Source organism: Leptospira langatensis (assembly GCF_004770615.1).
GTDB classification, from domain to species: Bacteria; Spirochaetota; Leptospiria; order Leptospirales; family Leptospiraceae; genus Leptospira_B; species Leptospira_B langatensis.
On sequence record NZ_RQER01000007.1, the window covers coordinates 1 to 57,671 of the forward strand.

A 57,671-nucleotide genomic window follows, 5' to 3' on the forward strand; every position below is an offset into this window, starting at 1 on the left:
CAAAGGCCACTCTCTCCCGAGAAGCTCTCCTTCAGGCGTAAAGACCATATTAATTACGTCGCCCAACCCGTCAAACTCCTTTTGTATTATTTGATCCACTTTTTTTAACAATTTCTGCCCCTAACAGCAATAGAATTCGGACCCTTCTCCTTATAAATCGAAGCTGATCGGCGGTATTTGAATCATCCTGGGTCTTTCTTTTCATCCGTTTGTCTGAATTCTCAAGGCAAAATCCTATATTCAAAGTAAAGTCTAACAGCAAAAGGGCACGAAGAGAAGCATGCGCAAAATACATTATAAAACAATAATATATCTTCATCTCATTTCAATCGGCTTATTCGTAAACTGCTCTCCAGGTTCGGGAAACGGACCTTTACTTTTCCCAAATGGATTCGGATCTTCTTCTTCCTCTCATGATCAGATCAAAATCGTACATCCTCATGTAGTTAGCGGAAGCAATGAAGTAGTTTCTGGATATACAACCCTAGCCACGTATGCAGACGGAACGCAAGCAGATGTTACATCGAATACGAATTGGACAACGAGTCTTCCGTATACGATTGCCTCAGACGGCTCTCTTCATCTCGCTGATAGTAACACACCATTGAATAGCACAATCACAGGAACCGTAGACGGCGTGACGGATACGTTTCATCTTTCCGGATATTATGGTGCTCTTCTAAATTTTCAATCGAATGCTGATCCGGCAGATCAATCTACTTCCTGTCCGGTTGCGATTGGAACAAGTATCTATTTAAAAGATAATCAAGACTCAACATTTACTTGGACGGACTATTCCTATCAATGGAATCCTCATACAGCAACGGGTTATTGCGATCCTACCGATGCTACTTGTAGTTTATTAAAGATCATCATCCCTGGACATAATCTATCCAACGATCAAATTATCTTAGAAGATGCTACGATCTATATGGACTTCACTACAAATAACTTTACCGGTAGCGTAATCATAAATGGAACTCCCGCGTGGGTAGGAGTGAACAATCCTCCTTGCCGAGGGATTTACTCTATTACTGGCTTTATTATGGAACAAGATGATAATCCGATTCCACATTAATTCTGGTGCAAGCGGTTCGTCGCGGCAGAGATACGGAGGGCTTTAGTCCTGGCAAAGCCAGGATGAGCGCGGCTGCGCGAACCCGAAGTAGCTCGTTCTGAGCGAAGCGAAGAGCCGCCCAAGTCTTCCCCTTAAGATTTATAGAACCATAGAATTTCTGAGTGAAATTTAAATTTAGTTTCGCTTTTTAGATTGATAAATCTCGATATATCGATTTTCTATAAGTACGATGGATATTCTCAAAATAACAAAGGCGATCGGCAATGAGACCCGTTTGAATATTCTTGAATGGCTCAAAAGCCCGGAATCAAACTTTGGGCCCCAGGAAATCGGAGATTTTCAAAAGGATGGGGTTTGCGTAACTCTCATCCAAGAGAAGAGCGAATTAGGACAATCTACGGTATCCCATTATCTTTCGATCCTATTGGGAGCAAATCTCCTGAAAGCCAAACGAATCGGTCAATGGACTTTTTATAAGCGAAATGAAGAAACGATTCGAGCCTATCTGGAGTCCTTGAAACAAAAAATCAGATAGGAAGCCAGAGCATATTCGCGAGTAGTTCCGTTTGCAAAGACCGGATAAATCCCGTTCGGAAAACATTTTATTTGCGAACATATCGATTTTTCTAGATATCTAAATATAAGAATAGAGGATATAGGATGCTTACGGTAAAAATAAGTGATAAGGAAGAAAACAAGGGATACTCTTCCATGTTTCAGAAAGGAAAACTGACCTTAGGTGTTTTCTTTCCTATAGAATCTTTTGAAGGCGCAAAGCCTACGATGTCCAAACAGATCGAACTAGCGCAAAGGGCAGAACAAGGAGGCTTCTCCGCTTTATGGTTCCGAGATGTTCCTTTATTGGATCCTACTTTCGGTGATATAGGACAGGTTTTCGATCCTTTCGTGTATTTAGGATATATCGCCGCTCAAACAAATTCCATTGCGCTTGCGACTGGCTCGATCATCTTGCCGATCAGGCATCCGATCCATACAGCAAAGGCAGCCGCTTCAGTTGATCAACTCAGTCAGGGAAGATTGGTTTTAGGGATCGCTTCCGGAGACAGGCCAGTAGAGTATCCTCTTCTCGGTCTAAACTTTGAGAGAAGAGGAGAGATATTCAGGAAGCATTTAGGTGATTTTAGAAAGTATCTGGAAAATGAATTTCCGGAAATCCAAACGGAATACGGCACGATAAGAAGTGTCGATTTAGTACCAAAACCTTTTGCGAAAGGGATTCCCACTTTAGTTACTGGGTTCAGTCAGCAATCTCTCAAGTGGATCGCGGAAAACGCGGATGGCTGGATCTCCTATCCTAGACCACTCGATCAACAAATGAAGATCGTCTCAAGTTGGAGAGAAACCGTCGAAGAAGTTTGGGGAGAAAAATTTCTTCCCTTTGCACAGTCTTTATATATCGACTTGCAAAGCCAACCGGATGCCTCTCCTAAAAATATTCACCTTGGCTTTAGCTCCGGTAGAAAATTCCTTACCGAAGTTTTGATCATTCTGAAAGAGATAGGGGTCAATCATGTGGTATTAAATTTAAAATATGGGAGAAGACCTGCTTCGGAAGTCTTAGAAGAATTGATCCAATTTGTCCTCCCTGCACTCGGTCTATAGAGGATCTCCGCTTTAGCGAAGCAAGAATCACAACGAAATGTTGCAAAAAAGTATCGGTTTTCGGATGAAAAAGGAAATCTAATTTGGGATCTAGAATTTCAAGTTTCTTGCAAATAGAGAAGGCTCGAAAATTTTACCTATAGATGAGTTCGTATTTTTCTCCGGGAAAATCGGAGCAAAACCTTAACTTTCCAAGCCTGCCGAAAGCCAAAAAAGGCGCGAGAGCCTTGGTAGTTGCCGGTGGGGGAATGAAGGGTTCTTTCGCAGGCGGCGCATTGTATGCGATCAACCAGGCCGTCCCTTCTACTTTTTTTGATCTGATCTTAGGAGTATCTTCCGGTTCTTGTGCGGCCGCTTATTATACTACGGGTTATGAGACAAGCCACGAAGAAGGCTTGAGAACCCTGGATATCTGGCGAAAGGAACTGACCGGAAACCAATTGATCTCCTTCTTGAATCCGTTTCGTGGCAAAACCTTTCTAGACCAGGAATACTTGATCGATTATCTGTTTGGTACAAAGTATAGACTTCCTGCGGAGTATTTGGAGAAGAAGGAGACCTCCCCTTTCTATGTTGTGGTCACGAATCTGGCCAAGGCACGTGCCGAATACGTGAAAGCAACTGCGTCTAACGTATTGAATTTATTGAAGGCGGCAACTTCCCTTCCCATAGCTACCAGGGGAAAATGGAAATTGGATGGCCAATACTATGGGGACGGAGGGATTTCCGATCCGATCCCGGTAGAATCCGTCATCCAAGCCGGATACAAGGACATTACAGTTGTATTGAATAGTCCGGAAGACGAGTTATCGGACCCCATTCCGAGATTCCAAGGCTGGCTTTCCTATCCTTCCGATAAAAAGCTATCTCATATGATCACTCGCGTGCATCATACCATGTACAACAGAGCGGTTCATATAATCCAATCCCCTCCCAAAGGAGTGAAGATCCGGGTCATTTCACCGGATGAATCCGAACTCAGCATGGTAAGCACAAGTTCCAGATTGCTAAACCGCTCCGTGACTAAGGGAATGGAAGCCGGCCAAAGACTAGTAGCAAACCTTCTTGCGGAGGTGTCCGAGCTAAAGAACAAATCCAAACTTCTTAGGAAACTCTTTGTTCCTGTCATTCGTCCGGAAGGAAAGAAATAGAAAGATTAGGCAGCCGCTCTCCAACCCATACTTCTCCAGCGTTCCTTCTTCTTAAAATCCGTAACTGTGGAATAATATAAGGTGCGAACGGAATGTTGGCTCATTCCCAAATAATATGCAATTTTTCTAAAGCTCTTTTCTTCGGGAACCCCGGAATGTCGATCGGACCAATGTTTTCTGGCTCCATTCCATCTGGTCCTATTCTGCGATTCAGTATGATATAGGGATTGGAACAATCGTTTCAGTTGATCCTCAGCATTCCTCTTTCGGATCCTGCTCCTGATCTCTTCCTCCCGGTCCGAATCGAAGTACTGTCGGATCCCCAGTCCCAGCCAACTCAATCTCTGTTTAAATATCCTGCATTCCTTTAGATTCAGTCGTATCCTATGCTTCATCTTGATTACTAGAGAAGCCAGCGGATCCAATTGATCGAGTGTCTCTCTTACCAGAAGAGAGATCTCCTTAGCTTGCTCCAATATGTCTTGGGTAAAATCATACGTGCTCGCCTTTGGAAATCGATCCGTATAGAAATCGTCGGTGACGATCTCCATCTTAGCGCGGATCACATTCTTCTTTTTCTGGTTCAAGACCAAATGTTTAACGTATGTAGTTAAGAATGCCGGGAAATTCGTATAATTCCCTTCTTGGTATACTTTCATTATATGTTCCACATCATGAACCAATTTCAAAACAATATCAGCGCAAGAATCGTCGTCTAAACGGAATTTTCTCCTGGAGAGCGCCCAGGCCCAACCCCAAGCCTCCTTTAAGAAAAGATCAGGATCCCCATTTCTATAATAGAACTCCAGAGAGGAGATCAGCTTCTGGTCCCATTCCAAATTTGAATACATGCGTCGGATTTAAGAAGAAGGTTCTTCCTACACGAGTATTATAAAGTCGGAATGAGGCGCATTATATCCTGAATTCGGAATTAAAGCGTAATTATGATCTCTTTTCCTATATTCGAACGAAGTTGAAACCTAAAACCATATATGTAGGGTCTTAAGAATGAAATACGATCCGAGAGAGCCTTCTTTCCGGATCGATAAGAGGGGAATATTATGAATCTATTCATTAGATATTCGGCAATCGCATTGTTGTTTGCCGGATCCGTATGGGCGCAGCCTGCAGGAGGTCCTCCTCCGAGAGAAGACAAATGCCGCACGGAAAGGGAAACCTATTGTAAGGATATGAAACATGGTCCGGAACTCCATCGCTGCTTGGAAGATAATTCCTCCAAACTCTCTGCGACTTGCAAGGCTCACCTTGCGGAGATGAAAGACAGGCATGAAAAGTTCAAGGCAGCTTGTGCCGACGATGAGAGCAAGTATTGCAAGAACGTAGACAGGGGCCCGGCCCATATGAAATGCTTAAGAGAAAACGAAAGTAAACTCTCCGCCGCTTGCAAAGCCGCCCTCCCACCTCCTCCACCGGATCGCAGATAATCCGAACGTGTTAGAAAGGCCCTGCACGTTAGGGCCTTTTCTTCGCATATTTTCCATTGACGTCCAGTCTCTCCGGATTAAACAGACCTGGGAGCTATATTAGAAAAAATGCGCAGACTGCTATTCATTGGGATTATTTTATTTTCTTTCACTCATTGCCCGGCACCGAGTGTTCACGGAAAATTCATCATTACAGATCCATTAAATAAGAAACAGGCGATCTTGCCTGAAGATGTGATCATCTTTAGAGAATCCCTCCCGCCTGGTATAAAGGAATCGAAAGAATACTTCGAAGTTGAGAAGTCTTATAGCCAAAAGATAGAATTGATAGGAAAGATCGAGGTCTTTCTGGAAACGGGTTTAACCATGATGCCTGGGATCACCGTCAGACCTTATTTTATCAGTGAAGAAGATGAAGGTATCTTAGGGAAGTACTGCAGAAATAACGTCTTAATCGTTCTGCCTGTTCCTTTGATCAATGTGATCAATCCTCTCGGGTGGCCTTGCTTAGCTATGAGTAATTATGCAGGAAGATCCGGCGAGGCAGTGGCTTATCAGGACGCTGTCCGAGAAAAAGTGATCCGAGAGAAAGCCGCAGCTAACGGGGCCAATATCGTATTCATGCTCAAAGTTACGAAAGGACTGAAAGGCATAGTTTCGCAGGCATTGAATCAGGCAGGCTCACTTGCAGGGACCGCATCCATCATAAACAATATTGAGAACTGGGAGATCTATGGGATCCACGTCTTAGACAAGAGCTACTACCAAAGAAAATAGATCCTGGCGTTAAAGGCGCTTATCGTTAGCGCCTCTTTTCTTCAGAGAGTTGCTTACGCCGGCAAGATCCCAGTATCGTAATCGTCCACGGAAGAAGGGATCGGAGTGCAACCCGGCAGCTTGGTCCAATCAGGTTCATCCCCTATATGTCTATAGGTATGACTCCAAAGGATCCGATCTTTCAGGACCAAAAAGGCACCTGGCATTCTCAAGATATTTCGTCCTTGGACTCCGTAAAAATTCCCTTTGGTAAGAGCTCTGACCGCGCTTACCCAAACCTCCGGTCCCGCTAATTCGATCAAATTTCCTTCCGAAATTTTCAAATATTCGTAAAGACCTGCGTCCGGATCGGAGATGGCGCTTGCCTCCGGCCAGAATCTTGAAAAAAATTCTTCTCCTTCTCTTACAGAATCAGGATGAACGAACAATATAGGCGGGAAGGCAGAGACCCGAGAGCTGATCTGTCTAAGATCCTCCACAGTCTCTCTACAAAAAATACATCCTAAATGTCGGAGATAGATGAGTAAACTAGGCTTCTGAGGAATATTATCCCCCAAAACCGTTCCGATCAGCCTTCTGCCTTTGACCGGATATTCCAAGACTTCTTTCGGTAGAAATTTCATCTGAGTTGGAATCTATTCTTTAGACAGATCCAAAAATCCGTCTCCTTCCAATTTCGGGCCGTTTTCTTTTCCGATCCATCCAGACATTTTCCTTGTTCAAAAAAAAGCAGGCTTAAAGGGAAGATCCGATCCATCTAACACTCTGGAATTGATCCTGGCTTTTCGGTTCCAAACGGCCCAGCTTGCCCTGTAAATAGGAGAGACCCAAGCCGAAGGAAATAAATTCCCTTTCGCGGCCAATTCGCTAACCTGGTTCCTCCATTTGGAATAAAGCCTGGCTGCGTCCGTCAGAGCTTCCTCCGAGATCGTATCCAAGGAGCGATGCCTAGGTTGAGAAAGAGTCCATTCTACTTTTTGAATGTATTTTTCTTGGACTTCCTTTAACTCCGCGCTAAATATCGGAACTGCCTTTCGATAATTCCTAAGACAGAGTCTATACAATATTTCATGGTTCCACCAGAGAGAAGCGTCCGGAGTGGCTCCCGGTTGCACTACTTTTCCTTCTAAGGCAGCTTTGCCCGGAAGGGAAAATGGAATAAAAATCGAGATAGAAGGGATTGAAGTGCCCGTTGCCCAAAACTGGGAATAAGTAGGATCCGGATCCAATTCCGCCAGAAAAGAAGAAGTCGTCTGATTAGGAGAAAGAGGACCTCCTGCATGCAAACATACCGAACCCATTCCTGCGTCGCTCGGATTGAATCTTGGATCCTTGGAAGGAAATCCTCCTAAGGTTAGTTTCATAGGAGAACTGCCCTGACCGCTTCCTTCCAATCTAAGGATCTGCATTGCTTCCGGAATTCCCAAAGCGGAACCGAAGAATTCTCCCGCCTTAGAAGTGATCCCTCTGCGTATTTTACATTTACTGAATGTAGTGTAAAGGGAATCGGAGAAGATACCTTTGAACGAGAAATTCTCTCCTTTCCTTAACCATCCCTTGGCCCTAGCAAAATCGATCGCGCCCGAATGCAATCCGTCGTAATTCGATTCGAGTGTGAGTCCATTCGAAATGGAATAGAAACCATGGACCTTCTTCCAAGCCCAGAATTTGTCTGCGGTCTCTAACACGAAGGCATCCTTGGCATCCGCGATAATAAAACTATTATGATAGAAGAAATTTCGATTCGCGTATCCTCCGCACGCGTCCTGACCAAATCTTTCCAGATGTTCTATGATGCAATCTTTCGCTTCCGAAGCGGAATCGGATCTTTCCAAGGCGATCCTAAGTAAGTCCATTCCGGTCAATCCGTTGTTTTTCTTTTCGATCGGAATACGAGTAAAGACTGCTTCGTTCCCGATCGTCACTCCTTTAGAATTTGCTCCCATCTCCGCTCCCCAAAGATGAAAAGGACGAGAGATCAAAATTTCTTTGGACTTCTTTGCTTGGGGAATGTCCAGAAAACTGACACGAACAGAACTTTCTTTATGATTCTTTTCCGAAAGACGGACTAGGCATTGGGCCTCATTCGGTTCTCGATCCGAATTTTTACCGAAGATCATTCTCCCAGAAGAAGTAAGATCAGGAGTAGCAACGAATGTATCGCACATAGGCGGGAATGCTACCTTCTTTCCCCAGAAGAGCAAGAGGTTTTTATACTACAAAACTTCCAGAAGGAGCATGGTCATATCATCCTTAAGATGAGAACGATGCAGATTCAGAACGGACTTGCCCACGGATTCCAGGAACTCGTGTCCCGATTTGGAAGTATGATCCTGGAGTAATTTCACAAAAGAATCGTAGCCGAAAAACTCCTGATCCTCTCCATAAAACTCGAATAATCCGTCGGAAAAAAGAAGTACCTTATCTCCCGGAGACAATTCCACAGTATAATCACGATTGAATAATTTAGGCAGAGCGAGAAGCACTGTGCCCCTTCCTTCCAAAGTCTTCACAGAACCGTCGGAACGAATGATCACAGCAGGATGATGGCCGGCGTACGAATAGGTCAAGAGCCTCTTCTCACGATCCAATCTCATGTAAACAGCGGTGATAAAGAAACCGCCGATCATACCCATCAAGGATTCATGGATCAAAGTTAGACCCTTGGCAGGACTTTCCGCAATGGGAGCGTTCATCTTGAAGGCCATGACCGCCATAGAAGAGACCATGGCAGCGGAGATCCCATGACCCGCAGCATCCGCAAAGAAGAAGTCCAACTCGCCTTGCTTGGCCATATCCGTCTTAATAAGATCCCCACCTACACTTTCCAAAGGTTTAAAGTAAGAGGAGATCCTGAAATTACCGGATTCAGGGAACTCCAGATCCACCAAGCTCTTCTGAGTGGATTGGGCAAGCTCCAGCTCCTCCTCAATATTGGCCTGGAATTTTTCCAATTGCACATCCGCACGCAATAAGGTTTCGAAAGTCCTCATACGAAACCCGATTACCAAGACGGAAAGAACGGAAGAAGAGATGAGACCGAAATAGTACATACCCACTTCTATCCTAGGATTTTTCACATTTATTCCGACGAAGAAGGCGATCGCAATGAAGATGAGAAGTACAGGGATCAGGACCCTTCTGTTATTGATCGAAACTCCAGTACTGAAAACTACCAGGATCAAACCGAACAGATAACCCAGATACAAACCGTTCGCGTACAAAAGATAGAAGGAATGCACGCTCATGATCGCAAAATGGAACAGTAGGACAGGGTCCGTATACTGTTTAAAACTCTTTAATTTAAAACTTAAGACAAGGGAAATTAGGATGAGAATAACATGAGTAACGCGGATCCATCTGGGATCGTAAAGACCTACATTGGCAGGATCTCCGAATAGCAAACCAAATCCTGCGAAGAAAATAAAAAGGAACATCGCAAATCGAAACCGAGAAAGGGATTCCTCGGATAAGAATTGCTTTAAGCTCGCGACAGTTGGCTCACTCTGATTCGTAGGATAGTTGGAAAAATTGTTCCCTGTAGACATCTGGAATCGCCGCAGGTTTCCCCGTAGAAAAATTAAACCATAACAGCTCCGCTTTTCCAGTCAAGACGCATTCCCCGGCCTGATTCCACATAGAACAAACGACCGAAAAGGATCGATTCTTCACGGATTCCAATTTTATGGAAATATCAATCGTTTCCGGAAAACGCACCTGCTTTCTATAATCCATTTCCAAATGAGTGAGAACCGGACCGCCTTCCATAGGTTTCTGGGGAGATTCCCAAAGCCCCATATCGTCAAAGTACGAAGCCCTTGCCGTTTCAAAATATCTTGCATACACCACATTATTCACATGGCCGAACGCATCCATATCTCCCCAGGCTACTTTTTGCTGAACACTGTACGGGTATCTTTCCGGTTTAGACATACTGCTAGAAAAATCAAAGGGACGAATTCTGGAAAGGAAAGAATGGTCGCCCTATATTGATTTATTTTTATATAAAAGTAAAAAAGATCTCTCTGATTTGCCTCTGGAAAGATCCAAACCAAACTTAGGAATTTTTTAAAAACTTTTCGTATTTCCGAAATGCTTCTTCACTAAGGTCCGTTGAAACGTATTTTTTCAAATGCTCCAAAAATATTGCGAACCCTGCTAAATAAGAAGTGATTTCAATATGTTTCTTCAGTTCATATACACGAAATGATCCCTGTTGAAATTGAACTTTCGAAATACTTTTCCATTGGATCTCTTTTCTTTTTCGTGTAAGTCCATAGGAAACGATGGAATCTTTACCAAGAATGATTTCGTGATTTTTACAATAGAAAATTAAGAACAATGCCACGAACATTAAAGGAATGATTATATAAAACATCATCTGATTAGGTAAAATGAATTTGCCGTTCTGCTTAAATAAAGAGTAAGAATCTGCGAGCAAAATGATCGGAAGCGCAAAGAGTAGAATAATTGCAAGATACCAATACAACGTTGGCAATCTTAATACAATCTTTTCCCCAATCCGATTTGGTTTGGTTTGTTTCGCTAGAAAATATATGATATAAGTAACGATCCCGCCGATTATAAACGCGATCACTTCCTCCTGAATCTGTTCCCAAATTTTATCCCAATCCAAAAGAATCACTTCAACTGTTCCATCTTGCCGATATGTTTAATCCACGAACTTGTTGTGCATATCAGGGTTTCTTTAAGAACTGTTCGTAATCCTGAAACGCTTCTTCATATAGATCCGAGGCGATCGATTCTTCCAGAGTAGAAAGAAAGGCTTCAAATCCGGACAAAATAGTCACCACCTCAATCTCTTCTCGACCATCCGAAAGAAAAAACGCGGATCTTTCGAATCGAACAGATCTCACCTCGTCCCAAAAGATCCTCTTTTGCTTGCGGAAAACTCCTCTAGACAAGATGGCATCTTGCTCCAATACGATCTTATAATTCTTACAATAGAGAATGAGCAAGGTCCCTGCTAAAAATAAGATCAAAGAAACCAGATACACACTCAGATCAGGATAAGAAACGATCCCGTTCTTATGGAAACTAATATAAGCATCCCCTAAAAACACCATAGGAATGGTGGATAATAAAAAGAAGCCCGCAAATCTATAGAATACGGGAAGCCTCAAATAACGTTTCGTATTCTTTTGCTGCTGGTCTGTATGTTTAATAAAATATTCGAATGTATATGTAAGGCAAAATGCAAACGCAGACCCAAGTACCAAGACCAGGGCCGCTTCTCTTGTAAACCATTCCATATTCATAAAGTTCATATAATGCCAAGTGGAAGGCCTGACTATAGTCGCTCCGCTCCTGAAGGTGGATAAATCCTATCTGAAATAAAAAATATTGCCATGGAAGATCCACCTATAGTCGCTAGCGCTCCTGAAGGCGGGCAAATCAAACATATTTGAAACATCATAACTATGGAAAGCCCGCCTATAAGCCGGATTTTGTACTCTTGCGAGTGATGATCATTTATCTTGGTCTTTTAGTTGCCGAAAAGACTCTTTGCTCTCTACCCACGGCCCTGCAGAACCAACGATGGCCGCCTATTCGAGATTGCACCCGGGAGGGTTTACATTGCCCGCCTTTTTGCAAAAGCGGCGGTGGGCTCTTACCCCGCCATTTCACCCTTACTAGAGAACTAGCGGTATATTTTCTGCTGCACTTTCCATATCCAGTCTCTTACGATCCCGAACTCCGGGAATTACCCGGCCCCGCGGTTCTATGGTGTCCGGACTTTCCTCACAAACTCTCCGAATGAGGGGTAACCCGCTCGATCAGAAAAGAAAGCGCGACCATCCGGCAGACCTTCCAAAACGAGTTTAGGAGAAATCCATGCAAACGCTATTCATTTTCTTTCACTGGGCGACCCCTCGCGAACGACCCAAGCGAGTCCGAGATAGGCAGAAGCGTTTATGGAAGGCAACTCAAGTTCGCTCGGACCGGGCTCTACGCTCAATCAGCGAAGCGCCATAGCATGTCGCATCGCCGGATTTCCGCTGCGATCCCTGTCGCGAAAACGTAAAACAGAAACCGGCACTAGAGCGATCAATTTTGCAACTTACGCAAGAGATTGGTCTCTTATTCCATAATGTCATCCAAGAAAATACAAAAGCCTCATCCTGGAAGTTCGGAAAGAGCCAGAAAAGCGTTACGCTGGTTCGGAAGAATCTACGGATCCTTATTCTATAAGACGGAAGTCTATGGACTAGAGAATGTACCTAAAAACGGCAAAGTCCTCGTATTGTCCAAACACCAGAGAAACGACGATATTCCTTTAGGACTCTCCAAAGCACTATATCATAGAAGAATGGATATCTGGGCCATTATGAAAGATTCCTTGGCTTCTCCTATGTTTTTCGATTTTTTCCTTCGTTGTGGAGGGATCCCTCTCAACCGGAAAGAGCCCAGAAAGAGCAAAAACGATCTACTCTTCGCAAAGAAAGTACTCGGCGAAGGGAATATGCTCGTGATCTTTCCAGAACAAACCACAGTTCCTTATAAAATGGGAAAAGGCCGTCCCGGAGGATTTCGATTTATCGTCGGAAGACCGGAAGAACCTCTTCCTGTTCTATGCCTGGGACTGGAATATAAACCGAACGGATTTTTGCGAAGGACCAGCCTCATCGTTCGAGCAGGAAAGCTCAGATATTTAACGGCAGATATGGATCCCGAAGACTTCCTACATGATTGCATGCATGAAATTGCCGGCCTCACCAGCCTAAAATACCCCTTCGAACAGAGCAAAAAATCGACAGATCTCGAATTGGAAGAAGTTACCCTCTAAAAACCGAGGAAACTACTTTCCCTTAATACCCTCCTAACGGGGTGGAAGGAACTCCTTACACCCCTCCCTATATACAATCTCCCTTCTCTCGGCTAATATCTATGCCAAGAGGAGGCTCCTCAGAATTTTTTTCTGATTTCTGGATAAAAAATCGAAGAAGAATCCAAGAACTTGGCACGAGGCTTGCACTATTATATACAAAGCCCCGGCTGGGAGATAAAAAGATGAACAAATTAATTAAAATTGCCTTAGTTTTAAGCATCTCCACTGCAATTTATGCAGAATCCGATACTGCGTCGATCGAATCTTCGCTCACAAACTATACACCTGAATCGGAAATCCAGCTAGCAAATAAGCTAACCGCCTTGGGAAGCTTAAAACAAAAGACCCGGGACTATGAAGGTGCAATTGGTTTTTATGATCAGTCCTTAGCGGTCAGATCGAAAATGGGAGATAAAGAAAGCAAAGGATACGCTTTGGTACTTTACCTAAAATCGATCTCCGAGTTCCGCCTTGGTAAATCCTGCCAAGCAGTTGAGAACATTAAAGAAGTTATCCAAGTATACCAAAAGATTGGTGACCTAGACTCCGCTATGCACGCGGAAGAAGAAGGTCTGAAAAAATACCAGGAAGCATGCAGCCTGGCTTTCGCTAAACAGCCAAGCTTGACTCTGAACAAGGACTGAGAAACAGAACAGGAAATCATCCCATCTCTAGTTCTAACTTCCCTGGTCCGCCCCTCTCGGGGCGGGCGCTTTTTTTGATTTGACTCTAGTTTTTTCCATCCTAACCTTACAGGAAGTTCCTGGGTTGGGATGTATTTCCCTCCTTTTCCCGTCCAAAAGATCTGTTTCTATGTTATAATCAGGACCCCTTGTCGGTAGCCAGGATAAGCATAGGAAACCAAAGAAAGATAACGGAGGATTTGCATGAAAATCGTGTTTAATTGGAAGAATTTAGATCATTCCGGTACAGCAGAAGACTATGCCGGTAAGAAATTGGAAAGGGTTTCTAAATACATACAGAAACTGGTCTCCATGGAAATTTCCTTCGAGCAGGTTCACGGATTGATCAGCGCAAATCTAAACCTTGCGGCCGACGGAAGCAAATTCAACGCACAACACGAAGACAAAGACATTTATTCCTGCATAGACGGCTTAGAAGATAAGATCGTGAAGCAGGTCAGCAAGCATCACGATAAAAAAGCCGCTCATTGATGGACGAAGACCGAAAGTACGAAGACGCCATCAGATATTTATCAGAAGGAGAATTCGAACTTGCCAAGAAGGAGTTCGACTCCTTACTCGAAGCGGATCCCGAAAACCCCGAGTATGCCTCGGGGTTTTATATATCTTCTTTCTGGGACCACAGGATCGACAGGATCCATTTAACGAAAGAAGGAAGAGAAAGAACAGGCCTACTACTCGAGTTCCTAAAAGATTTCGAATCCGTATACAGACAAAAATCCTATCCGAAAGAACTCTCTTATCATTCTGCGATCAATTCCATCTTGCAGGAAACCACGGACCAAGTGCGGATCGCTCTTCGCAAAGAAGGAATACAATCCCTTTCTCCTGCCTTGATCGCTGAGCTTGCCTATCGTCTTCTTCTGGCGGAAGAAACGGATCTCGCCTCTGAGGTTTTACGGGATTCTTCGGGACTCGAAAAATTCTCTCCTGACCTACTCTTCTTCCGTGCAGAATGTGCGTATATCGGAGGCAATGTGTCTCAGGGACTTCTTCTGTATAGAGAGGCTTTCTTAAGGGAACCGGGAGCCATCCGCCTCGACTGTGTGCGCTCCGAACCCATTCTCTCCGGCATACAAACACTACGTTCCGAATTCAAGGATGAAGCGGAATTGAAAGAGGCATTGCCTGTACTTCTTTTAGAAAGAGGAGTATTCAAAGAGATCCGAAAAATGAGCGAAAAGGAATTGGAGCAGATCCGCTCGGAACTATTCCGTTTACGCGACTCTCTCGGCCTCAGAAAAGGAGGCACAGAGTTCAGGGTGAAATGCAGAATGATCCAACTCTGTTGCGCCCTTTTGGATTCCAGGACATCCATTCTGTATGGAGAAGTGGCGCAAGAAGCCAAACGTATCCTGGATTCCTTGGATCCGAGCCTGTATCATAAGCGTTTAAAGGTATAGACTCTTGCATAAAGCAAGACCTGAGTTTCTGATTCGCTCTTTTCTAAGTGATCCGCAATCGGTTATCGATATAAAATAAAAAAGCCCCGTTGAACGCGGGGCCTTTTCTTTCGAGCCTAGGATCTAAAATCTTCAGAAAGATCTTATTTGCTGGAAGAATCCAAAACCTGGCGGATCTCCTGAGCGGTCCTGTAATCTCCCTTTTCGATAAAATACTGTTCCAGGGAGGAAAGAGTTTTCTTTGCTTGGGGGTTTTTGGAGATTTCGGAGAGGTAAGGAGAATTGAGGTCGGCGTCTACTCTTGCGGAGGAAGGAAGGTCGATGAACTCCTTATCCGTTCCGAGGGACAGAGTTCCGGACCTTTCCGCGACGCTCGTCTCATTTGAGGAAGAGAAGCGTCCCACGGTGACCGCGAGAACGAGAACGGCGAGAGCCGCACTCAATGAATATTGGAAATTGCGATTCCATACAAAATTGCGGGAGAGTTTGGACCAAGCGGTCTCTTCTTCCACGCTAACGTCTTTGAGAAGGTTCTGAAGACGAATATCGAAATCGGAAGAAAGGCGGACGCTTTGCATTTCCTTGGATCTGAATTCGGAGACTGCGCGAACTAGAGAGTTTTCGAGTTTAACGTGATCCGCATCTTCCTTTTGGAAGAGTGCGCCGATCCCGAACTTTGCGCCTACACTTGGTTGTTTACTGACTTGTTTTTCCATACCTTACTTACCTAAAAAAGCCTTCGCCCTTCCCATCCTTCATGATGAGATGCTTCAGAAATTCCTTTGCCTTGAAGAGCCGGCTTTTAACTGTTCCGATATTGGTTCCGAGGATTTCCGCAATTTGCGAATAAGACATTTCCTCGAAATACCGGAGCTCGATGACCTCTTTATATATATCCTCGAGTTCGTTGATTTTGTTGATTAGATAGTTACTCTCGTCGGAAAGTTCTACTTTTTTTTCAAAGCTGATCCTATCATCCGTCACCTGGAACTCGGAATCGTCCATGGAGTTCTCCCTGGCTCTCTTTCTCTTGGCCAGAAGGTCCTTGGACTTGTTTACTACGATCCGGTACAGCCAGGTGTATACTCCGGATTCTGCCCGGAAATTCCGAATGGATCTATAACCTGAAATAAGGGCATCCTGGACTATGTCCTCGGCGTCGTCCCCGTCCTTGACCATGGAGACTGCCTTTCGATATAATCTTTCTCTATACGGCCCGGTTAGCTCTATATATGCCTTATCATCCCCTTCCTTGATCTGTTTTAGGAGTTGGATCTCTTTGTCTCGGACAGTTTGCTTGCGATGTGGGTTGTCAGTTTCTATCATTAGAACCCTTTAACGACATAGGATGGGGTTTTAGCGGTCTTTGCAATAAAAATAAGCTTTTGGAGCGTCCTTGCGGGAAGAGCCAAGAAAGGAGAATCGTATAAGCGAAGTGGCTTCCGCGAGCTCGCAAATGGAAAAAGAACAGTCGCTTAACCTTCGAGAGAAAGGTTGATCAAGATGAGGGATTCCGTGAGCTCGAGCGGATTCCGAAATCGGATCCCATAGAGAAACCTTTGCTTGGACTCGATCTTTTTCGGGATCTTCCAGACTACATCGCCGAGAAATTCCAATCGTTTTCCGGTCTTTCTTTCGATCACGGAACCCTCGACCACGATAGAATTGGCAAGATCTTCCCCGCTCATGAGAACGCAGATCCCGGACTCAGAGATATTCCCTAGCTTTCCTTCTAGAGTGATGAGTCCCGAATCCACTTGCACAATATATTCGTTGAAGTCCCTAGGATAGAATCTAGGACTCCTAGGCTTGTGGTCGAAATCGCTCATGAATTTTGGGGTTCAAGGTAGAATCGAAATCTATGAGTGTCCAGCCTTTTCCCTTTTTTAGAAATCAAAGTAGATGAAAGGGATCTCTCCGTCCGGACTGAGAATTGCGAAGACAAGCACGAGTATCGGGTAGAGGGAAAATTCCAACCAGACCGGTATACGGAACTGCTTTCCCTTCTCGAAGATCAGCCAACCCAGATAATGTCCGAGGATCACTGCGAGAATCGCAGGAACTCCCTGCTTCAACATATATGGTCTTAGGTCGCCTGCTTGGTAGGAATACATTCCGTGTATGAACTGGAAGGCCAGATCCAGGTTCGCCGCTCTAAAGATAACGCCAAACGTGATACAGACGATGCTCGCATAGAGGATCCGAGTGGGAGTCAGCACCTTCTCCCAGAAAGGGGAAACATGTAGATCCGGAAAGAATTGAGCCTTCCATTCTTTTAGCATAGACTCTATCATTAAGAATCCGCCTTGTATGGATCCCCAAACAAAGAAGGTCCAGTTGGCCCCATGCCAGATCCCCGCTACGAACATGGTAAACCATACATTGAATCTATGTCGGAATTTTCCGGCTCGATTCCCGCCTAAGGAGATATAGACGTAATCTCTCAGCCAAGAAGAAAGAGTGATATGCCACCTTCTCCAGTGCTCCGTAACGGATTGAGAGATATATGGCATCCTAAAGTTTTCGGGGAGCTCATAGCCGAGAAGAAGTGCCGTTGCATAGGCCATGTCCGTGTATCCGCTAAAATCGCAGTATACCTGCACCCAGAAAAGGAGTGCAGCCAGCCAGAGTGCCCCCGTTGAATACGCAGTCGGGTCCTGAAAGATCAGATCTGAAATGGGGGATATATTGTCGGAGAGTATAACCTTCTTAAAATATCCCAAGAGAAAATAACGTATCGCCTTTCGGAACGGGATATCTTCCAGCCTCTTCTCCGTTTGCAATTGGGGAAGAAAGCTTTTAGCGGTGACGATGGGTCCCGCCACTAATTGAGGGAAGAAGGAAACGAAGAGTGCAAATCGAATGAAATTCTTTTCGGAAGGGATGACTCCCCTGTACACATCGATCGTATAACTCAAACTCTGAAAAGTATAGAAGGAAACTCCCACAGGTAGCACTATCTTCAGGATAGGAAAGAGCCCCGGCATTCCCAAATACTGTAAAAGGGAATTCAGATTATGACTTAGAAAATCGTAATATTTAAAGAATCCTAAAATGAAGACTAGGTTCAATACGAGACTCGTCACAATCATCCATTTTTTAGCTCTTGGGCTCTTGGATTCATGGATCAGATCTGCGAGGACAAAATCGATAACAGTAGAGAGAAGAATGAGTCCGCCGAACTTCCAGTTCCAGCTCATGTAGAAGATATAGCTCATGAGCAGTAGGAAAATATGGACTGCTTTCTTGCGGGTCTCGTGGTTCGGAAAAAGGAAAGGTAATAGATACCAGTGAACTAAAAAGACAAAGGAGAAGAAGAGGAAGAATTCCAGTGTGGGAAAGATCAATTGTATGTTCCCTTGGGTACCGGTTTAAGATCAACCCGATCTTAAACCAATCTTTCCATCCAAAAATCCCGGGACTGTAACTAGGTCAAGGGATTCTCGTGCATCGATTTTCGCTCTTCTGTCAAGATTTTGGAAGCCTTGAGCGACTCAAAAAGGAATTCTCTTGCAAGTTTTTTTCCTTCTTATATTCGTAGTTTCGCATTCGATTCTTCGATAAGGAGTTCTTTTCTAAATGGCTAAAAATGTCCTAAAAAAAATCGTCCTCTCAGTGATGCTAGTCGGGATCACTTTCGGTTCCTTGGCAAATTGCTTCGGTAAATTCGCTCTAGTCAGAGTATTCTACAATGCGAATGATGGGATCAACGTAGGCGGCGGACTTCTCGCTAAGATCGTGAAAACTATCCTGTTCTATATTCCTTTCGGATTCCTAATGGCGATCGGTGGTTTTATCGATTTCCTTCTATTCAACCTGATCGAGTTCTGGTCCGGAAGCAACCCTGTAGGATTGAACGAATACGACCAAGAAGGCAAATTCGCTAAATCCTTCGAGAAAGAGGGAGAAAAACTGACTCTAATTTATTCAAACTTCGGAGCAAGATTGGACCTGACCGCAGTTTCTAAAGAAGGAAAGTCAGAGACCTTAACTGCATTCCGTGCTCAGCCGGGCAAATTCTTTGTAGAAAAAGAAGGGAAACTTTCCGAAGTCGCTGTGACTTCTCAAACTGTAGGATCCCAAGTAATCTTGAAATTGACCGAACAAGGTAAATTAAAATCTTCTAAAGTAGTAGAAGCTAAGACTCTTGAAGATCTAGAATTGAAAGCTGCAGGAACCCTTTAATTCCTGACGATTCGCCTCGGCATACGGGGCGAATCTTTCTTCATCCCGTCCCACTACTTTCCTACAAACCGACTTTCCACTTTTAAGACTGAGAATTTGCCAAGGTTATGCTTAGCAAACCAGCCCTTATTCGCCTCGACAGCGTACATCACTCTTTCGCTAGAATGATATAATGTCTTGGTCTGGTTCGGAAGCATCTCGAATGTGTCCGTCATTCTCTTGTCCTTGTTGAAATAACCGATGCTAAGAGGAATAAGAGTGTTCTTCATCCAAAAGGTAAGATGGTCTTCGCTCGGAAAGATGAATAGCATTCCTTCATTCTCTCCCAACTTCTTGCGGAACATGAGCCCTCTTTGTCTGCTCTCCTCCGTATTGGCAACTTCTACGAGCAAAGGATGTTCTCCCACATAGATCGTAGTCTTCTCCAAGTAGAGAGGAGAATTGTATTCTCCCCAACCTGCCCAAGGAAGAAGGAAACATCCAAATAAAAGAGAAAGCTTGAGGGACTTCATCTGAGTTTAGAATTTAGGAGGTCTTTTTTCCAAGAAGGCACCCATTCCTTCCTTGGATTCTGTTCCGGAGAATAAGTTTGAGAATTCTTTCTTCTCCAGCTCTTGGCCTTTGGAGAATTGGGTATCCAGTCCTTCTAAGATGACTCGTTTTGCGATTTGGACCGCTTTTGGTCCTTTTTTCAATATGGATCCCGCAATGGTCTTGGCTACTTCGAGAAGATCCTCTCCTTCTTTCACCAGTTTATTCAGTAGTCCGATACGATAGGCTTCTTCTGCGGAGATCATATCCCCCGTAAAGATAAGCTCTGCAGCTCTTCCGTATCCGACGAGCCTGGAAAGTCTTTGGGTGCCTCCGAATCCAGGGATAAGTCCTAGAGATACTTCAGGTAATCCTAATTTAGCTTTTTCTGATCCTACTCTGATATCGCAGGCGAGAGTGAGTTCCAATCCTCCTCCCAATGCAAATCCGTTCACTGCAGCAATGGAGATCAAACGGCTATTCTGGATCGTGTCAAAGGCTCCTTGGCCGAGAGATGCGAATTTCTCCGCTCCGTTTGCGTCCAGATCCTTCATCTTAGCGATGTCAGCGCCTGCCACGAATGCCTTTCCCTGTCCTGTGATAATGACGACTCTGATCTCGGCTTCCTTTTCCAAGTCTTGAAAAGAAGATCGAAGTTCAGTCAGGACCTCTTCGTTCAATGCGTTCAACGCGGAAGGCCTGTTGATCTCCAGTATTGCGATCGCACCTTCTTTTTTGATTTGTACCAATGATTCGCTCATTTTCTGTTACTCCATCTCTATGATCAGGAAGAGGGTGTCATCCTCGAACTCCGCATCTCCAAAGAAAGCGAATAGTTCCATTTGAATGGCATCCTTAAACTGTTTTAAGTCCGATATACGGCTGTTTCTGTTCAGGATTTCCAAAAGGCCTTCGCTTCCAAGCTGTTTTCCTTGGGGATTTCGATTCTCTATGAGTCCGTCCGTATAGAGGAAAAGCCTTTCTCCCGAAAGGATCGGAAGAGAAACAAGCTCTGCGATCGGTCTCTTGATCCCGAAACCCAAGATACTTCCGGTTGTTTCGATTTCCCTAAACTCATTTCCATTTTGGGAATGCATTAGATAGGGATGACCGCCGTTCGCAAAATGGATCTCCTTGGAAATAAAATCGAAGAAGATATACACAGCGGAAGCATGATGGGATTTGAATTGTCGGAGAAGGGTCTCGTCTAGATATTCCAAGAGCCGCACGGGATGTAATTTTAATCGATACGGCATGGTCGCGACCATGATCTTAATGAAAGAAGCGACTAACGCAGAGGCGATCCCATGTCCCGCGATATCCGTCAGGAACACTCCGGTATTTCCTTCCCTCAATTGAATGAAATCGTAGAAATCTCCTCCGATCTCATTGGGTGTGGAGCGATAGATCTCGTATTTAAATCCTTTGATACTGATATCTTCCGGAAATAAGGTCTCCTGTACTTTTCTTGCGATCTGCAATTCATGCTGCAAGAACCTGTAATCTGAATCCAACTCGGAAGAAATATGGACTAACCTTCTCACAATGACTACGATCGTGATCCCGATCAGGCTCATGATCAAATAGACCGCATCCGGGACCAGAAGTACCAAAGGAAATCCCGGAATAGGCCCATCCTTCAATTTGAAATAAGTGAATCCAAGATGTAGGACTATCGAGTAGAATGCAGTCAGTAAACAACCCTTTACTTTTAGTCGGAACATTTGGAACAATACCAGAAATCCGACCAATAAGAAATAGTTATTATATAATTGTAAACTATGCAGATCGTCGAAAGAATAGAACGATTCGTTCAGCACCATCATAATCAAGAAGGTGATCGTGACATTCGTTCCATGAATGACTGCGGGAAGATACTTCCTTTGAAAAGATAGGACTAAACTGAGTATGTTCAGGCTTAAAATAAAACCGAAGTAGATGCCTCCTCGAGGAGAGTCCCTGATCTCGGGTATGAGTAACAAGAAATATACCAGAAAGTGCAGAACGAATGCCAGTCGGATAAACGACTGATCGATTCGTACGAAGTCCTTCCAGGCGCTGACTTCCCTATAATTAAACTCTCTTTCCAAGAAGGCCAGAGGATTCAGGATGCCTGTTGCTTTTTTACCGGATTGATTCATCTAAGATAATTTCAATAATTTCGGATCCGTTGATCCGGATTTTCATATTATAACCTGAATTCAAATACCGATCCAACTTCTCCGCTAATTCCAAACCTTCCTTTGCATTCCTAATATCGGAATAATACAAAGCAAAAGATTGAGCCTTATAGTTGTAAGGAAATCTTTCATTAACAAGAAAAGTTAAGCGAAATCCGCTTGGTCGGGTTTCCAAAACGATCTGAGAAACATGCTTACGATTGATGATCCTCTCGTCGCGATTCAAAGTCCAGGGATTCGTCACGTCGGAGAGAATTGCGGGAGAAATGAAAAGCATAAGCCCAGTAGAGAGGCAAATGTTGATCAAGCTCAGGCCTTCTTTCTTTGCCGGGGGGCTCGGAGAATAAATCCCAGTCTTCATAAGAAACAGGCACAAATCTTACAAGAGCCGTGTGAAAAGCAAATCAATAACCCCAACTTCTCTTCTTTCGTTTTTTGCAATGCAAAGAAAAATACTTTCGTTTCACGCTCAAGTTCGGAAGATATGATGCCGCATGTTTTTCGAACGCTTATCAAATACAAAGATCAAATTGTGTCGATTGTTTGGCGTATTTATACTCGCCTTCTCTCTTTTCACCGATTGCAAGCCGAAAGAAGGAGATCCAAATCCTTATGCAGACTTAATGACTCGTTCTCCTCTCTCTAAAATGGAGAACTATGTCGGCTTGGGTTCCGATTGGGGATCTAGGATCTACGATTTGGATGCCCCTTCCAAGAACTATGTCTTGGGTTTAAATAAAATAGACGGCTTCGAAGATTCCCCGATCCCTTCTCGCAACTTCCAAGCATTTAAGATAGAAGTGATCAAGACCTTGGAAGCCGAACCGGAGCCGATCCAATCCCTCTTAAAAAAGAAATTATTCAGGATCTATGTCTGCGAAGATCTGGGCGGTTCTGCTCTTAGCGGGTTCGTAAGAGAAAAGGGAAACACCAAAGGTGGTTTCATTTTGTTAGATGCAAAGATCTTAGATCGAAAAGCAAACGAATGGATCAGCTATAAAGAGAACTCAACGTATATGAAAGGAAGACTCTCTGTCCAGATCCGGATCGAATCGGACCAAACGAATACTAAGAACAACGCTCTTCGCTATATATTGTTGCATGAGATAGGTCACATTCTTTCCGCAACGGAAAACATAGGTCCGAGCTTTTCGGATCCGATCCGTTCTTATGAAAACTTTCCCTTCTATTCTCAGATCTGGAGATCGGAGAAGGTTTCGTATATGGACGATTCCGTCTTTCCGATCCGGAACAGGATCCATTTCTATTCTGGTTCGATCTCCTTGGACAAAGAATGGGAGAAGATCTATCCGGTCTTAGAAAAGACTCCCTTCCCTACTCTATATGCAGCCGCCAATGCGGACGACTTCTTTGCGGAAAGCTTCGTTTCTTATGTACATGTTATTCTCGAAAAACGCCCTTGGATCTTGCAAATCAAAGATGGTAAGAAGGTCTTGTTCCAAATGGAAAATGGGATCGCAAAGCCTGCTCTGGAAAAACAAAGGGAACAGATCAGAGAAATATTAGAAAAATAGAATGATCCAGAACGGAAGCCGATCCTTAGATCGCCTTCATTCTGAGATCTATAGCTTGAACTTATCCACGGATCGTAAGAGACCTTCGGATTGACCGTGCATTTCCCCGGAATAAGAAGTAAGATCATCCGCTCCGGAAGCAACCTCCTGGGTGCCTTCGGAAATGGAAAGAATGGTCTTAGTGATCTCATCCGTAGCACGCTTCTGTTCCTGCACTGCTTCTTCTATCTGCAAACTGAAATTCATGAGGAAAGTCGCGGACTGGTGGATGTCCTGAGTGTTCTTCTCCTGGGTGCTCACCGAATCCAAGACCTTCTTCGCAGATAATCCGAAAGAATCCACACTTGTCCTTAGTTTACGAAGGATCTCACTTGCTTCCTTCACCTTCGTGTTTCCGTTATGGACTGCATTGTTCGTGGAATCCACAAGTTCACCGATCTCCTGCACGGAACTGGAGGTTTGAGAAGCAAGCTTACCGATCTCTTCGGCTACTACCGCAAAGCCTTTGCCGGCTTCCCCTGCTCTCGCCGCCTCGATCGCTGCGTTCAATGCGAGTAGGTTCGTCTTCTCCGAGATCTCTGTGATGATAGACAGGATCTCGTTGATACGACTTGCACTCTCTCCTATCTCATCCATCGCTTGGTTCGTCGCGCCCATCGCATTCTCACCTGTGATCGCTCTCTCTTGCGATTCAGACGCCACCTTAGAAAGGGTCTGCATCTCGTTATTGATCGTACCAATCTGCTCGCGAAGCAAGACCACATTCGAGTCGATCTCCTTCATGTTCTCTATCGCCTTCTCCATAGAATGACGTACATTGTCTGCAGAAGCTGCCAATTCTTCCACCGCTGCCGACGACTCTTCTGCAGCAGAGGCTTGGGTCTGTGCTACATCCGAGAAATTCCGAGAGGACTCCGCCATCTTATCCGACGTCTGATTGAGTTTGGTAGAAGAGGTCTTGATATCCAAAATGATCTTGGAAAGGTTTCCCTTCATCGTATCCATAGACTTCAAAAGTTTACCGATCTCATCTTCTCTTTGGATCTCCGCCGAAGCAGTCAGATCTCCGTCCGCTATCTTCTCCGAGAAGCCAATCGCTTCTAGTAGGCCCGACGTGATCAATCGATTGAAGATCAAATTCAAGATCACTAAGATCAATACCATGATCACAAGAGAGGACAGGATTGTCTGCAGGATCACTCCTCTTAGGTCCGACCAAAAGATCGAATCAGGGATAGATACTTCCACTGCCCACGATTTATCATAATTGCCTAATATAAACGGAAAGAAATGGTGCCCTTCTCCTCCGGATCTCAAAGAGAAAGGAACTCCTTTGGCCATTCCTTCCGATACTTCTTTTAACCATTCTTTGTCGGGAATGGCTTTCCCTACCAGAGAGGGATCTTTTCCGTTCGCGGCGTATGTACCGTTCGGTGAGATAAGAGTTAAGTACCCTTCCCCTCTGAATGGGCGAATTGGACCGAGTAGTTCTTGCAAGTTTTGCATGGCGAGATCCATCCCGACTACTCCGGAAAATTGTCCTCCTCTCATCACCGGTTTAACAAGAGAGACCATGAGTACATGTGTCCCACCTACAGGATAATCGAATGGGTCCGCGATAAAATCCTTCTGGCTCTTTTTCGGAATATTATAAAATCCTCCTGATTCATCCAGGTTATCATAATAGATTACAGGCTCTATAGTAATTGCGCCCTTGGATTTATTCGCATAAGGAACAAACCTTCCTGTAGCATCGTGATAGGTCTTGTTCTTAAATCCCGCATCCCTTCCGTCGAATGCATTCGGTTCGAATACGACCCAGGTCCCAAAATAATATTTGTTCGATTCGGCAAGCTTCTTTAGGGCTTCTACCGTTTCATCTCGACCAGGCCGAGAGGTCTCTAAAAGATACTGCATTCCTCTCAGGGACCCGAGCGCCAGGTTTAAGAAATCCTTAACTTCGTAAGCATATCTTTCCCCTGCCATCTTGGACCCGATTTCCACTTGGGACTTCAGCCCAAAATACGAGGCTGTGGAATTGATCGCCGTTAAGATCAAGGATCCAGATATCAATACGATAGAGAGATAAAGGGAAATTCTGAATCGAATGCTCATATTTGTAACCTACGGGTTTAAAAGCTTTGGCTGAATCCTATGCTAAACCAAAAAAGGTGCGCAGGTATCTTCTGTAATAAGTACGAATCCCGGACCGCCTGCTTCATTTGATCGGAGAGAGAAGAGCCGTTGATATAATCCAATACGAGTTGGTTCACCGGACCGTTCACCTTGGAAGGATCTACGATCTTGTTGTCCCGATTGTTTGCGTTTACGTAGCCACCTGTGGCTCCGTAATAATTATCCGTATCGTACATGTACAGATTCGGTCTCCAGATATTCGCAGCCTTGAAGAAGAATTTCCCGAAGAAGAAAGTTATGGTGGAGGTGACATCCTGGATCCCGTTCCTGTTATCCACGATATTATTACTCATCGCATAACCTACATTGATCTGCGGAAGAATACGGAAGAACTTATCCTGAAAAAATTCGTGTCCTACAGTTAAGGAGAGGTAATTCTTTCCCGCCATTAAACCCGCGTTCTCTTGGGAGAATTGGGTATAAAAGGAGATCGTTGGGCTCGCCCATTGTAAGAAAGGAAGTTTCCAAAAGAAGAAGTATTCCTGCCATGCGAGTCGAGTGATCTGAGTAGAAGGATTATTCGCACCTGCAATTCCTTGCTCCGCCTGCGAATTAAACGCGCCTAACGCGGGAGAAAGATACGCAGTGCTCTTCTGGAATGTATTATAAAACCAGATCCCCGCAGTAAAAGTTCCCCAACTCGTCTTGTCGAAATTATAATAGAATGCATAGAAGAGACCGTCCGATCTTTTCATACCGTTCTGTTCTTTCTTGAAGCCTGGAGTATTCCCACCGCAAGTAGAGCCGAGACTATGGACCCCGGAGATTAGATTGGACTGAGTGTCGTAAGGACAAGCAGCGTTTAACGTATCAGGACTAGGTGCGGAGAAGGGGCTGAGTGAACCGGCAGCTCCTTGCCCAGGATATGCAGGTCCCGGACCTCCTGGATATTGCTGGAATCTTCCGTCATTGTCCCGATCGTTTCTTTCGGTTAACTGAAAATTCCCCCAGAACTGCACTTGAAGGCCTTTTAAAGGAGTATTGAGCGTAACAGTCGGTTGATAAGAAGGAACGAATGTCATCGCCTTATAGCTTTCGTTATCCCTTCTGTTCGCGATCTCACCGGAGAAACTGAGTCCCCGCCAAATAAAGTCCGTCACCACCTCGTGGATCACTTCTATGTTCGTATCTGCAGCCGCTCCGTTACCATTCGTCGCACCACCACTTGGCCCATACATATTGGGAGGAGAAGTCTCCACATGAGATTGAGGAATGTCGGAGACTCTGCCAGGAGGAGTCTTCTTCTCGGCGGCTAATGCCGGTTGTGCCGGAGCTGTAGGAGTCGGTTTTCCCTTTTCGTAACTCACTTGAGCTACGAACTCTTTATCTAAAAAACGAACGAAGTCCTCGTTCTCCGCAATCAAGACTTTCTCATCGTCTTCTAATACGATCTTACCGCGAATGATCTGGCCATTCTTCAGACGAACAAAGTCCAATGCGAAGATATCTTCGCAGCATAGGAGGATCACGAGCCCGGTCAAAAGAGCGGACATGCGCTTCGGCCAATTTCCACGGAACATAATTATTTACTCCAAATTGTAAAGGGCGGGCATCCCTTCTCCAGGTTCGTTTAATTTTCTGGTATAAGTGCTCATTCGGGAAAATGAATCCTATAGAAAGACGAGCAGATTGAAAAATTATTTTCAAGAGGTCACGCAAAAAATTGAGATTTATCATGTCATATGCGATTTATTTTCAATTTGAAATAACGCTCAAAACTGTAATATTGAAGAACGAACGATATAATTAACGTGAATAGCTTTTTGCCTCACTATTCCATACTTAGGCATAAACCTTACACAATGTCGAAACAAAGCCGTAGTGAATTCCTCTCCTACTCGGTATTTTTTGTTTCCAAATCGAGGTTTTCGCTTTCTACTAAATCGTAAAGTGGACCCTAAAAAAATAAAAAAGCCGGCTACTAAGAGAACTAGCGAAACGGAACTAAAGGCTGCGAAGAAAAAGATCGCAGAATTGGAAGAAAAGATTAAGGCTCTTTCTGCTTCCGAATTGAATTCCCATTTACTTCGGTCCTTGGTTGATTATTCCCCTTCCGTAATCACGATCTTAAACGTACGAACCGGCGTATTCGAAGAGATCAATTCTACCGCTGAGAAGTTGTTCGGCTACACGCGAAAAGAACTCTTATCCATGGGCCCAAGCGATATCTCTCCCGAATCTCAACCTAACGGAAGAGATTCAAAAAGTTTTGCGATGGAAAAAGTAGGGCTCGCTCTCAAAGGCGAGATCCCAATCTTTAAGTGGAATCATTCTCATAAGAACGGCACAATCATTCCCTGCGAAATACATCTGGTACTCATCCCAGGCACGACTCACTTAGTCCGCGGAAATATTATAGATCTAAGATCCGAAATTGCAGCAGAAGCATTACTGAAAAGTAAAGAAGAGCGATTGGATCTTGTGATCAAAAGCGCGGATCTAGGTTTTTGGGACTGGAATATTACGGAAGGAAGCATCCTGCCCAACGAAAAATGGGCCTCTCTTCTCGGATACACTCTTCAGGAATTAGATCCGAATTACAAATTTTGGGAATCTTCCGTTCATCCGGAGGATTATGAGAAAACTGTAAATCAGCTGAATCTACATCTTAAAGGAGAATTAGAACTCTTTGATGCAGATTTCCGAATGAAATGCAAGGACGGATCTTGGAAATGGATCCGTTCCAGAGGAAAGGTCTGGGAACGAGATAAGAAGGGAAACCCGATCCGAGCCTTAGGGATCCATTTAGACATCAGTGAATCCAAAGAAACAGAAAGGATCCTAGAGGAAAAAGAAAGGACCCTGGATCTGGCAGTGCAAGGTGCAAATCTAGGTATCTGGGATTTTAACGTTAAGACCAACGAACATCATGTAGACGAAAACTGGCAGAGGATGATCGGTTACGTCCCGGGCGAGATCAATCCTACATTCCAATTTTGGAACGATAATCTTTATCCGGAAGATCGGGAAAGGACGCATGAAGCCTGGCAGGCTTACATTCGAGGAGAAGTTGAAGCCTACTCTACCGCCTTTCGTTTAAAGTGCAAGGACGGATCCTATAAATGGATCTTGACCAGAGGTAAGATAGCGGAAAGAGATCCTCTTGGAAATCCTCTACGGATGATCGGGATCCATATCGATATATCCGAACAAAAACAAACGGAAGACGAATTATTAGAAACAAAGTTATTCTTGGATAGAGCTCAGAAGACTGCGAAGGTAGGAAGTTGGGAATACGATATCTCTACTGGAAAGATCACCGCCTCGGACGAGCTATATCAGATCTTAGAAACTAAGGACTTGGGAGAGCCCGATACCTTTAAAGGTGCTCATCCGGAGGATCGAGACAAGATCGCCGAGCATTTCCGGAGATCCGTAGAAGAAGGGATCGCAGAAGAATTAGAATACAGGTCCATAACTCCTTCCGGAGTGGAAAAGATACTACTCAATAGGACGGATTTTATTCGAGATGCGGAAGGAAGGGTCCAAAAACTGCTCGGAACCGTTCAGGATATCACCTTACAGAGAAAGAAAGAAAAGGAAGAAGAACGAAAACGGGATTTGGAAAGACTGACCTCCTCCATTTCTACCGAGCTGATCAACCAACCTATCCTGGAAATTGAGAACGCAATATATAATACGATCCGAAAAGTAACACATTTCTTTAATATGGAAAGAGGAAATCTCGTCACTTACGATCTAAATACGATGACTCGCACGCATGTATGCGAGTACATCCATCCGAATGCAAAGAACCAAGCACAAACTATGCCCAAGGAAACAACGATCAATCCGGACCATCCTTTGAGCCGGGCCCTTCTTGCCGGTTCTATCGTAGTAACCGATGTAGAAGATTTTGTTTCCTTTGATAAAGAAATTAAGATGCCGGTCCATGCGATGAATATCAAGTCCATAGTGGCGATCCCTCTCACCTTCGAGGGCAAGATAGTGGGCGGCATGGGGATCAATTCCGAAAAGACCCTAAAAGAAAGAGAACATCCGATCACCGATTTCGAACTTTCCGGCCTAAAAGCGATCGGTGAACTTTTAACGAACGCTCTAGAAAGAAAGAGAAAGCATTCCGAGTTAGTCGCAGAGCGTGATCTATTATCCGAGATCATGAGAACTTCCGTTGCAGCGATAACAGTACTTGGCCCGGACGGTTCCATACTATACGCAAACCCTTCAGCGGAAAAGGTCCTCGGACTGACTTTAGACGAGATCCAAAATAGAAAGTACAACGCTCCGGAATGGAAAGCAACTTCTATAGACGGCGGAGAATGGACAGTAGACGACCAACCTTTTGTCAGAGTAAAGAGATCTGGACAACCTGTTTACGACGTTCGTCATGCGATAGAAGACGACCGCGGAAATAAAAAATACCTTTCGATCAACGGGGCCCCCATCAAGGATTCGGATGGGAATATAACGAATCTAGTTTTTCTAATAATAGATATTACTGAATCCTTATTGGCCGAGAAAGCCTTAAAACAGAATGAGGATCGGTATAGACGAGTGGCAGAGCAGACAGGCCAACTAGTCTACGACCAGGATCTTCCTTCCGGAAAAATTACCTGGGCGGGAGCAGTCGAGAAGATCACAGGATACAATTTCCAAGAATTCCAACATGTGGATGAGACTCTTAGGATCGAATTCATACATCCGGAAGATAGATCCACGGTGGTAGACTCCGTAAATTACGCAAAAATGAACGGAGGATATTTCACTGCAGAGTATCGCTTCTTGCGAAAAGACGGCCAGTATATCATCGTAGAAGACAAAGGGGTCTTCGTTAAGAATTCCAATCTGGAAACCAACCGACTCTTAGGAGCTATGGCGGATATCACCGAGAGAAGGAAGGCTCAGAACGACCTCATTGAATCGGAAGAAAGACTTCGTTTAGCATTGAACGCCTCTAAGATGGGAACCTGGAGTTGGAACCTGATCGATGGCTCAGTCTATTGGTCCTCGGATACGGTTGCGATTTTCGGGATCAAGAACGTGGACAAGCATGAATGGAGCTCGGAACAATTCATGAGCCTCGCACATCCTGACGATAAGGATAGGATCGAAAAGTCCGTGAGAGAAAGTATCCGAGGAGGATCCTCCGATATCCATTTGGAATTCAGAATGTTCCATCCGGATGGCACCATACGCTGGTTAGAAGTGAGAGGACAGGTTTACAGGAAGTCCGGCAAGATGCCGAGCAGAATGGCCGGTATCGTCATGGACATTACCGACAGGAAAAAATCGGAAGAGAAATTAAAGGCCAGCGAGGCCCGTTTTCAAACCTTCTATCGTTTCGCAAACGAGGCAATTATCTTTCTGCATCCTAGAACGGAGAAGATCCTGGACATTAACCCTGCTTTTCTTCGGATCTTCGGGTTTGCACAAAAGGATGTACAATCCATCTCACCTGTTTCCTTATTCACTCCCAATTCCTGGGCGACCCTACACGCAAGGATCCGTTCTTTCGAAAGTTCGGAGAACCTGGAATTGGAAGCGGTTCGTTGGAATGGGCAGGTATTCTCCGCAATCGGAAGCGTACATTTTTATACGGAAAAAGATTCCTTCGTCGCAGCGATCAGTCTTTCCGATACGTCTGCATTGCAGGAAGTCCAAGAATTGAAAGTGATCAACGACGAGATCTCCGTTCGAAATCGTCTGATCGAAATGCAGAAAAATGAACTTTTAGAAACATTAGATAATCTTAAAAAAGCCCAAGCCCAGCTGATCCAATCCGAAAAGATGGCGGCTCTCGGACAATTGATTGCGGGTGTCGCCCATGAGATCAATAATCCGATCGGAGCCGTACAAGCATCCAATCAGAACTTGCAAGAATGTCTGATCCGTTTTCAGACCATTCTACCGGATGTGCAAACCGTATTGGCTGCTATGAATAGCGATCAGGTAGAAGCCTTCCGATCCTTCCTGGGACTCGTCCGCCAGTCCAAGGAACAACTCGCCGGATTGGAAGAAAGAAATGCAAAAAAGGGAATCGTATCTCAATTACAAGAATTGAATATCCCGAACCACTATGCAATAGCGGAAGCGCTAGTAGATATGGGATTTAGAGAATTGCCCAAGGTCGCAATCCCATTCCTGGTCTGCGAGAGGGCCAATATCCTCTTGGAATATTCCACCCTCGAAGCATTCTTTTTCTTGAATACGAATACGATCCAGATGGCGGTGGATCGGGTTTCTAAGATCCTATACGCTCTTAAGAATTTCTCTCATTTCGATACTACGTCGGAGAAAATACTGACCTCTATCCCGGAAAACATAGAGACGGTCCTCACGATATACCAAAACCAACTTAAGAAAGGGATCCAAGTCACAAAGGAATACGAGAATATTCCAAAAATATTATGCTTCCCGGACGATCTAATGCATGTTTGGACCAACCTCATCTACAATTCCCTCCAGGCCATGGATTTCAGGGGAGAGATCAAGATCAGGGCCTATCAAAAATCGGACTGCATCGCGGTAGAGATCCGAGACAACGGACCAGGTATTCCGGATGCGATCTTGGATAAGATCTTTCAGCCTTTCTTTACAACGAAACTTCCGGGAGAAGGAAGCGGCCTCGGATTGGACATAGTCAAAAAGATCGTAGAAAAACACGAAGGCAAAATAGAAGTGGAAACCGCTCCAGGAGCGACCACATTCCGAATCCTCCTACCGATCCTAAAGGGAGAAGAATAAAGAACCTTCTTCTGTACTTAAATTATACTTCTAAGAAAGATAACCTGCTGCGATCCAAAATAATCTTCTGAATAGATCGGGAATTACAGTTTAAATTGATCCACGGATCGTAAGAGACCTTCGGATTGACCGTGCATTTCTCCAGAATAAGAAGTAAGATCATCCGCTCCGGAAGCAACCTCCTGGGTGCCTTCCGATATGGAAAGGATGGTCTTAGTGATCTCATCCGTAGCACGCTTCTGTTCCTGCACCGCTTCTTCTATCTGCAAACTAAAATTCATTAAGAAAGTCGCGGACTGGTGGATGTCCTGAGTGTTCTTCTCCTGGGTGCTCACCGAATCCAAGACTTTCTTCGCTGAGAGACCGAAGGAATCCACGCTCGTCCTTAGTTTACGAAGGATCTCACTTGCTTCCTTCACCTTCGTGTTTCCGTTATGGACTGCATTGTTCGTTGAATCCACAAGTTCACCGATCTCCTGCACGGAACTGGAGGTCTGAGAAGCAAGCTTACCGATCTCTTCGGCTACTACCGCAAAGCCTTTGCCGGCTTCCCCTGCTCTCGCCGCCTCGATCGCTGCATTCAATGCAAGTAGGTTCGTCTTCTCCGAGATCTCTGTGATGATAGACAGGATCTCGTTGATACGACTTGCACTCTCTCCTATCTCATCCATCGCTTGGTTCGTTGCGCCCATCGCATTCTCACCTGTGATCGCTCTCTCTTGCGATTCAGACGCCACCTTAGAAAGGGTCTGCATCTCGTTATTGATCGTACCAATCTGCTCTCTCAAGAGAACAACATTCGAGTCGATCTCCTTCATGTTCTCTATCGCCTTCTCCATCGAATGACGTACATTGTCTGCAGAAGCTGCCAATTCTTCCACCGCCGCCGAAGACTCTTCTGCAGCAGAGGCTTGGGTCTGCGCTACATCCGAGAAATTCCGAGAGGACTCTGCCATCTTATCCGACGTCTGATTGAGTTTGGTAGAAGAGGTCTTGATATCCAAAATGATCCTGGAAAGGTTTCCCTTCATCGTATCCATAGACTTCAAAAGTTTACCTATCTCATCTTCTCTTTGGATCTCCGCCGAAGCAGTCAGATCCCCGTCCGCTATCTTCTCCGAGAAGCCGATCGCTTCCAATAGGCCCGAAGTGATCAATCGATTGAAGATCAAATTCAAGATCACTAAGATCAATACCATGATCACAAGAGAGGACAGGATCGTCTGTAGGATCACTCCTCTTAGGTCCGACCAAAAGATCGAATCTGGGATCGAAACTTCCACTGCCCACGATTTATCATAATTGCCTAATATAAACGGAAAGAAATATTGAGTGGAGCCGTCTTGGTGGATCTGAAAATCATCTCCCTTGGCACATAGGGCCTTTACCTTACTTCGAACCGCCTCGTCGGGGATCGGCTTTCCTACGAGAGAAGGATCTCCACCATTCGCAGCATAGATCCCATCGGGAGAAACAAGAGTGATATAACCTTCTCCTCTAAAAGGACGGATAGAACCCAACTGCTCCTGTAGTTTCTGCATAGCAATATCAGTCCCAACGGTGCCAATGAATTCCCCATTCTTTAATATAGGCTTAACCACGGAGACCATGAGCACATCCTTTCCTCCCACGGAATATACATAGGGATCCGAAATAAAATCCTTATGCGTCTTCTTCGGGATCCTGTAGAAGAAACTAATGGTATCGTCCACATCATATGACTCGGCAAAAGTGATCTGCAAGTCCCCGCTTGCTCGGTTCCAATAGGGCACGAACCTTCCGGTAGCATCATGATAAGGAGCGTTCCTATATTTTGCGTCCTGCCCGTCGAACCCATTCGGTTCGTACAAGACCCATGTCCCAAAGAAATTGCTATCCGTATCCGCAAGTTTCTTGAGAGCGTTTACTACTTCTGTTCGATTCGGTTTAGAAGATTCTAATGTAAATTGAAATCCCCTGAGGGAGCCAAGGACCAAATTCAGAAAATTTGAGATCTCATATTCGTATCTTTTTCCAGCCATATTAGAACCGGATTCCACTTGCGCCTTTAAACTGAAATAGGATGCAAAAGAGTTTATTCCGGCTAGCACGAAAGAGCCGGTCAGAAGCACAAGACTCAAGTAGAGAGATATCCTATAACGAATACTCATAGATCATTTTCCTCATTCGAAAGTTTCGGAAAGGCAAAACGAAATATAGTACGCCCAGGTTCGCTTTCCCAATCCCAACTTCCTCCGTATTTTTTCGAAATAGAAGCGGCCACCGCAAGACCAATGCCTGCTCCTTCTCCTTCCATCTTACCGGAAGAAAGAACCTCTCCTACTTTCTCTCTGATATTCTTGGGAATTCCTGGACCGTCATCTTCCACTTCGCAGATAACTTCCGACTCTTCGTCATAGACGCGGATCTTGAGCTTTCCTTCGCCCATCATAGCTTGGTATGCATTGTCTACCACCTGAGTCCAGAGCCTGACCAGATCTTCCGGAACGCATTTCATCATTGCATCGGAAGTATAATTTCTCTCCACCACTACCCGATTCCCTCCGGCTCCTTCATAAACTCCTAATACAGCCTCAATCGTATCGGAGATCTTAACGAGTCTAACGGCCCCCTCTCTTGCGATCCCCGAATATGTTTCGAGAGCGGAGACAATTTTGTACATTCTATCCGTGGATCTATGAATGACTTCCTCGGAAACGCAAAGCCCTCGGACCGCCATAAAGAATTCGGAGATCCTTTCCCATTCCGGAGAAGAGCATAAATGCAATACTAGTTTAGGGCAATCCAGGAAGCCAAGCTCCGCGATCACCGCCGCCTTATCCCCGGCCTCTTCCACTTCTTCTTCCCTTAGGAAGGCTTCGATGGCACGTCTGGTCTCCCTGAATTTCTTACCGATAGTTTCGTTAGAATTTTCTAATATGGCGTGAAAGGTATCCTCGAATGCGATCCTTTCCCCGGAATCCGCATTTGAAAGATATTCGACTAGGATCGGAAGAAGAGTGACAATCCTAAGAGTATAAAAGGAAATATTCTCTCTCGCCGCATTCATAGCACCCAGGGGATTATTGATCTGATGGCTGACCGCTCCGGAAATACGACCGATAGCAGCCAACCTCTCATTCCTGAGCAGACTTTCCTGAGTGGTTCTCAACTCTCCTAAAGTGGTCTCTAATTCCTCTTTTTGAAGCCGAATGATCTCGTTCCTTGCTACGATCTCCGCAGATTCTTGCATAATTTTTTCGGAGCGGATCTGTTGGTCGATAGCCCTCAGAAGCTTCTCCTTCATATTTTCCAAGGCGGTGAACAAATGAAAGATCTCATCCTTGAATTCCCGATCCGGGATCTGGACGGAATAATTCCCTCCCCCCAATGAATCCGCAAACCTGGAAGCAGAGGAAATCCCTTCCGACACATACTTGCAGAAAAAGCGATCTATAAAGAAAAGACAAATGGGCAAGAGAGTAAATGTGATCAGAAGAGATCTGAGAATGATCGGACCAAGATCATTCCAAAGCACAGAGTCAGGAACATAGACCTCTATCGCCCAGTTCTGACTGTAATTTCCGACCCGAAACGGGAATACATAGGATCTACCGTCCTCAGTCTCATGAAAGAATGGTTGGCCGGTAGATAAGGATTTTAGAATGGACTCCCGTACGCTGATCGGACCGGCGCTTTTCCCTTGTAGTAATGCTTTCTTGCTATGAGCCGCATAGATCCCTCTAGGGGAAAGAAGAGCGATATATCCGCTTTCGAAGGGCCAATTCGAAAATAATTCATTTTCGATATCAGTGATCCTGAAGTCCAGACCGACCACTCCAACGAAATTCCCGCTTCTGATCACTGGACGAGAAAGAGTAATTAAGAATGTCTGCTCCCCTTCGATCGGATAGGCATAGGGCTCTCCTAAAAAATCCCTGCGCGTAAGTTTAGGGATCTGATAGAAATCTCCGGCGCCGTCCGTATTATCATAAAACATACATTCCACAGTATTGATAATATCAGGATTCTTTAAACTACGATGAAAGTAAGGAATGAATCTTCCGTTTGGACGGGAGCCTTTGCGCGTCTTGTACAAAGCATCCTGTCCGTCGAACTGATTCGGCTCAAAGACGGCCCAGGCTCCTAAGAATCTCTTGTCTTGGATGAAGGAATCGACTAACTCTTGCTCTGCGAACATCCGGATGGGCTTGGTAAGCGCCCATCTCGTACGGATCTCCCCCAGCTTGAACATTCCGTCGGAGAAAAGTTTTCTGATCCCGAAGGAAGCAGTTTCCGCCTTAGCAAGTGCAGATTCCTGAGAAGATACCTTCGCGTCATAGTAGGCGAAACCCACAACCAAGAGAGTTAGAATAACGGAGAATGTAACGAGAACCGCTGCGCAGTACAGGGAGAAGCGAGTCCGTAGGCTCATGCAAAGCCGACCTTTTTATTTCAAAGCGGAAGTGATAGTGGTTACGAGTTCTTTTTCGTCCCAGGGTTTCTTCAAGTAGCTATAAAGATTGATCTCTTTTTTCAGAGCTTCTACCGAAGCGATATCTGCATGACCAGTGATGATTATTTTTTGGATTTCAGGATATCTTTGGTGAACGATCCGCAAGAACTCGTCTCCTTTGATATTTGGCATCAACCAGTCAGAGATGACGATCAGGATCTTTACTCCTTCGGTAACGAGCTCCTCAATGATTTGCATCGCTTCGGAAGCATCAAGCGCGGTTTCATAGCGGTATGTATCTCCCAAATGACGTTTCACCTGGGATTTCATACTCATTAAAATGAGCGCCTCATCATCGACAAAAAGAATCGCTTTTTCCACCGCTCCCCCGGTTCCTTACTCACAATTTAGACGAACAAAATAAACGAAATGCCCCGACGAAAATTCGAAGCAAAAGAAGGATAGTTACTCGATAAATCAAGTTTGCAACTCATTTTCGGATCTCTCTTTAGAAAGGTTTCAAATCCCAACGATCATGCGAGAAATAGACCGAAGTATCTATTCCCCCGCATATTAGAGGATCCGAAGGAATGATTTCGCAGTGCAATAAAGCTCCAGATCCGAGGCAAATAGGCTAGATTTTACTCAATAATTTTTATCGAAGTAGGAACGATGTCCGGAGAAGGCTGCATGATCAAATACCCCTGAGAATATTCTATCCCGAGAGAACGGACAACCTCCAATTCTTCCGGTGTAGACACAAATTCCGCCACCACCTTTGCCCCTATTCTATGCGCGAGTTCCGTAATTGCGGATGTAAGTATGAATGCAGTCCGATTTCTCTCCAAAGACTGGATGAATTTACCGTCTATCTTAATGAAGTCGGGCTGTATCTCCAGCAAACGGGAGAAATTCGAATGCTCCACTCCAAAATCGTCGATAGCGATCTGAGATCCAAGTTCCTTCAGACCGCCAATGACTTTGAGCCTCTCCGGATTTCCATGAAAGCTCGCAGTCTCTAAGATCTCGAATGTAATACGAGCTGGATCGATCCCATAATGCTCCATTCTGGAGGCGGCCCATTTTGGAAAACTAGGACTCTCTAATTCCGTTTCCGAAAGATTGATGGAGAAGGAATACGGAGAGTCCGCAAATTTGCGCAAAGCCTTTTCCAATAAAATAGGACTGATCCTTCGTAGCAAACCGGTGGATTTTGCAAGATATAGAAAGCTTGCAGGAGCGTAGACTTTACCGTCCTCTACGATACGTGCCAGGCATTCGAATTTCTCCACCTTGCCTGTCTTATTATCCATGATCCCTTGGAAATAAGGGACAACATTCCCAGAGTGAATAGCTTGGTTCAGACGTTTTCCCAGATCCATATTGATCTTGTAGAGATCTTGGTCGTCCATCTTCTCCGTATAAGAATAAATGCCGGACTCTGAATCGAACTCAGGTTCTTGGCTGGCCTTTACGAGTGCAAGCCTCGCCTTATAATATAGATCCTTCTTTCCGCTAGCAGTTGCGATAGTCGCGTTGATCCGAAACGAGATCCCTGCCGCAGTGAAATAATCGGAGCGTAATAAGATCCTAAATGCGATGAGATGAGGAAGGAACTCCTCCTCCGGAACCTTCGCGAGAATGGCGACCTCGTCCTCGTATACATGAAAGACCTCGCCGTAATTTCCCAGGATGGATTTCAGGGAATCCAGGAACTTCTTCATTAAATCCTTATATAGCCCCACTCCAAAATCCCTGGTAGTAAGAGAAGTAGATTCGATCCGAATGAGTGCGAGAAGAGAGTCCTCTTTTTTCTCCTGACCTTGGTCCAATTTTCTCCGTAAGGATTCTAAATTGGGAAGTCCCGAGTCCCGATTGAAAAGAAGTGCCTCTTCTAATTTCTGGTTCAATGCAAGAAGGGAAAGATCGGACTCGTAAGAACGGACCGCCTCCTTGACTGTCATGAGAAGATCGTTGGAATCCCAGGGCTTAGAAAGATAGCGATACAGATTCGCGCGATTTAATGCGTTTCCAACAGACTCAGCCGTGGCCTGTCCTGTGAGCATGATCTTACGAGTGTTCGGATTTGTCTCTTGGACCTTGATCAAAAATTCGTCTCCACGAATTCCTGGCATGACTTGGTCGCTCAATATTGCGGGAATATGAATGCCTGCTTGGTTGCATTCTTCGACGATCTGCAAGGCAAGCTCGGCACTGTCCGCTGCTTCGATCTGATAGTTCTTTCCAAACGCTGTTTTTAATTGTTCTTTCAATCCGCGAAGAATGATAAGCTCATCGTCTACGCATAATATTACGGAGCGCTGGGGGGATTCCAAATCTGATGATCCATTCTCGGTGGTTTTCACAGGGTTCTCTAACAGACTCCGGTATTAGACGCAAAAAAGAATGGCCCAACCCTCGGACAAAATAATTTTATTCTTATTCCGATGGATAGTATGAGATAGTCCAAACAACGTTCAATGATAAATTGAAAACGATCTTCCCCATTCCCAGAGACCCTAAAGACTAGACCGATCACAGTATTTCGCATGATAAGAATTATTTTCGAGAACGACAAAGAAATAGAGATAGAAGGAAGTGAGACCTCCAAATCCCTGCTGCAAATTTCCTTAGATGCCGGTATTCCCCATACCCACGCCTGCGGAGGAAATGCACGTTGTTCTACTTGTAGGGTCTTAGTGCAAGAAGGACAGGAGCATCTTCTCCCCAGGAACGAAAAGGAGATCGCTCTTTCTCATAGAAAAGGATTTCCGGAAAACGTCAGACTCGCCTGCCAAACCAAACTGAACGGAGATATAACCGTACGCAGATTGGTCATAGACGAAGAGGACCAAACTCTCGCCGCCACTTTTTCGGACGAGGTCTCCGGAACGGAAAAGCCCGTTGCCATTCTTTTCAGCGATATCAGGAATTTTACCGGATTCTCCGAGAGTCATTTGCCTTACGACGTGATCCACATTCTAAACCGTTACTTCTATAGAATGGGAGAGAAGGTGCTGAAATTCGGAGGCTCTATCGACAAGTACATAGGAGACGGACTCATGGCCATCTTCGGTCTGGAAGAATCGGATCCACTTCGTATAAACCTGGCCGCGATCCGTGCCGCCTTGGAGATGAACAAGGAATTGGAATCCTTGAACGCCTATTTAAAGAACCACTTGGGCGCCCAATTCGAGATCGGAATAGGGATCAATTACGGCACAGTCATTTTAGGAAAGTTAGGACATCCTTTGAGCATGTCCTTTACAGCGATCGGAGACTCGGTCAACTCCGCGAGTCGGATAGAGTCCACAACCAAGAAGGCAAAGGCGAGATTGCTCATCTCACAGTCGGTCTATGAAACGGTACAAGACCGAGTGATCAAAGGAAGAAGTTTCCAGACCAAGTTAAAAGGAAAAATGGGAGACCATAGGCTTCATGAGATCCTGGACACAAAGAATAACTGCGAAGGAAGTTCCTGGGAAGAGATCCGATACAGACTCTGGGACAAGATCGACGTAAAGGATGCAGGCTCCTGGATCCGACTCGTATTTCACGCGGCGGCTATCTTTTCTTCGGATGGGAGCTGGCTTGGGTTAGAAGGTTCTTTCCGATTCCCATCCATTTTGGGCGAGGACGATAACAGAGGAGTCCGCAAACATGCAGAAACCTTAATGTCCCTTCTGCAAAAAGCAAAAGAAGAAGGAAGGGAAAATCTTCCTTCCTTCTCGGATCTGATCGCCCTAAGCGGTGCGATCGCAGTAGAAAAAGCGGGAGGCCCCAGAATTCGTATCCAACCGGGAAGAGAAGATGCTCCCTATCCACAAGGAAGGATGGAAATGCCTGTGGATTCTCCGGACGTAACTCTTGCGGAGGAATATTTCGGAAGAATGGGATTCTCCACTCAGGAAATGGTAGTCTTACTTGGGACCCATACCCTGGGCTGGCACCAACACGGATCCTTTACGGACACTCCGAACGTATTCAATAACGATTATTTCAAGGACCTTCTCATAGACGGAGGGAATAAGATGCTCGCTTGCGACCGTTCTCTTTTAGGCTCCGAAGAGACCAAACGATTCGTGCTCCAATACGCTCTGGACGAGAAATTATTCTTCAAGGATTACTCCGCCGCTTACTGCAAAGTAGTCGGTTAAAAACGACTGGAAGAATCCCCGCCAGGATTTTTTCTGGAAGTCGGATGCGCTTTCAACCTGCATTAGACAAGATCCCGGTATATGAGGCCGGAAAACCGATTGAACTCGTAGTTCGGGAATATGGGATTTCTCCGGACAAGGTCATTAAATTGGCTTCCAACGAAAATCCCTACGGAGTTTCTCCGAAAGTGGAGAATGCCATCCGAGAGGCCGTATACAAGATGCCTCTCTATCCGGATGATTCGTACCGGAATCTGAAGGATGCCTTGGCTTCTGCCCATAAGGTAGATGCAAAAAACGTAATACAAGGTAACGGAAGCGATCAGATCTTCGATTTTGCGACCCGCTCCGTTTTGGATCCTGGAGACAAAATCCTACAGAATGGCAAGACCTTCTCTATGTATTCCATCTATGCCGGACAATGTGGTGCAGAAACGATCTCTGTCGATTCGGTAATACACGATCTGGACCTGTTTTTGGATTCCTATAAAAAGAATTCTCCTAAGATCATATTCATCTGCACTCCTTGTAATCCGATCGGAGACGCTCTCAATAAAGACGATCTATTCTCCTTTTTAGAGAAAATCTCTCCGGAGACAATGGTCGTCGTGGATGCCGCCTATATGGAATTCGGAAAGACTAGGGATCCGAGAAAAGAGGTGCAGGCCTCGGAACTCATCTCAAAATTCCCAAACGCCTTGTATACGAATACGTTCTCTAAGATCTACGGTCTCGGAGGAATGAGGATCGGCTATGGGATCGGCAATGAAGAACTGATCCAAGCCTTCTACAAACTCAGACCTCCTTTCAATGTGTCGCAACTGTCTCAACTTGCTGCAACTATCGCCTTAGAGGATAGAGCCTTCGTAGAAGAATATCTAAAAGCGAACCTGAAAGAACTATTGAGATACGAGGCCTTTGCAAAAACAAAAGGGCTCCCCTACTTCGAATCTTATACCAATTTTATCACCATAGAATTAGACAAGGCTCGCCTAACGTCTACCTCCCTATTCGAGACTCTCTTGAAAGAAGGGATTATCCTTAGGAATTTGAAAAGCTATGGACTGAATGCGATCCGTATCACGATCGGTAGGCCGGAACAGAACGATATCGTTTTGGATAGATTAGAAAAACTTTTATAATTAGAACAGTAAGAGCTGCCAAAAATCCCTAAGTCACTCGAACCTAGGCAGCCCTATTCTCATTTCTCGTAAAGATCCGGTCTAAGGCGAACGACCTTCTCGTCTCTTTTGGACTCCGCTTTTTTGCTCTTTGCGGAATTGCTCCCTAGTTCGGAACGAAAGAACTCTCTTCGAACTGGGATCGTAGAGGAAGAAAGATGAGCTCCTTTTTCCTGCTTCTCACGCTCGGATTGAAACATTCGAAACCTCCATTTTTCGTCTTGGACGGTAAGACCTCTAAGCTTCCTTATTAGTTTCGTCGGAAAACCCGGTTTTCATTACCGCATTATGTCAAAAAATTTTCGCTGTATATTATCTTAGTCTCTATCTACAACAAGTGGATGACTGAAATATTACAAGTGAGTGTTTCTTAAGGAATGCTTGAGACCTGAGTTTTTCGAAGATTTTTGCAGGTACAAGACTCTTCGAAAAACTTGTATAGATCTCGGATTATTTTGCCACAAGAGAATTCTGAGAGAGAACTGGAACCCCGCTCAGAGTATCTTTCACAGGACAGATCCGATTGATATGCCTGAGAAGAGAGTCAATATTCTCACGAGAAGAATCGGACTGGATCTCCACTCTATATCGGATCTCCGAAAATCCGGGACGCACTGCCGCAAGTTCCTGGAATCCGTCCAGATCTAGATCCCCTTCTACAAATACCTGGAAATCCTTTAATTCCACCTTATGAGCAGGCGCGTAAAGAGAAACAAGAACACCCACACAGCTCGCCAGTCCACCTAACACAAGTTCAACGGGATTCGGTCCCTGATCCGTCCCGCCTAAGAACTCAGGCTCGTCCACCACCCATGTATGATTTCTGGATTGCAGGTTTAACTTCAACCCACCTGCCCAAGATGCCTTGCTTTCAAATACCGTATTTGCCATATCGGTCCTCCCAAAATATGCAAGGAGCCTGGTTCAATGGTTTTGAAAGAAAAGGAATTATATGTTATTACGAACAATTTATCCGCTTTATCGAACAATCTATTAGTCGGGTGCCCAAACATTTAACGGAAGGATCAGTCGTATTCCTTCCCCTTAAACTTCTTCCAGAGATTCGAAAGATGTTCTTTGATCTTTGCTTCCATTCCATTCCGAGTGGGTTTGTAGAATTGAGGGGGGTTTTCTGAGAGGTCGTCCGGGAAATAGGAGAAGGGTACGAATCCGCCGAAGTCATGCGGATACTTATAGCCTTGGCTTGCTCCTTCTTTCTTATGCAATGCGGTGGGTGCGTTCCTAAGTCTATTAGGGATCTTTAAACTAGGTCCCCTCTCCTTTACGAAAGAGACTGCGGAATTGATGCCTTGGTAAGACGCATTGGACTTAGGACAGGAAGCCAGAAAAGAAGTCACTTGTCCTAAAACGATCCTACCTTCCGGCATACCGATCGCCTCTATCGCGTGCAATCCGGCAATGGCAAGAGGCAAACCATGAACGGAAGCATTTCCTATATCCTCGGAGGCAAGAATAATGAGACGTCTCGCGATAAAGAGAGGATCCTCTCCTCCTTCTAACATGAGAGCTAAATAAAATAAAGCGGCGTCCGGATCGCTTCCCCGCACGGACTTGATGAACGCAGAGATCACATCGTAATGACTTTCTCCACTCTGGTCGTATTCTATGACACGACTCTCTAAGAATGAATTCACATCCGAAGCTTGGATAGAAGCGCCTGCATCGAAGGAAAGAGAAAGGCCTTCTAGATTGGATAGAAGCTTTCTCGCATCTCCTCCGGAATATCTCACTAAAAGGGATCTTGCTTCTTCCGATAGATCCGGTTTTGGATCTAAGGATTCGATTCCCCGAGAAAGGATCTCGAACAATTCCTTTTCTCCAAGCGGTTCCAGGCGCAGTACCTGGCAGCGGGACAATAACGGTTTTGTAATGCGAAAGGAAGGGCTTTCCGTGGTGGCCCCAATCAGCACAAGGCTTCCTGTCTCCACGCCTTTCAAAAGACTGTCTTGCTGGGAAGAACTGAATCTGTGGATCTCATCTAAGAAAAGAAGTATGCTTCCTTCTTTCTCTGATCTTTCTAAAAGTTTTTTTATATCCGCGACACCCGTAGTAACCGCGTTGTATTCCACAAAAGGAAGCTTCCAGGTATTTCCGAGTATTCTTGCGATCGTGGACTTTCCTGTACCAGGAGGTCCATAGAGAAGTATACTGACAGGTTCTTTAAATTTTTGTAATTGTTGCTTTGCCTTTTCCTGTCCGATCACTTGGGCAAATGCGGAAGGTCTGATCCTATGAGGTAAAGGGGCCTTTTCAAATAGACTGCCCAAGATCTTCCAATTCCCTTTGGACCTTGCGCACGCAAGAACGTATGGTTGCGTTGCAAACATCGCAGGCACTATGGCAACATACCAGGGACTGTTCCCTGATCTTTCCATCCAAGACATTCTCCACCAATTCGGCGATCCGCACAGGAAGGCTGAACCAATCCAAATTTTCCAGGATCAGTTCCTTGCGGGTCTTCGGTATTAAGCGAGGAGAGTCGTCCATTATCTAACCTTTCATAGATCCCATTTTAAGCGCCGTCAATCCGAATGTCAGATCGCGATCCATCCGCCCTTAATTAGATAGTAATACAGAAAGAAACGGGGGATACGAAATAAGGCCGCAAGCATATACAGCCTGAATTTCATTCCCATGGCACCCGCCGCTACCGAGGTCCAAGAATACGGCAAAGGAGTAAGCGCCCCCAGGACCACGGCCCAGAACCCGAATCTCTTTACATAGACCTCTAACTTCTCTTCATGCTTTCTCATGAATTGAGTGAATGTATCCAATTTAGGAAGAAGATACTTTCCCTGTGCATACGAGCAAGCACCTGCGATCAAAGACCCAAAAGATGCAAAGAAGATTACCCAAAAATCCGGCATCTTAGCCGCAACAGCCAGGATCAAGAAAGTATCCGGAGGTAGGAATACATGCACAGAATCCGCGACCAGGATCGCAAGTCCTATTCCGGGAACTCCTGTGAAATCCAAGAAGGATTCGGCTACCAGTTTTACTTCTTCGCTAAAGAACCTGGCAAGGATCAATACTCCTAAGAATAAAAGCACACTCGCGATCAAGGTCTGCTTCAGTAGCTGCGAGAGCATTTTGTCTGTGGAGTTTTTTGTTTCTGCGGATCCCGTTTTCAATTTTTACCTACGATGGAACATTCTTTCAAGATCTTCCCGAGTGAGTTTCACTAAAGTCGGGCGCCCATGCGGACAACGGGAAGGATTTTCACAATAGCTGAGTCGGTTCAACATCTCTGCGATGAGATGGTCGGAAAGTTGGTCTCCCTTTTTGACTGCAGATCTACAGGCCACGCATTTGGCCATCAGGTCGTAGAGTTCAGGTTCTGGGACTTCCTTTCCTCCGGTTCGATTCAAAAAATCTAATACGATCTCTTTTTCATGCCCGGGGAGAAAATAACCAGGCACTTCTCTGAGGACCATGCTGTCCTCTCCTAAGGATTCCAATTGCAATCCTACCTCTTGGTATTCGGGCAATCTGTCCTTGATATCTTCCGCCTCTTGCTTCGAGACTGGGATCCGAATGGGAGTGAGCAAGGGCTGGATCCCGTAATTCTTCTTCTTTAATTTGCGAAGTACTTCTTCGTAGCGGATCCTTTCGTGAGCGGTATGCTGGTCTATGATATAGAAACCGTCTTCCCCTTCTGCCAAAATAAATGTCTCAAATAAAAGCCCGAAATGTTTCTTGGGAATGAACTCGCTATGCTTGATCGGAACATCCGTGAGATCTTCCAAACGAGAACCAGGTCCCACATTCTCCACAGGAAAGGAAGGGGAATGTTTGACTTCTTCGTAGAGAGTGGAGCCGAGTAGCTGCTGTTCCATCCCGCTATTATGTTGGGAATAAGAATACAGAGTGCTCTCCATTCTTTTCGGCTCCGGACGAAGAAGACGATTCTTCAGTTCTAAAAAGCTGACGGGAGTGCTGGATCTAAGTTCTTTCTGGATGAGCTGCAGGAAGAATGTATTGAAACCTTCCTCGTCCAAGAAGCGGATCTCTTTCTTGGCAGGATGCACATTCACATCGATCGCTTCCGGATCTACTTCGAAGAATAAGAAGCAATACGGATGAGCATTTGGAGGCAATAGTTCATCATAACATTTTTTTAATAGATGTGAGGAATATTTGATCTCGACAGGACGCCCGTTCACGAAGATAAACTGCCCTGTACGATTGGATTTATAGAAGTCCGGGTCGCTGATATATCCTTTCGCCTTCCAACCTTTTCTCTCTAATTGCACTTCTAAGAGATGATCCCGGAAATTCTCTCCGAATAGGTCGATGATCCTTTCTCTCTTATCCTTGGGAGAAAGACGAAAGATCTCCTTTCCGTCTTGGACGAATCTGAATCGGATATCTTCTCTGGACAATGCTTGGACCGTAACCCGATCTCGGATCTTCTTGTCTTCGGAACGAACAGACTTTAAGAACTTTCTACGGACCGGCGTATTATAAAAAAGATCTTCTACAAGGATCTTGGTACCCTTGAAACCGGGGATCGCTTCCTTGGATTGGATCTGTCCCTTCTCCGCATGTATTTTCCAAGCGGTTGCTTCTCCCGTTCCGGTTTCCAAGGTAAGTTTGGAAACGGAGGCAATGGAAGCTAACGCTTCTCCTCTGAACCCATACGAGGAGACTAACTCCAGATCCCGGAGAGTCCTGATCTTGCTTGTGGCATGTCTTTGGAGTGCGAGAGGAATATCCTCTTCTTGGATACCGGATCCGTTATCAGAAAGAAGAAGAGAGGTCAAGCCTCCGTCCCTGGATTCTACTTCTATGGTGTCGGCTCCCGCATCCACAGAATTCTCCATCATCTCTTTCAATACGGAATGGGCCGATTCGATGACCTCTCCCGCAGCGATCTGATTGATGAGTTCCGGACTAAGTTCTTGGATCCTTCCCATGTATGGGACCTAGATTGGCCCGAGGAAGTCTTATGTCAAGATTGGATTTCGGGTTTAGATACTGCGATTTCCAAAGTAAACAAGGAACCCGAGCCAGGCTGGCTTTCTACGGAAATGCTTCCTTCCATCTTCTCCGCAAGAGCCTTGCAGAGGGAAAGTCCAAGGCCCGCTCCTTGGAACGGTTTGGTCACTCCGGAATCCACCTGCTGGAACGGATTGAAGATGGAAGTCAATTTGTCCTGAGGGATCCCAATGCCTGTGTCCTGGACCTGGAATCGGATCCTATATTGGAATCTGGTCTCCGTAACTAACTCGCCTATGAGCTTGATGGAACCTTGGCTTGTGAACTTCTCCGCATTCTCCAAGAGCACGAGAAGCATTGTCTTGAATCTTTCCTCATCGCCTTCGACCGTTTCGGGAAGATCATCGCTTAAGGTTACGGAGAACTGAATGCCTTTTTTGCGAATGCGATCCTCTACTCTCATCGCAGCCTCGTACACAGAGGCTCTCAAATGGAATCGTTTATTCAGAAGATATAATGTTCCTTTCTCTAAACTGGAGGCATCCAGCATTGAACCCAGGATCACCATCATGGCATCCCCGCTTCTTTTTAAGAGCTCCAGCATTTCTTTGTGTTCTGGCTTAATATCCGAATCCAAAAGCATTTGGGTGATCCCCATGATCCCGTTCATAGGAGTCCGGACCTCATGATCCACATTGATCAAGAATTCGCTCTTTGCCTTGTTTGCCGCTTCCGCCTCGTCTCTGGCAGACTCCAACTGTTTGGTTCTCTTTGCGACCAACTCCTCTAGGTTGGTATTCAACATTTCTTGTGCCTTTTCTCTCTCCCTAAAACCGCTTAGCATTTTACTGGAGAGAGAAAGAGAATTAGAAAGCATGAAGATCCCAACTCCCACTCCGCTGATCTCCCAAGAATCGACGATCTCAGAATGGAAGAGTATCTCACTTCCGAGAAGGATGAGTAGGATCATGAAACCTATGAGATAAATGCGGGCTCCTACCATTTTTTTTCGGACCGCATGAGCGAGTATGGTAAGAGAGGCCTGTCCCGTAAAAATATACATCACATAAGAAGGAGTGATCAGATACGAATATATATCAGGATCGGTAAACAGAGTGATCGCAGTGAAGATCCCGGCGACCCAATAGCTGATCTGCAAGGATCGTTTTCCGAAATCCACAGGAAAGACGGTGCGCAAGAAATGAAGTGCGAGAGGCATTCCTAAAAACCAAGTAATGAACTCGATCCTAAGATAGATCTTAGGTCCTACGAGAAGATGTTCCGGCATGAGACGTACTCCGGTGGAATACAGCCTGAGCCCTACTAAGATCGCAAAGAATCCCAGGATCAATGCGGACGGATCCTTTTTATAAAAGGCTGCCACACAAATATGAAAAAGCCCTAAGAAGAAGATCCCACCGCAAAGAATGCTCTCCAGATCCCTTCGATCCATATAATAACGACCGACACAAGAAGGAGTACCAAGAAAGGGAGGCTTCCAAAGTCCTCCTTTCCTATAGTGATAATTGGAGACCTCGAAGTCCAGATTCGCTTTTCCTTGCCAAGCAGGAAGGATCACATAACTCGTTCGAAGTTCCAAGGCATCCAGAGAAGGATCTCCCACCCTTCCTACCTCATGCATTAGAACTCCGTTAAATAGAATTCTATAATTCGTTCCTTGGTCGTAGGAGACCAAGTGCAAACTCTCTACAGGTTTTTCGGAACGAAGTTCTACTCTGTATAAAGCTCGACCGTATTTCGGATATTCGGAAGGAGCGGGCGCCGTCCATTCGCTTTTATTCCAACTGCCAGGGATCTCTTGCAGGGAGAATTCCTTTGGCTCTGCGGGAAGACTCGTATCCGGTTCCGTTCCCAGCCAGGCGAACTTCCAGTCTCCCGTCATACGAAAGCATTCTCCTCTCGTGCGGAAATCTTCCCAATCCAAGACCCCGTTCTGCAATTTTGCCCTTCCCGGAGAAGGAGTGCAGGAAACGCAAAGAAGGATTAGGCTCCAAACGATTAAGGATATTTTAGAGGCACTTGGCATTCGGATCGAAAGCATCATCCGTCATTTTATAGGAAATCGTCCAGGAGAAATCGATCTTCTACTGAAAAGAAGAAGGCTCTAAATGGAATCGGCTTGAGAGCGAATGAAAGGAGCCTTAGGAGAAAGGAAGTAACCGCTGAGTGATGCGAATAACACCGGAGTAAAATTAGAGACCCCCGTTAATCCGGTAAGCAGAATGGTAGTGCTGATCGGAGTCTTGGTCACGGAAGCATTCACAGAAGCCATCAAGCAGATCAGCAGAAAGGATTCGTTCTCCGAAGGAAAGAAATCCAAAAAGAACCTTCCCGATACTGCTCCCAAGAAGAAGAGAGGAATGATAATCCCTCCTCTCCAGCCACTGGACACCGTAATATTGATGGTCAATATTTTTAGAAGGGCAAGTCCTCCGAAGAAGATCCAATTCCCTTTGCTAACCACGATCTGGTTCAACTGATCATGGCCAAAATATCTGGTCAAAGGTTCGTAATACGCGATGCATCCTAATAAAAGACCGCCTAGAGTCGTCTTTACGAAGATAGGAAATTGAATTTTAGAAAAAGAAAATTTAGTGATTTGGAATATTCCGTAAAAGATCCATCCTACGATGGCTCCTGCGATCCCAAAAAGGATCGCGTATTGGAAATCCTCAATCCCTCCCGGAACGTATTGGGGAAACTCCCAGACCGGACCGATGCCGATATCCGTCATGAACAAGAACACGAAGTATGCACTACAACTGGAGAGAAAGGCGGGAAGCAAGGCCTCGTAATATTCCACCACATGTCTATGTTGCAAGATCTCTAGCGCAAACAATGCTCCTCCTAAAGGAGAACCGAATAAGGAAGTAAATCCTGCCGCCATTCCCGCGATCGTCATGGAGCGAAGTTCTTCTCCTTCGAGTCCGATCTTTTCCGCAAACCAACTCCCAAAGGAACCTGTGATCTGCACGAGAGGCGCTTCCGGACCGGCGCTTCCTCCGGAAGAAATACTCAAAAGAGAAGAAAGCGCCATAGACGGGTTATTCTTCGGATCCAGCTTTCCCCCTCTGAAACGTATATTATCGATTACTAATGAGATCTCTCCCGGTTCTCCCAGAAAATAGATGATGAGACCGATCAAAAGACCGGAACCTGTCATGATAAGCACGACGCTCTGCCCTTCAAAATTGGACAGAAGCTTGGTAACGAACTCCAGACATTTCCAGAACAATGCGGAGAATAATCCGGCGAATATCCCTAAGAGTACGTACAGAATGCTCCAACGGGAAAGCATGAAAGGATTCCGTTTGGAAATAATAAAGATTGGATTTTTAAAGAAGGTCTGGATCCGATCCATAGAAGTTCCGACTTAGGAGATCAAACAAAGAGAACAGACTCTTTTTTTCTTTCTCGTATTACGCCGATTTTGCGAACGGATTCCCCTTTTTCTTCTAAAGCGTGTATCGCTTCCGTTTCAAATTCGGGAGAAACGATCGCGATATATCCGATCCCCATATTGAAAGTAGAATAGAGTTCCGTATCGGAGAGAGAAGGAAAATCCTTTTTCAATCTCACAAAGAAAGGATTCTCAGGCAGGCGATCCCTATTTAATTCAACTGCAGCGGAATCCGGTAAAACCCTAGGAATATTCTCGTAGAATCCTCCTCCGGTGATATGCACCATTCCTTTTACTTCTACTTTTTTGAGAAGATTGAGAACACTTTGCACATAGATGCGAGTAGGACGAAGAGCGAACTCTCTTAAGAAATCGACTGTCTCTTGTTTGTCGGGAAGTTTTCTTCCTTCCACCAAGTAGAGTTTGCGGATGAGAGAGAATCCATTGCTATGAGGACCGGAAGATTCCAGACCGAGCACGATGTCTCCCGGACGGATCTTGGAACCGTCGATCAGATCTTCTTTTTCTACGGCGCCGACTACGAAGCCGCCGAGATCGTATTCGTCCGCTTCCATAGTACCCGGATGCTCTGCGGTTTCTCCACCTAAGAGAGCGGCACCCGACAGTCTGCATCCTTTCACGATCCCAGCTACAATTCTTTCCATCTTGGCAGGATTCAATTTTCCACAGGCGATATAGTCCAAGAAGAAGAGAGGCTCTCCTCCTGAGACCAAAATATCGTTCGCACACATGGCCACTAGATCAATGCCGATCGTATCATGGATATCGAATAGACGGGCAAGCTCCACCTTGGTTCCCACACCGTCCGTTCCGCTGAGTAAAATTGGATTTTTATAATTCTTGAGGAAGGAAACGTCGAAGGCTCCGGAGAATCCACCGAGTCCACCTAAGACCCTGGGCCCATGGGTGGATTCGACGTTTTGTTTGATCTTTTTGACGAATTCTTGGCCGGCTTCAGTGTCCACACCGGCGGCCTTATAGCTGATATTTTCTTCCATGGGACCCGCTCCTGAACAGAATTCCCGGATCGGATCTAGTGCAAAGAAAAAAAGCCTTATTTCATTTGGTCGATCTGTTCCATAGCGGCAAGTTCCGCCTTGGCAGCCTCACGTACCTTTAAGGTTTTTACCCCAGGTCCCAGATCCACAGCCTCTCCCGCCTTGATCAGAACTCTGGCTTCGTCGTCCTTTCTGGTGATCTGAACGCTCCCCTCACGAACAGCAAAGGTACCGGTCTCATTGGCCCGATTCACCTGCCCCCAAAATTGGGTCCCCCGAACCGCAGCAACAACCGTAGGAGTATCGATGGAAATGGATTCGTTCTTGTTCAGTTTCACGACCTTGACCAAGATATTTCCTTCATTCACTTTGATATAATTTTGATCCGCTCTCAATGCTGCTACGGAAGCCTCAGAACCACCCAACAAGCGAACTGTTCCTAAAGTAGTGGTCAGATCCAAGGTGGAATCCTTATCCGTTTTCACGGTTTCCGCCTCTTTTATCGTATCGTTTATCTTTAATATAGTGTTCGCCTTCTCTGTTGACGCTTTTCCTACGAGGAAGGTCACGACTGCGTCTGTGGTCTCCTCTTCCTTAGGTTTGCAAAATGCAAAAGCACCGATCAAGAAAGAGATTAAAACCAATTTTGTAATAGAATGGGAGTTCATACGGTTCCTTAATCTAAAGGAAAAGGCTTAGACCGGGAACTAAAAAACGAAGCGTTTGGAAAAAAATTTCTACCTATTTTACGAATGCCTCAAAGCCCTCGTTCGAGTAGTTGGAGGGCGAATTGGCGAATACCATTCGGTTTCTCGGGAGAAGAAAAATGAAGTTCGAACGTAGGCCTTCCGGAAACCCGATCCAAATGAAGTGAATTGGCCAAATGACGGACCGTTCCCTGGTTCCCATCATGGAGGATAGCCTCGGGATAAAGGTCCATGATTTCGTTTTTCAAGAAAACGTAATGCGTACATCCAAGCACTAGGGCCTTGACTCCTTCTTCTTTCGGGATCCTTAATATGTTTTGAAGAAGGTTACGAGCACCCTGTAGATCTCCCTGGTCCACCAGATGGGCTAAACCGTCACAATTCAGATGAAGGATCCGTTCCTTGGCGCCTAGATCCGCCTTGAGCTCTTGTAATTTTTCTTCTCTATGGGTAACCGCCGTGGCAAGAAGCGCGATCTTCTCCTTTTCATGGGCAAGAAGAGCCGGCTTGATCGCAGGCTCCATCCCAAAAATAGGGACCGAAAGTTCTTCTCTCAATTTGAGAGCTGCTGCGGAAGTGGCCGTATTACACGCGAGGAGTATGGCGTCCACTTTTTTGGAAATAAAAAAATGACAAACCGCTCTGGTCAGATCTAGGATCTGAGATGTGCTCTTCTCCCCGTAGGGAGAATTGGCAAGATCTCCGTAGTACAGGAATTCCACCTGGTAAGGAAGGGCCAAGAGTTCCCTCAGAACGGAAAGACCTCCCATTCCGGAGTCCATTACCCCGATCCTAGGAATTCTTACGGAGGAGTCCTTCATAGATCAGGCGGATTGAATATAGTCTTCTATGCTTTTACGTAAGCTTCCGTAGATCCAACGGAATTTTTCCTCGTCTTCCTCGAGAAGAGTGACCCGGAATCCGTCGCGGTCCGTGCAGAAAGAGGTCAAAGGAACCACACAGATCCCGGTAGAAGCCAATAGATAATATACGAATCTTCTGTCGGGGGCACAATCCCCCAGCAAAGGACGAATGAATTCCTCGGCTTTAGGATTGGAAATAGGAAGCGTCATCTTATGGTTTAAGACTCCTTTGTCAAAAGCCACAGTCAGATAGAAGGCGCCCTTCGGCTCTACTACGGTCACCCCTTTGAGCCCATGGAAGAATTCGGTAGCAAGCTTTGCTCTTCTCTTGAACTTCTCATTTCTTTCCTTTAAATGAGGAAGGAAATTCGGATGAGAATATACCTCCGGAATGGACATCTGAGGAAGAGTGGTGGAACATACTTCCAGCATCTTAGCATCCAAGAGAGATTTCACATAACGCGCAAAGACAGGATCCTTGTCCTTGTTGAAGATCTCGAGCCAACCGCATCTACCGCCCGGCCAAGGGAATTCCTTGGAAACGGAACGAAGCGCCATCCCAGGCACCTTGTCCCCGATCACTTCGGAGAGGTGTACAGTCCCAGTCTCGGAATAATTCACATGAGCATAAGTTTCGTCGCATATGATCATCACATCATATTTCTCGGCGATCTTTACGATCTCTCGCATTAAGTTTTTATCATATACTGCGCCGGTAGGATTGTCCGGATTAATAAGAAGTATCCCTGCAATGGAATCGTTGTATTTAACCTTGTTCTCTATGTCCGCCAGATCGGGCATCCATCCCTGTTCCGGAAGAAGATTATAGGTCATATGTTCGTAACCGGAGTGAGCCGCTTCCGCAGAAGAAAGAGTGGAATACGCGGGGCTAGGTCCGAGCACTCTCGCCTCTCTTCGCAAGAATCCGAAGATCTTAGCGACTGCATCCCCTAGACCGTTGAAAAATAAAATATCATCCGCGCTGATCTGCGCTCCCTTTCTTTCGTTCACTTTTTCCGCGAGGAAATTTCGGGTCTTCTCATAGCCTTGGGTGGCAGTATAGGCCCAGGATTTGTCCTCTAAGATCAGATCGGATACGATCTTCTTCATCCAAGGCGCGACTTTTTCTCCCTTTTGGATAGGGTCGCCTATATTCTCATAGGTGATGGGAACTCCAAGAGCCTCAAGCTTCTTAGCCACACCTACGATCTGGCGGATCTCGTAAATCAGAGCGTCCGCACCGCTGTGAACGATATTTCTTCTCATGCGCTAGCCTAAAGTCCGGAAACTTATTTTTGTATGAGCCTGACGGTAAGATCTTCCAGACTTTTCTCCCGATATATTCGGAGTTTGAGCCTACCGCCTAGTCCTACTATTCCGACCTGCTCTCGCAGATCATTAATATTTTTAACCTTCACACCGTTCGCTTCCATAATGAAGTCATATCGTTTCAAACCGGAGACTTCTGCAGAAGAACCTGCATCCATATCGTAGACCAGAACGCCGGTCCAGTCGTCCGGAATACCCAAGGCCTTTCTATGATCCGGAAGTGGAACGGTCGCCATCACTCCTAAGGTCGCCGGTCGGATAATCCTTCCTCGATTTTCCTCTATGAGCTGGATGATCTTCTTGGCATAGTTCATGGGAATGGCAAAACCGATGCCGGTGTTCCTTCCGGAGTCGCTTCGGATGAGGCGGTTGATACCGATCACTTCTCCATAAATATTCAAGAGAGGTCCGCCACTGGATCCTGGATTGATCATGCTATCCGTTTGGATATGGGTCTGGCCGGTCTCATCCAGATCTTCTCTGTATTTTGCGGAAACGACTCCAACGGAGAAGGATCTCTCCAGTCCGAAAGGAGATCCGATGGCGATCGCCCAGTCCCCTACCTCAATTTTGTCGGAATCTCCGAAGGAAACAGGCTTGAGTCCGGTGCCTTCTCGGATCTTTAAGAGTGCGATGTCTGCTCTTTCATGGCTTCCTACGAATTTTGCGGGGAAGACGCTACCATCAGAGGCGATGACCTCTATGCTTTCCGCGTCCTTGATCACGTGAAAATTCGTGACCACATACCCTCTTTCATGGATCAAAAAACCGCTTCCGAAAGAGGAAAGTCTTTCGGTCCTATAATCGAAGTATTGGTACGGGCTCGTGATCGCTTCCGTCTTTTTGGTACGAATGGAAACGACGGAATCCTTTGCCGAATTGTATACGTTGCGAAACGCATTCTGCAAGTTGATCCCAGCTCTTTGATCGCTATAGCTGAGAGGCTTGCCGCCTCGGAAAAAGGAGGACAAACCTCCCTCTCCTGGAAGAATGAGGACGAAGGCCAATAAAACGAGAAGTCCGATGTTTATTAGGACTATGGGAGGAAGCTTAAATCTCATGCCGACAAACTCAACCCATCCTCTGCCGAATCGGGAGAATAGTCGACTCGGATTCTCTTCTTCTATTCTTAGGCTGCCAATTTTCCTTTTTCTATTTTTTGCGTGCGAAGGCTGTGTTCCCTATTTATTCCATCTCGGAAAAGAACAGGCTCGGATCCTTCTTCAGAGAAGAAATATCTCGGAGGTCCTATCCGATCCGGAAGTTTCCGAAAAGACCAAAGAAAAATTAAGAGAAGTAGAACAGATCCGTGAGTTCGGGATCCGAAAACTTGCACTTTCCGAAAAGGGAGGATTTCAAAGTTTTGTACAGTTGGATAGACAAGCGATCGGCTGGCATGTAAGTGCCTGCCATCCGCTTCGATTCGAATCCTATACTTGGTGGTTCCCGATCGCAGGAACGGTTCCCTATAAAGGCTACTTCTCCCTGGAAAAAGCGAAGGCAGAAGAACAAAGATTAAAAGAAGAGGGTTGGGACACCAGGGTCCGGATCACTGCCGGCTATTCTACGTTAGGTTGGTTCGAGGACCCTCTCTTCTCCACACAATTGTACGAAGATAAGGGAGATCTTGCTTCGATCGTATTGCATGAGATGGCACATGCCACAGTCTACTTTCCGGGAGACAGCCTATTCAACGAAAGCTATGCAAGTTTCGTAGAAGATGAGGGTGCAGACGAATTCATTCTTTCCGTCGGAGGAGAAAAACTTCTGGCTGAAAGAAAAAGATCGGAAGAAGAAAGAAAAGAATATAAGGAAATCATGATGTCCACCGCCAAGATCCTGAAGGAAGTCTACACGCAAGGCGGAACGGATGAATCCTTAAAAAAGAAGAAAGCGGAGATCATCGGGAATTTTAAGGATCAGCTTTCCCAACAGAGCTGGAGCAAAATAGATCGCAAACGACTTTCGGAAAGGGAATGGAATAACGAGGACTTTGTGGGAATGCTCCGTTATAATTCAGGGTCCAACTTCTTTAAGAAAAAATTTGCTGAGGCAGGAAGGGACTTCTCCAAGTTCCATGAGGAAATGAAGAAGCTAAAGCCTCTATCGGTAGAGGAAAGAAAGGAGCTTCTGAAGGAGTAGAGAGGAGGCCCCCACCCAATCGAACGACCCTAGGAGTGAGATTCCTGCAAGGTTGCTAAACGAAGTGAAGCAAAATTCGAGTCGAGTGGGACGGGGCTGGCCCCCACCCTCCTCGGGTGGGGAGGAGGGTCCCAGTGGGAGGGCCCGGCTCCCCTATATCAGAAATTCTGAAATCCAGCAACCGATTTTTTTAGTCGATTTTCCTGTGGGAACTATTTGTTCCTACATCAATCTTTCGTAATAAACGAATTCGTGAACAATCTGTATCCATTCCAATATTTATCAGTCGGATACTGTTCCTTCATCACATCCATCGTCTTTAAAAAGCGATTCCTGAGAGTCGTCCGAGAATCTTCCTTACGCGAAGAGATCTCTTTCAAAAATCTGGAATTATGCGTATCCGTCTGAAAGCCCAAATTCACCACGCCAGGACCTTTCCAATACTTGGCCATATAATATAAGGAATCCTTTAAGTTCGAAGAGGCATTCCTCAACTCATCCAAGAATGAAGAAGAAAGCATCCAAACTCCTGAGACTGGGCTTCCCTTTGGGTCCGAAATGGAACGATTTCCGAACTGGATCCCCTTCTCGGGATCCAAGACCAAAGGATCTCGGAAGATATGGAACGGTGAAAGGGAAATATTCCCTCGCGGATACAACTCCATATTTTCCAATTTCAATAACTGCTGGTACCAATCCGGTGCAGATACTCCGTCCCAGGTGACAATACCAAAGTTATTTTGGAATTCTTCCTTCTCCTTGTGGAATGGGTTTCTAAGTAAGGATTCCGGATCCGCAACGTAGTAGATCTCTTCTTCAGATTTGGGAAGTATAGGCGCCAGGAAATAAGAAGATGTGAGATAGAGATACGTCATCTTGTTCTTAGCGAACTTCATTCCTTGGCGGATCTCGGTCTCTAACGCCTCCCGAAGCAGCACTTCCGAGCCACCCTTCTCCACTTCTTCATTGTATCTTGTGATCGCTGCCTTGATCCTGCGATTATCCTTAAAGGCAAGATCTCCTTTAGACTTGCCCTTGGAGAATCGAACATAAAAAGTCTGTAATCCAAGGTCCGCTAATATTAGAAATTCTTGA

At 45.4% G+C, this 57,671-nt stretch carries 50 protein-coding genes and 1 other RNA gene (1 of these 51 running past the window's edge); 15 read left to right on the top strand and 36 right to left on the bottom strand.

Annotation, left to right across the window (positions count from 1 at the left end; genetic code table 11):
• Window positions 1-280: 280 nt before the first annotated feature.
• The 3 genes from EHO57_RS11785 to EHO57_RS11800 all read left to right on the top strand — a co-directional run bounded on the left by EHO57_RS11785 (window position 281) and on the right by EHO57_RS11800 (window position 3,852).
• Window positions 281-1,078, top strand: coding sequence for a hypothetical protein (locus tag EHO57_RS11785; RefSeq protein ID WP_135643349.1), 798 nt, complete (start codon window positions 281-283; stop codon window positions 1,076-1,078).
• A gap of 711 nt (window positions 1,079-1,789) precedes the next feature.
• Window positions 1,790-2,701: an LLM class oxidoreductase gene (locus EHO57_RS11795; RefSeq protein WP_135643353.1), complete on the top strand. Its 912-nt coding sequence runs from the start codon at window positions 1,790-1,792 to the stop codon at window positions 2,699-2,701.
• 143 nt (window positions 2,702-2,844) lie between these two features.
• Window positions 2,845-3,852, top strand: a complete 1,008-nt coding sequence (locus EHO57_RS11800) for a patatin-like phospholipase family protein (RefSeq protein WP_135643355.1) — start codon at window positions 2,845-2,847, stop codon at window positions 3,850-3,852.
• Between the two features lie 5 nt (window positions 3,853-3,857).
• Here the strand turns inward: EHO57_RS11800 and EHO57_RS11805 are convergent, their stop codons facing one another.
• Window positions 3,858-4,703: an RNA polymerase subunit sigma-70 gene (locus tag EHO57_RS11805; RefSeq protein ID WP_135643357.1), complete on the bottom strand. Its 846-nt coding sequence runs from the start codon at window positions 4,701-4,703 to the stop codon at window positions 3,858-3,860.
• 210 nt (window positions 4,704-4,913) lie between these two features.
• Here EHO57_RS11805 and EHO57_RS11810 point away from each other — a divergent pair, with 210 nt between their 5' ends.
• Window positions 4,914-5,297 (top strand): hypothetical protein, encoded by a 384-nt coding sequence (locus EHO57_RS11810; RefSeq protein WP_135643359.1) that lies wholly within the window; start codon window positions 4,914-4,916, stop codon window positions 5,295-5,297.
• A gap of 108 nt (window positions 5,298-5,405) precedes the next feature.
• Window positions 5,406-6,074, top strand: coding sequence for a hypothetical protein (locus tag EHO57_RS11815; protein WP_135643362.1), 669 nt, complete (start codon window positions 5,406-5,408; stop codon window positions 6,072-6,074).
• Between the two features lie 53 nt (window positions 6,075-6,127).
• Here EHO57_RS11815 and EHO57_RS11820 read toward each other — a convergent pair whose 3' ends face one another.
• The 7 genes from EHO57_RS11820 to rnpB form a co-directional block, all read right to left on the bottom strand.
• The gene (locus EHO57_RS11820) at window positions 6,128-6,697 is read right to left on the bottom strand and encodes a SelL-related redox protein (RefSeq protein ID WP_135643364.1); all 570 of its coding nucleotides are present in this window, start codon (window positions 6,695-6,697) and stop codon (window positions 6,128-6,130) included.
• Window positions 6,698-6,793: 96 nt separating this feature from the next.
• Window positions 6,794-8,242 (bottom strand): carcinine hydrolase/isopenicillin-N N-acyltransferase family protein, encoded by a 1,449-nt coding sequence (locus EHO57_RS11825; protein WP_135643366.1) that lies wholly within the window; start codon window positions 8,240-8,242, stop codon window positions 6,794-6,796.
• 48 nt (window positions 8,243-8,290) lie between these two features.
• Window positions 8,291-9,622 (bottom strand): PP2C family protein-serine/threonine phosphatase, encoded by a 1,332-nt coding sequence (locus EHO57_RS11830; protein ID WP_135643368.1) that lies wholly within the window; start codon window positions 9,620-9,622, stop codon window positions 8,291-8,293.
• Entirely contained in the window at window positions 9,576-10,007 is a 432-nt protein-coding gene (locus EHO57_RS11835; RefSeq protein WP_135643370.1) for an acyl-CoA thioesterase, read from the bottom strand. The genes EHO57_RS11830 and EHO57_RS11835 overlap by 47 nt, the downstream gene beginning before the upstream one ends.
• Window positions 10,008-10,131: 124 nt before the next feature.
• The gene (locus tag EHO57_RS11840) at window positions 10,132-10,710 is read right to left on the bottom strand and encodes a hypothetical protein (protein ID WP_135643372.1); all 579 of its coding nucleotides are present in this window, start codon (window positions 10,708-10,710) and stop codon (window positions 10,132-10,134) included.
• Window positions 10,711-10,771: 61 nt separating this feature from the next.
• Window positions 10,772-11,347: a hypothetical protein gene (locus tag EHO57_RS11845; RefSeq protein WP_246050669.1), complete on the bottom strand. Its 576-nt coding sequence runs from the start codon at window positions 11,345-11,347 to the stop codon at window positions 10,772-10,774.
• Window positions 11,348-11,515: 168 nt separating this feature from the next.
• Window positions 11,516-11,906, bottom strand: an RNA gene (gene rnpB / locus EHO57_RS11850) — RNase P RNA component class A.
• A gap of 280 nt (window positions 11,907-12,186) precedes the next feature.
• On the opposite strand from rnpB, the gene EHO57_RS11855 reads away from it, so the two are divergent.
• From EHO57_RS11855 to EHO57_RS11870, 4 genes are all read left to right on the top strand, one after another.
• Window positions 12,187-12,882, top strand: a complete 696-nt coding sequence (locus tag EHO57_RS11855) for a lysophospholipid acyltransferase family protein (protein ID WP_135643376.1) — start codon at window positions 12,187-12,189, stop codon at window positions 12,880-12,882.
• A gap of 224 nt (window positions 12,883-13,106) precedes the next feature.
• Window positions 13,107-13,568 (top strand): tetratricopeptide repeat protein, encoded by a 462-nt coding sequence (locus EHO57_RS11860; protein WP_135643378.1) that lies wholly within the window; start codon window positions 13,107-13,109, stop codon window positions 13,566-13,568.
• A gap of 243 nt (window positions 13,569-13,811) precedes the next feature.
• Window positions 13,812-14,099: a ribosome hibernation-promoting factor, HPF/YfiA family gene (gene hpf, locus EHO57_RS11865; protein ID WP_020771476.1), complete on the top strand. Its 288-nt coding sequence runs from the start codon at window positions 13,812-13,814 to the stop codon at window positions 14,097-14,099.
• On the top strand, window positions 14,099-15,031 hold the full coding sequence (locus EHO57_RS11870; RefSeq protein ID WP_135643380.1) for a hypothetical protein: 933 nt from the start codon (window positions 14,099-14,101) through the stop codon (window positions 15,029-15,031). The genes hpf and EHO57_RS11870 overlap by 1 nt, the downstream gene beginning before the upstream one ends.
• A 143-nt stretch (window positions 15,032-15,174) precedes the next feature.
• Here EHO57_RS11870 and EHO57_RS11875 read toward each other — a convergent pair whose 3' ends face one another.
• The 4 genes from EHO57_RS11875 to EHO57_RS11890 all read right to left on the bottom strand — a co-directional run bounded on the left by EHO57_RS11875 (window position 15,175) and on the right by EHO57_RS11890 (window position 18,378).
• Window positions 15,175-15,747 (bottom strand): LIMLP_12425 family protein, encoded by a 573-nt coding sequence (locus EHO57_RS11875; protein ID WP_135643382.1) that lies wholly within the window; start codon window positions 15,745-15,747, stop codon window positions 15,175-15,177.
• Window positions 15,748-15,754: 7 nt separating this feature from the next.
• Window positions 15,755-16,357 carry an RNA polymerase sigma factor gene (locus tag EHO57_RS11880; protein ID WP_135643384.1) on the bottom strand — a complete coding sequence of 201 codons (603 nt, stop codon included), beginning with the start codon at window positions 16,355-16,357 and terminating at the stop codon, window positions 15,755-15,757.
• Between the two features lie 149 nt (window positions 16,358-16,506).
• A complete protein-coding gene (locus EHO57_RS11885) occupies window positions 16,507-16,860 on the bottom strand; it encodes a PilZ domain-containing protein (RefSeq protein ID WP_135643386.1) in 354 nt (117 codons plus the stop codon).
• Between the two features lie 57 nt (window positions 16,861-16,917).
• A complete protein-coding gene (locus EHO57_RS11890) occupies window positions 16,918-18,378 on the bottom strand; it encodes an MBOAT family O-acyltransferase (protein ID WP_135643389.1) in 1,461 nt (486 codons plus the stop codon).
• Between the two features lie 232 nt (window positions 18,379-18,610).
• Here EHO57_RS11890 and EHO57_RS11895 point away from each other — a divergent pair, with 232 nt between their 5' ends.
• Window positions 18,611-19,216 carry a DUF3332 family protein gene (locus EHO57_RS11895; RefSeq protein WP_135643390.1) on the top strand — a complete coding sequence of 202 codons (606 nt, stop codon included), beginning with the start codon at window positions 18,611-18,613 and terminating at the stop codon, window positions 19,214-19,216.
• A 53-nt stretch (window positions 19,217-19,269) separates the two neighbouring features.
• On the opposite strand, the gene EHO57_RS11900 is transcribed toward EHO57_RS11895, so the two are convergent.
• From EHO57_RS11900 to EHO57_RS11915, 4 genes are read right to left on the bottom strand one after another with little or no spacing between them, the layout of a single operon-like run.
• A complete protein-coding gene (locus tag EHO57_RS11900; RefSeq protein ID WP_135643393.1) occupies window positions 19,270-19,728 on the bottom strand; it encodes a DUF192 domain-containing protein in 459 nt (152 codons plus the stop codon).
• 6 nt (window positions 19,729-19,734) lie between these two features.
• Entirely contained in the window at window positions 19,735-20,508 is a 774-nt protein-coding gene (locus EHO57_RS11905; protein ID WP_135643395.1) for an enoyl-CoA hydratase/isomerase family protein, read from the bottom strand.
• 6 nt (window positions 20,509-20,514) lie between these two features.
• Window positions 20,515-21,888 (bottom strand): PP2C family protein-serine/threonine phosphatase, encoded by a 1,374-nt coding sequence (locus EHO57_RS11910; protein WP_135643397.1) that lies wholly within the window; start codon window positions 21,886-21,888, stop codon window positions 20,515-20,517.
• Window positions 21,872-22,204, bottom strand: coding sequence for a hypothetical protein (locus tag EHO57_RS11915; protein ID WP_135643725.1), 333 nt, complete (start codon window positions 22,202-22,204; stop codon window positions 21,872-21,874). The genes EHO57_RS11910 and EHO57_RS11915 overlap by 17 nt, the downstream gene beginning before the upstream one ends.
• 262 nt (window positions 22,205-22,466) lie before the next feature.
• Here EHO57_RS11915 and EHO57_RS11920 point away from each other — a divergent pair, with 262 nt between their 5' ends.
• Complete coding sequence (locus EHO57_RS11920) at window positions 22,467-23,462, top strand: hypothetical protein (protein WP_246050671.1); 996 nt, start codon at window positions 22,467-22,469, stop codon at window positions 23,460-23,462.
• Between the two features lie 48 nt (window positions 23,463-23,510).
• On the opposite strand, the gene EHO57_RS11925 is transcribed toward EHO57_RS11920, so the two are convergent.
• Complete coding sequence (locus tag EHO57_RS11925; protein ID WP_135643399.1) at window positions 23,511-25,577, bottom strand: methyl-accepting chemotaxis protein; 2,067 nt, start codon at window positions 25,575-25,577, stop codon at window positions 23,511-23,513.
• A gap of 17 nt (window positions 25,578-25,594) precedes the next feature.
• Window positions 25,595-27,151: an LA_0442/LA_0875 N-terminal domain-containing protein gene (locus EHO57_RS11930; protein ID WP_135643401.1), complete on the bottom strand. Its 1,557-nt coding sequence runs from the start codon at window positions 27,149-27,151 to the stop codon at window positions 25,595-25,597.
• A gap of 397 nt (window positions 27,152-27,548) precedes the next feature.
• On the opposite strand from EHO57_RS11930, the gene EHO57_RS11935 reads away from it, so the two are divergent.
• Window positions 27,549-32,363 carry a PAS domain-containing protein gene (locus EHO57_RS11935; protein WP_135643404.1) on the top strand — a complete coding sequence of 1,605 codons (4,815 nt, stop codon included), beginning with the start codon at window positions 27,549-27,551 and terminating at the stop codon, window positions 32,361-32,363.
• Between the two features lie 83 nt (window positions 32,364-32,446).
• Here EHO57_RS11935 and EHO57_RS11940 read toward each other — a convergent pair whose 3' ends face one another.
• The 4 genes from EHO57_RS11940 to EHO57_RS11955 all read right to left on the bottom strand — a co-directional run bounded on the left by EHO57_RS11940 (window position 32,447) and on the right by EHO57_RS11955 (window position 39,164).
• Window positions 32,447-34,513, bottom strand: coding sequence for a methyl-accepting chemotaxis protein (locus tag EHO57_RS11940; RefSeq protein WP_135643406.1), 2,067 nt, complete (start codon window positions 34,511-34,513; stop codon window positions 32,447-32,449).
• Complete coding sequence (locus EHO57_RS11945) at window positions 34,510-36,777, bottom strand: ATP-binding protein (protein WP_135643408.1); 2,268 nt, start codon at window positions 36,775-36,777, stop codon at window positions 34,510-34,512. The genes EHO57_RS11940 and EHO57_RS11945 overlap by 4 nt, the downstream gene beginning before the upstream one ends.
• Window positions 36,778-36,792: 15 nt before the next feature.
• Window positions 36,793-37,179 (bottom strand): response regulator, encoded by a 387-nt coding sequence (locus EHO57_RS11950; RefSeq protein ID WP_008597002.1) that lies wholly within the window; start codon window positions 37,177-37,179, stop codon window positions 36,793-36,795.
• A gap of 260 nt (window positions 37,180-37,439) precedes the next feature.
• A complete protein-coding gene (locus EHO57_RS11955) occupies window positions 37,440-39,164 on the bottom strand; it encodes an EAL domain-containing response regulator (RefSeq protein ID WP_135643410.1) in 1,725 nt (574 codons plus the stop codon).
• A gap of 183 nt (window positions 39,165-39,347) precedes the next feature.
• On the opposite strand from EHO57_RS11955, the gene EHO57_RS11960 reads away from it, so the two are divergent.
• Both EHO57_RS11960 and hisC read left to right on the top strand, forming a co-directional pair.
• Window positions 39,348-40,955 carry a peroxidase family protein gene (locus tag EHO57_RS11960; RefSeq protein ID WP_135643412.1) on the top strand — a complete coding sequence of 536 codons (1,608 nt, stop codon included), beginning with the start codon at window positions 39,348-39,350 and terminating at the stop codon, window positions 40,953-40,955.
• Between the two features lie 44 nt (window positions 40,956-40,999).
• Entirely contained in the window at window positions 41,000-42,097 is a 1,098-nt protein-coding gene (hisC, locus tag EHO57_RS11965) for a histidinol-phosphate transaminase (protein WP_135643414.1), read from the top strand.
• A gap of 59 nt (window positions 42,098-42,156) precedes the next feature.
• Here the strand turns inward: hisC and EHO57_RS11970 are convergent, their stop codons facing one another.
• The 13 genes from EHO57_RS11970 to EHO57_RS12030 form a co-directional block, all read right to left on the bottom strand.
• Window positions 42,157-42,336, bottom strand: a complete 180-nt coding sequence (locus EHO57_RS11970; protein ID WP_135643416.1) for a hypothetical protein — start codon at window positions 42,334-42,336, stop codon at window positions 42,157-42,159.
• A gap of 250 nt (window positions 42,337-42,586) precedes the next feature.
• Window positions 42,587-43,027 carry an OsmC family protein gene (locus EHO57_RS11975; protein ID WP_135643418.1) on the bottom strand — a complete coding sequence of 147 codons (441 nt, stop codon included), beginning with the start codon at window positions 43,025-43,027 and terminating at the stop codon, window positions 42,587-42,589.
• A 134-nt stretch (window positions 43,028-43,161) separates the two neighbouring features.
• Window positions 43,162-44,424 carry a replication-associated recombination protein A gene (locus EHO57_RS11980; protein ID WP_135643420.1) on the bottom strand — a complete coding sequence of 421 codons (1,263 nt, stop codon included), beginning with the start codon at window positions 44,422-44,424 and terminating at the stop codon, window positions 43,162-43,164.
• Window positions 44,408-44,644 (bottom strand): hypothetical protein, encoded by a 237-nt coding sequence (locus EHO57_RS11985; RefSeq protein ID WP_425460785.1) that lies wholly within the window; start codon window positions 44,642-44,644, stop codon window positions 44,408-44,410. The genes EHO57_RS11980 and EHO57_RS11985 overlap by 17 nt, the downstream gene beginning before the upstream one ends.
• Before the next feature lie 47 nt (window positions 44,645-44,691).
• The gene (locus tag EHO57_RS11990) at window positions 44,692-45,246 is read right to left on the bottom strand and encodes a YqaA family protein (protein ID WP_210410010.1); all 555 of its coding nucleotides are present in this window, start codon (window positions 45,244-45,246) and stop codon (window positions 44,692-44,694) included.
• Window positions 45,247-45,291: 45 nt separating this feature from the next.
• Window positions 45,292-47,073, bottom strand: a complete 1,782-nt coding sequence (mutL, locus tag EHO57_RS11995; protein ID WP_135643426.1) for a DNA mismatch repair endonuclease MutL — start codon at window positions 47,071-47,073, stop codon at window positions 45,292-45,294.
• A gap of 35 nt (window positions 47,074-47,108) precedes the next feature.
• Complete coding sequence (locus EHO57_RS12000; RefSeq protein ID WP_246050674.1) at window positions 47,109-49,160, bottom strand: sensor histidine kinase; 2,052 nt, start codon at window positions 49,158-49,160, stop codon at window positions 47,109-47,111.
• A 60-nt stretch (window positions 49,161-49,220) separates the two neighbouring features.
• On the bottom strand, window positions 49,221-50,477 hold the full coding sequence (locus EHO57_RS12005; RefSeq protein ID WP_135643428.1) for a chloride channel protein: 1,257 nt from the start codon (window positions 50,475-50,477) through the stop codon (window positions 49,221-49,223).
• 20 nt (window positions 50,478-50,497) lie between these two features.
• Window positions 50,498-51,535, bottom strand: a complete 1,038-nt coding sequence (gene purM / locus EHO57_RS12010) for a phosphoribosylformylglycinamidine cyclo-ligase (protein ID WP_135643430.1) — start codon at window positions 51,533-51,535, stop codon at window positions 50,498-50,500.
• 56 nt (window positions 51,536-51,591) lie between these two features.
• On the bottom strand, window positions 51,592-52,203 hold the full coding sequence (gene lsa19 / locus EHO57_RS12015) for an adhesin Lsa19 (RefSeq protein WP_135643432.1): 612 nt from the start codon (window positions 52,201-52,203) through the stop codon (window positions 51,592-51,594).
• Between the two features lie 89 nt (window positions 52,204-52,292).
• Entirely contained in the window at window positions 52,293-53,024 is a 732-nt protein-coding gene (gene murI / locus EHO57_RS12020; RefSeq protein ID WP_210410014.1) for a glutamate racemase, read from the bottom strand.
• A gap of 42 nt (window positions 53,025-53,066) precedes the next feature.
• Window positions 53,067-54,371: a pyridoxal phosphate-dependent aminotransferase gene (locus EHO57_RS12025; protein ID WP_135643436.1), complete on the bottom strand. Its 1,305-nt coding sequence runs from the start codon at window positions 54,369-54,371 to the stop codon at window positions 53,067-53,069.
• Between the two features lie 23 nt (window positions 54,372-54,394).
• On the bottom strand, window positions 54,395-55,495 hold the full coding sequence (locus EHO57_RS12030) for a S1C family serine protease (RefSeq protein ID WP_135643438.1): 1,101 nt from the start codon (window positions 55,493-55,495) through the stop codon (window positions 54,395-54,397).
• Here EHO57_RS12030 and EHO57_RS12035 point away from each other — a divergent pair.
• Complete coding sequence (locus EHO57_RS12035) at window positions 55,494-56,576, top strand: aminopeptidase (protein WP_135643440.1); 1,083 nt, start codon at window positions 55,494-55,496, stop codon at window positions 56,574-56,576. The genes EHO57_RS12030 and EHO57_RS12035 overlap by 2 nt on opposite strands.
• Window positions 56,577-56,803: 227 nt before the next feature.
• Here the strand turns inward: EHO57_RS12035 and EHO57_RS12040 are convergent, their stop codons facing one another.
• Window positions 56,804-57,671, bottom strand: the 3' end of a protein-coding gene (locus EHO57_RS12040; RefSeq protein WP_135643442.1) for a PD40 domain-containing protein. 6,749 nt of this gene lie beyond the right edge of the window; only the last 868 of its 7,617 coding nucleotides appear in the window; its start codon lies off the right edge, out of view; it ends in the stop codon at window positions 56,804-56,806.

Coding starts and splice junctions, on each gene's coding strand:
- EHO57_RS11925 (WP_135643399.1), bottom strand. CDS start 25,577: ATGAGCATTCGATTCAGAATTTCCCTTTATCTCTCTATCGTATTGATA.
- hisC (WP_135643414.1), top strand. CDS start 41,000: ATGCGCTTTCAACCTGCATTAGACAAGATCCCGGTATATGAGGCCGGA.
- EHO57_RS11810 (WP_135643359.1), top strand. CDS start 4,914: ATGAATCTATTCATTAGATATTCGGCAATCGCATTGTTGTTTGCCGGA.
- EHO57_RS11960 (WP_135643412.1), top strand. CDS start 39,348: ATGATAAGAATTATTTTCGAGAACGACAAAGAAATAGAGATAGAAGGA.
- murI (WP_210410014.1), bottom strand. CDS start 53,024: ATGGACTCCGGAATGGGAGGTCTTTCCGTTCTGAGGGAACTCTTGGCC.
- EHO57_RS12005 (WP_135643428.1), bottom strand. CDS start 50,477: ATGGATCGGATCCAGACCTTCTTTAAAAATCCAATCTTTATTATTTCC.
- EHO57_RS11860 (WP_135643378.1), top strand. CDS start 13,107: ATGAACAAATTAATTAAAATTGCCTTAGTTTTAAGCATCTCCACTGCA.
- EHO57_RS11910 (WP_135643397.1), bottom strand. CDS start 21,888: ATGAATCAATCCGGTAAAAAAGCAACAGGCATCCTGAATCCTCTGGCC.
- EHO57_RS12030 (WP_135643438.1), bottom strand. CDS start 55,495: ATGAGATTTAAGCTTCCTCCCATAGTCCTAATAAACATCGGACTTCTC.
- EHO57_RS11870 (WP_135643380.1), top strand. CDS start 14,099: ATGGACGAAGACCGAAAGTACGAAGACGCCATCAGATATTTATCAGAA.
- EHO57_RS12035 (WP_135643440.1), top strand. CDS start 55,494: ATGCCGACAAACTCAACCCATCCTCTGCCGAATCGGGAGAATAGTCGA.
- EHO57_RS11855 (WP_135643376.1), top strand. CDS start 12,187: ATGTCATCCAAGAAAATACAAAAGCCTCATCCTGGAAGTTCGGAAAGA.
- EHO57_RS11845 (WP_246050669.1), bottom strand. CDS start 11,347: ATGGAATGGTTTACAAGAGAAGCGGCCCTGGTCTTGGTACTTGGGTCT.
- EHO57_RS11795 (WP_135643353.1), top strand. CDS start 1,790: ATGTTTCAGAAAGGAAAACTGACCTTAGGTGTTTTCTTTCCTATAGAA.
- EHO57_RS11830 (WP_135643368.1), bottom strand. CDS start 9,622: ATGTCTACAGGGAACAATTTTTCCAACTATCCTACGAATCAGAGTGAG.
- EHO57_RS11895 (WP_135643390.1), top strand. CDS start 18,611: ATGGCTAAAAATGTCCTAAAAAAAATCGTCCTCTCAGTGATGCTAGTC.
- purM (WP_135643430.1), bottom strand. CDS start 51,535: ATGGAAGAAAATATCAGCTATAAGGCCGCCGGTGTGGACACTGAAGCC.
- hpf (WP_020771476.1), top strand. CDS start 13,812: ATGAAAATCGTGTTTAATTGGAAGAATTTAGATCATTCCGGTACAGCA.
- EHO57_RS11940 (WP_135643406.1), bottom strand. CDS start 34,513: ATGAGTATTCGTTATAGGATATCTCTCTACTTGAGTCTTGTGCTTCTG.
- EHO57_RS11800 (WP_135643355.1), top strand. CDS start 2,845: ATGAGTTCGTATTTTTCTCCGGGAAAATCGGAGCAAAACCTTAACTTT.
- EHO57_RS11885 (WP_135643386.1), bottom strand. CDS start 16,860: ATGAGCGATTTCGACCACAAGCCTAGGAGTCCTAGATTCTATCCTAGG.
- EHO57_RS11970 (WP_135643416.1), bottom strand. CDS start 42,336: ATGTTTCAATCCGAGCGTGAGAAGCAGGAAAAAGGAGCTCATCTTTCT.
- EHO57_RS11985 (WP_425460785.1), bottom strand. CDS start 44,644: ATGGACGACTCTCCTCGCTTAATACCGAAGACCCGCAAGGAACTGATC.
- EHO57_RS11835 (WP_135643370.1), bottom strand. CDS start 10,007: ATGTCTAAACCGGAAAGATACCCGTACAGTGTTCAGCAAAAAGTAGCC.
- EHO57_RS11905 (WP_135643395.1), bottom strand. CDS start 20,508: ATGAGCGAATCATTGGTACAAATCAAAAAAGAAGGTGCGATCGCAATA.
- EHO57_RS11945 (WP_135643408.1), bottom strand. CDS start 36,777: ATGAGCCTACGGACTCGCTTCTCCCTGTACTGCGCAGCGGTTCTCGTT.
- EHO57_RS11880 (WP_135643384.1), bottom strand. CDS start 16,357: ATGATAGAAACTGACAACCCACATCGCAAGCAAACTGTCCGAGACAAA.
- lsa19 (WP_135643432.1), bottom strand. CDS start 52,203: ATGAACTCCCATTCTATTACAAAATTGGTTTTAATCTCTTTCTTGATC.
- EHO57_RS11825 (WP_135643366.1), bottom strand. CDS start 8,242: ATGTGCGATACATTCGTTGCTACTCCTGATCTTACTTCTTCTGGGAGA.
- EHO57_RS11930 (WP_135643401.1), bottom strand. CDS start 27,151: ATGTCCGCTCTTTTGACCGGGCTCGTGATCCTCCTATGCTGCGAAGAT.
- EHO57_RS12025 (WP_135643436.1), bottom strand. CDS start 54,371: ATGAGAAGAAATATCGTTCACAGCGGTGCGGACGCTCTGATTTACGAG.
- EHO57_RS11805 (WP_135643357.1), bottom strand. CDS start 4,703: ATGTATTCAAATTTGGAATGGGACCAGAAGCTGATCTCCTCTCTGGAG.
- EHO57_RS11875 (WP_135643382.1), bottom strand. CDS start 15,747: ATGGAAAAACAAGTCAGTAAACAACCAAGTGTAGGCGCAAAGTTCGGG.
- EHO57_RS11915 (WP_135643725.1), bottom strand. CDS start 22,204: ATGCTTTTCATTTCTCCCGCAATTCTCTCCGACGTGACGAATCCCTGG.
- EHO57_RS12000 (WP_246050674.1), bottom strand. CDS start 49,160: ATGATGCTTTCGATCCGAATGCCAAGTGCCTCTAAAATATCCTTAATC.
- EHO57_RS11785 (WP_135643349.1), top strand. CDS start 281: ATGCGCAAAATACATTATAAAACAATAATATATCTTCATCTCATTTCA.
- EHO57_RS11820 (WP_135643364.1), bottom strand. CDS start 6,697: ATGAAATTTCTACCGAAAGAAGTCTTGGAATATCCGGTCAAAGGCAGA.
- EHO57_RS11815 (WP_135643362.1), top strand. CDS start 5,406: ATGCGCAGACTGCTATTCATTGGGATTATTTTATTTTCTTTCACTCAT.
- EHO57_RS11990 (WP_210410010.1), bottom strand. CDS start 45,246: ATGCTCTCGCAGCTACTGAAGCAGACCTTGATCGCGAGTGTGCTTTTA.
- EHO57_RS11975 (WP_135643418.1), bottom strand. CDS start 43,027: ATGGCAAATACGGTATTTGAAAGCAAGGCATCTTGGGCAGGTGGGTTG.
- EHO57_RS11900 (WP_135643393.1), bottom strand. CDS start 19,728: ATGAAGTCCCTCAAGCTTTCTCTTTTATTTGGATGTTTCCTTCTTCCT.
- mutL (WP_135643426.1), bottom strand. CDS start 47,073: ATGGGAAGGATCCAAGAACTTAGTCCGGAACTCATCAATCAGATCGCT.